Genomic DNA, 55917 nt, shown 5'->3' with positions numbered 1-55917 from the left:
CCGTACAGCGCACCGGCGCCGTCGCGCAGCACTTCGATGCGCTTGATCGCGCTGACCGGGATCGAATTGAAGTCGACCGGCGTGGTGCCCTTGCCGATCTTGCTGTCGGTGTTCACCAGCGCGGTGTGGTGGCGGCGCTTGCCATTGACCAGCACCAGCACCTGGTCCGGCGACAGGCCACGCAGCTGTGCGGCGCGCACGTGGTCGGCGCCGCCGGAGTTGGACTGGCGCGGGAAGTTGAACGACGGCAGCAGGGCCTGCAGCGCACTGCCCAGCTCACCGTTGACCACGCCCGCCTTGCGGATGTCCTCGGCGGTGAGCACGTCCACCGGCGAGGTGGATTCCAGCACGGTGCGGTCGGCGGCACGGGTGCCGGTGACGATCACGGTGTCGAGGTTGGTAGCGTCCTGGGCCAGAGCCGGGACGGCGGTGGAGGAAAGCGCGATGGCGATGGCGAGGCCGAGCGGCGACGCGGGCAGGCGGATGGACATGGGGGCTCCAGCAACAACGACGACGGGGAAGGGGGAGATAGTTTCACTTACATCCATCCGGATGAAGCGATATATTATCTTCGCGTGATGGCCGGTGCCGATGCAAGTCCCTGGCGGTCCGGCATGAGTTGATGCCCCGTTGGCATCAGCACGCCGGACCGGTGGCGCTGTACGCTGCCGGCTCGCCTTGCCCCCCTTCCCCGGAGCTGTACCGATGAAACACCTTGGCCTCGTCTTCGCCGTGCTGCTGGCCACCAGTGGCTGCGCCAGCCTGTCCTCGCAGGCGCCCAGCGCCTATGCCACGGCCACCACCGCCGAACTGAAGGGCGATGCCGCCCGCCCGTCCGCCGGCCACGGCTGGGTGCGCAGTGAGCTGTACTTCGGCGTGGGCGAGGAGCAGGGCGCCGGCAACCGTCCGCAGGCCGACACCATCAGCGAGACGCAGTGGCGCGCTTTCCTGGACAAGGAAGTGACCCCGCGCTTCCCGGATGGACTGACCGTGTTCGATGCGTATGGTCAGTGGCTGTTCCGCGGTGATGCCGCGCCCAACCGCCTGCGCACCAAGGTGCTCGTGGTGCTGCACGAGGACACCCCGCAGCGCCGTGCTGATATCGAAGCGATCCGCCTGGCGTGGAAGCAGCAGACCAAGCATCAATCGGTGCTGTGGTCGCGGCAGGCGGTCGAGGTATCGTTCTGAGTTGAAGGTGCCGCCGCGGTGCCGCAGGGAGCAATGATGAACTACAGGGAATGCCTGCTGGGCCTAGTATTGGCAGGTGTGCTGGCACCGACGGCGCAGGCGCGTGGGGATGATAGCGAAACGCTACGCTTCCAGGTGGCCGCGCATGTGCAGGCGCATGCCGATCCCCAGCAGGACGGCAGCATCGCAGTGCAGCTGTCACCGTCAGGCAAGCGCCAGACGCTGGCGGGTGCGGCGGATGCCGATGGCAATTCGCGCTGGTCGCTGGAAGACGTCGATTTCGATGGCTACCCGGAACTGGTTGCGCGTGCCTCGGTGGGCATGGTCAACGAAGCGGTGACGGTGTACCGCTTCGACCCGGCCAGTGCCGGGTTCCGCGCGCTGCAGGCCGACACCCACGGCAAGGACAGCTGCGGTGACCTGATGGGGTTGAGCGTGGATGCTGCCACTCGAACCCTGACCAGCAGCTGCCGTAGCGGCCCGATGTGGTACGCCGACCAGTACCGGTTTGCAGGTGCGAAGCTCTATCTCTACCGCAGCGAGAGCGTGCTGATGCTGGGCGACACGGTGAACGCCGCGTTGCAATGGGAACAGAGCGACGAGCAGGGCCCATTGGCGGTCTGGCGTACCTATGATCCCGCCGGTCGTGTGCTGGAGACCGCCATCGCTGATGGCCTGGGCGCACCGCCGGATGGGCCGCTGCGTGGCCAGCAGGCCACCGTGGTGCCAGCGCGGTTGTTCCTGTTCGACCGACCCGGCGCATCCAGCACCAAGCGTTACCTGGTACAGGGCGACCGTGTGGAAATGCTGGATGAACAGGATGGCTGGATGAAGCTGCGCTACCGCAACCCGAAGCAGGGCGCGGTGGTGGGCTGGATCAACGTCAACGATTGAAGAAAAAAGGGGACGGAGGGAATTAAGTCGTTTGTGCCGTTAACGACTTAATTCCCTCCGTCCCCTTTTTTTGCGGAAGCATCACTTCATCAGGTCTAGCCTCGGACGTTCCCCCGTTCGAGGATGTATCCGATGAGCAAGCGCGTGGCAGAAATCGTGGTGGACGCCCTGCAGCAGGCCGGTGTCCGCCGTTGCTACGGCATCGTGGGCGATACGCTCAATCATGTGACCGATGCGATGCATGGCAGTGACATCGCCTGGGTGCATGTGCGGCATGAGGAAGTGGCCGCATTCGCCGCAGGCGCGGATTCGCTGGTCAGCGGCCAGTTGACGGCGTGTGCTGGCTCCTGCGGCCCGGGAGGCCTGCATTTCATCAATGGCATCTTCGAGAGCAATCGCAACCGCGCGCCGATGGTGCTGATCGCCAGCCAGATCGTCACCAGCGAGCTGGGCATGGAGTTTCCGCAGGAAGTGGACTTCAAGGCGGTGTATGGCAGCTGCACGGTGTTCTGCGAACAGGTGCACAGCGCCGAACAGGCGCGTCGCGTGGTGGCGTTGGCCTGCCAGGCCGCGATCAGCCGTCGCGGCGTCGCCGTAGTGATCCTGCCGGCTGACATCAGCGAGGCCGAGGTGAAGCACGATGTGCCGTTCTCGGTGCACTACACCCAGCCGGTGCTGCGCCCCTCCGACGCGGAACTGCAGCGTGTCGCCGAGTTGTTGGGGCAGGGCAAGCGCATTGGTGTCTACGCTGGTGCCGGTTGCCAGGGCGCGCACGCGCAACTGCTGGAACTGGCCCGGCGCCTGCAGGCGCCGGTGGCGCATACCTCGCGCGCCAAGGATTTCGTCGAGCCGGACAACCCGTACAACATGGGCATGACCGGCATCTTCGGCATCGAATCCGGCTTCCACACGCTGATGGAATGCGACACGCTGCTGCTGCTCGGCGCCGACTTCGCCTGGGGCCAGTTCTACCCGGACAAGGCCACCATCATCCAGGTCGACCGCGATGGCAGCCACCTCGGCCGCCGCCATCCGGTGAACCTTGGCGTGGTCGGTGATATCGCGCCGACGCTGGACGCCTTGCTGCCGATGCTGCCGCCGCGCGAGGACAGCAGTTTCCTGGACGAGTGCATCGAGCGCCGTGACAAGGCACTGAAGAAGCGCGAGAAGGAAGAGCAGCCCGGTGAGGGCGAGCTGATCCATCCGCAGCACCTGACCGCGCTGCTGTCGAAGTACGCCACCGATGATGCACTGTTCACCGCCGACGGAGGCTCGCCGATGGTGTGGGTGTTGCGCCACATCCGTGTCAACGGCCGCCGCCGCACGCTGACCAGCTTGCTGCACGGCACGATGGCCAACGCGATGCCACAGGCACTGGGCCTGCAGAAGGCGTTCCCGGGTCGGCAGGTGATCTCGCTGTCCGGCGATGGTGGCCTGGCGATGCTGTTGGGCGATCTGTTGACGGCCGTGCAGGAAAACCTGCCGATCAAGGTGGTGGTGTTCAACAACGGCTCGCTGAACTTCGTCGAGCTGGAGCAGAAGGTGGAAGGCCTTCTGGACAACTACACCGACCTGAAGAACCCGGACTTCGGCCGCCTGGCCGAGGTGATCGGCTTCCACGGCCGCACCGTGACCCGCAGCGAGGATCTGGAGGAAGCGGTGCAGGACTTCCTGGCCCAACGCGGCCCGGCGCTGCTGGACGTGCATACCAGCCGCGCCGAGCTGGTGATGCCGCCGCAGATCGAGGCGAAGCAGGTGGCCGGTACGGCGCTTTACGCCGCCAAGGCCGTGTTGAACGGCCGCTTCGACGACGTGAAGCATCTGCTGGTGGACAACTTCCTGAAGAAGTAGGGGGTTGGTCGATGCAGGGCTGCGCCCTGCACCCGCTACGAGCCAGAGCCAGAGCAGAAGCTGGTTTACTGAGGGATGGCGGGGTGGGTCCGGTTGCGGGGGACGCTGCAAGTACATCCATGTAAGCTCGGTCGCGGCATCCATGCCGCGGACACCCCCGCAACCGGACCCACCCCGCCTTCGACAGATCATCGCTGCTGTTGGTAGGTGTCGACCTTGGTCGACACAGTAGATCCACGCCATGCGTGGATAACGCAGGAATGACCGGAATGATCTTCCGTAGAGCCGAGCCATGCGCGGCTCGGAGGCTTCGCGTACAGCAGCCGAGCATGGGCTCGGCGTAACAACGAGAGCCTGCCTTTGCTTTTGATCTTTTGATTCTCTTCCGTGGCTGGCACGCGCAGGAAACTGTCAGGGGCCGTTCGGGATGGGCTGCGCAGGACCGTTGGCGCCATGGATGGCGCCATCGAGCCCCCAGGGACGGGTTTACGGCGTGTCCTGCGCAGCCCATCCCGACCGGCCCAACCCAGAAATCGCTGTCCGCGACCAACCTCCAGCCACGAGGGGCCCCGCCGTTGGCTGGAACCCATCATTCCACGACGGAATTGGCGCCCGGGCCCCGCTGGGCCTACCATCGGCGGTCCCCACCCCCACCGCCCCTTCCATGTCCGCTCCCGCTTCCGCCGCACCGCGTCGCTGGTTCGTCGCCGGCGACTTCAACGGCTTCTTCGGCCTGGTCGTCGACAACCTCTCCATCCTCGGCTTCATCGCCATGGCCCTGGTCGGGATCTTCCAGTTCCCCGCCGACGTGGTGTTCGGCCGCATGTTCCCCGGCACCGCCTTCGGCGTGCTGGTCGGCAACCTGCTGTACACCCTGATGGCACGCCGGCTGGCCGCGCGTACCGGCCGCGACGATGTCACCGCCATGCCGCTCGGCCTGGATGCACCGACCAGCATCGGCATGGCGTTGCTGGTGCTCGGTCCGGCCTTCATCGCCTTCAAGCAGCAGGGCATGGACCCGCACGCGGCGGGCATCGCCACCTGGCAGCTGGGCATGGCCGCGCTGGTGATCATGGGCGTGCTCAAGTTCGTGCTGTCATTCTTTGGTGAAGCGGTCACCCGCGCGCTGCCGCGTGCTGCGCTGCTGGGTTCCATCGCCGGCATCGCGCTGGTGCTGATGGGCCTGCTGCCGTTGCTGGAAACGCTGCGCTCGCCGCTGGTCGGCTTCACCACGCTGGGCCTGCTGCTGTACGTGCTGATCGCCAAGGGCAAGCTGCCGGTGCGTGGCCCGGGCGTGCTGCTGGCCTTCGTGTTCGGCACCGTGCTGTATTACGGCCTTGGCCTGGCCGGGCTGGGCGCACCGGGCTTCCACGTGCCGGCGTGGGTGCCGCCGCAGGTGGTGCTGCCGCTGCCGACGCTGGGCTTCCTCGATGGCCTGCCTACCGCGATGACCTACCTGCCGCTGCTGCTGCCGTTCGGCCTGCTGATGGTGGTCGGCGGCATCAATGTGTCTGAAAGCGCGCGCGCGGCCGGTGACGACTACCGCACCCGCGACATCCTGCTGGTGGAAGCGGTGGCCACGCTGGTGGCCGGTGTCTGTGGTGGCGTGGCGCAGACCACGCCGTACATCGGCCAGCCGGCCTACAAGCACATGGGCGCGCGCAGCGGCTACACGCTGTTGACCGGCCTGTTCGTCGGCATCGGCGGCATGCTCGGCATCATCTCCGGGCTGGTGCAGTGGCTGCCGCTGGCGGTGCTGGCACCGATCATCGTGTACGTGGCCATCGACATCACCACCCAGGCCTTCCAGGCCACGCCGCGCCACCATACCGGCGCGATGGTGTTCGGTTTCCTGCCGTCGGTAGCGTACCTGCTGGCGATCAAGGCGCCGGGCTGGATCGCACCGGACCAGCTGCCGCAGCTGCTGACCAAGCTCGATGGCCACGGATTGCCTGAGCTGGCGGTGATCTTCACCCTCGGCAATGGCTTCATCATCACCTCAATGCTGTGGATCTCGGCGGTGGCGGCGATGGTGGATGGCCGCCTGCGCCGCGCCTGCGGCTTCCTGCTGGTGGCGGCGGTGCTGACCCTGTTCGGCCTGATCCACTCGGTGGACCCGCGCGGTGGCATCTACCTGCCGTGGGATCTGGACGGCCTGGCGCGCATCATCAGCTGGCAGTTCGCCGGCGCCTATGTGGCATTGGCGCTGCTGCTGGGCCTGCTGTCACTGCAGAAGCAGGCGGTGAAGCCGCTGGGTGAAAACAGCTGACCCCAGAGTAGTGCCGGCCGCTGGCCGGCATCCTCATGGACCTCGGACGTAGTGTGCAGCTGCCGGCCAGCGGCCGGCACTACCGCTCTCCATCCAGTTCCGGGTAGTGGCGGAAGATGCCGTTGGTGTTGAACGGCAATCGCCGTTCCGAGTCCAGATAGGAGGCAATGTTGGGTCGTTTCGCCACCCGCTCCTGCAGCGCGCGCAGCAGGGGCAGGGTCGGTTCCAGTGCCTGCATGCGGCGTGGGAACATGTAGTTCAGCCCGCTCAGCAGCTGGAACAGCGACAGATCCACATACGAGTGCTCGCGCAGTGCATGGCGGCCACCGTTGGCCGCCAGCACCTGCTCGAAGTAGCTGAGGAACTTCGGTAGCCGTTCGCTGCGCAGCGACGCGGCACGTGCCTTGGCCTCGGTCTTCTGCTCTTCGTAGTACTTCGATGCAGCGATCGGATGGTGGGTGTCATGCACCTCGGCCACCAGGTCGGCGATGGTCAGCTGCAACTGCAGCGCCTGCATCCGCCGCGAGGCCGCCTGCGGCACCAGGTCCAGCGTCGGGCCCAGGAAATCCAGGATGGCCGCGACCTGCGCGATGACCTGGCGACCGGCCTTCAGGAACGGCGGCGCAAAGGGCTGCGCACCTTCACTGCTGCCATCGAGAAACGGCTGCATCACTGCATCGCCGTGCACCCGCGCCATGTCGATGTAGTCGGCACCGGCATCCTCCAGCGCCAGGCGCACGAACTCGCCACGGCCCTGGATGCCGGTCCAGTAATACAGCGCGTACTGCATGGCTGTGTCTCCACGGGACAGGATGCATAGCGTCGCGCTGCTCGCGCAAAGCGGGCGTGAGTGCAATGCCTACCTGGCGTTGGATGTCGGAGTGTTCAGGCCGATGGCGCGACGGTGATGATGTCGTGTTCATTGACGCTGCCAGCCAGCGTGTAGCGATATCCCTTGGCCAGGACTTCAACGTAGCTGTCATGTGCGGCAAGGATGAAAAGCTGCAGGTCGTGGACATTGCGGGGATCGTAGTGCGCGAGCAGTGCCGCCAGGCCAGGATCGTGGATGACCCGGTAGAAGCCGGGGAAAGGGCAGAGACCGGTTTGCCGCCAGTGCGCGGTTTCATCGGCTGGTCCGGTTTCCTCGAAGATCTCGCCGTGGCGCATCTCGTGAAAATTCCCGCCCCGGCAACGCGCTTCATGGACAAGTTCGAAATCCACCTGCAGTGAGCGGTAACGCATGCCCGGCTGCGCTGCATAGTCCTCCAGCGTCTGTGCCTCCACGTTCACCTGTGCGCTCGCGTTCTGCTCTCGATACACCAGTGTCAGGTCGAGCGTGCTGATGCGGAAAGGCACCGGTTCCGGGCGAAGCTCCATGGGTCGTTCGTCGAAGGGGCTGGACTGCTCATTGGGCCGCCCGTCGCACTGCGCTGTCAACGCGTTTCCCGAACCTTACCGGAACGGGTGGGGAACCCACGGAAATCAGCCGGGTCACACCTTCTCCATGCGTGTGAAAACGAGGTGCTGCATCATGCAGAGTGGAAAGGCGGTATGGCCCTGGGTGTTGGGCGTGGTGGTGATCGGCGGCGCGGGCGGTTGGCTGTTCCGCGATCAGCTGAAGGGCCTGGCAGACGGTGTTTCGGTGCCGGTGCAATCGCCCCCCGCCAGTACCGGCACACCGGCACAACCGAAGGCGGCTGCGGAACCCGCCCCAACACCACCCCCGATCAGGCATCCGCTGGATGCCGAGGCTGCGGCCGACCCTGCGTTGCCCAAGCTGGCTGACAGCGATGCGGCGGCCTGGGGCGCGCTGAGCCAGTTGTTCCAGGGCGAAGGGCCGCTGACCCTGCTGCTGCGCGATCATCTGATCCAGCGCCTGGTTACCCAGGTCGACAACCTGGACAAGCCCAGCGTGCCGCCGACCGCGCTGGCCGCGCGCCCGCTGCCGGGCAACCTGCAGGTCGAGCCGGGCGAAGGCGGTGAACGCATCGCCGCCAGCAATGCGGCGCGCTATGCGCCCTACGTGCAGGCATTTGCCGCGCTGGACCCGGCGGCAACGGCTACCGCCTACAAGCGCTTCTATCCGCTGATCCAGCAGGCTTACGTGGACCTTGGCCGGCCCGAGGGCTATTTCAACGACCGTCTGGTCACGGTGATCGACCACCTGCTGGAGACCCCGGAACTGGCCCAGGCGCCGCTGGTGCAGCGCGACGAACGGGGCCGCTATCGCTTCGTCGATCCCACCCTGCAGTCACGCTCGATCGGGCAGAAGGCCCTGCTGCGCATGGACCCGGCGCAGGCGCGGGCGGTCAAGCAGCAGCTGCGGGCGATCCGCAGCGCGATCACCCGCTGAGTCCCTCCACCGCGCGGAACTGATCGGGATCAACGCGCCGACCACACCCGTTCCGGCATGCTGGCCGCAGGCTGACTGGCCTCGGGGTGCAGTCGCAGTCACCCTTGAAACGGGGTGGGGCAACCGCATCTTTCCAGCATCGCCGGCGCGGGCCGGCCCTGATGACCGATGAGGATTCGCAATGCGGATGGACAAGCTCACCTCGCGTTTCCAGCAGGCGCTGGCAGACGCACAGTCGCTGGCCGTTGGCCGCGACAACAGCATCATCGAACCGGTTCACCTGTTCAGCGCGCTGCTGGACCAGCAGGGCGGCAGCACGCGCCCGCTGCTGGCCCAGGCCGGGGTGAACGTGCCGGTGCTGCGCGAGCGCCTGACCGAGGCGCTGGATGCACTGCCGAAGGTGTCCGGCCAGGCCGGCAACGTCTCGATGGGCAATGACCTGGGGCGCCTGCTGAACCAGACCGACAAGCTGGCCCAGCAGAACGGCGATGCCTTCATTGCCAGCGAGTGGTTCGTGCTGGCGGCGCTGGACGACGGCGGCACGCTGGGCATGGCGCTGCGCGCCGCCGGTGCCGACAAGACCCGCCTGCAGGCTGCGATCGACAAGCTGCGTGGCGGCGAGAACGTGCAGTCGGAGAACGCCGAGGAACAGCGGCAGGCGCTGGAGAAGTACACCATCGACCTGACCGCGCGTGCCGAGAGCGGCAAGCTCGACCCGGTGATCGGCCGAGACGAGGAGATCCGCCGCACCATCCAGGTGCTGCAGCGCCGGACCAAGAACAACCCGGTGCTGATCGGCGAACCCGGCGTGGGCAAGACCGCGATCGTGGAAGGGCTGGCCCAGCGCATCATCAACGACGAAGTGCCCGAAGGCCTGCGCGGCAAGCGCGTGCTGTCGCTGGACATGGGCGCGCTGATTGCCGGGGCCAAGTTCCGCGGCGAATTCGAGGAGCGCCTGAAGGGCGTGCTCAACGACCTGGCCAAGAACGAGGGCCAGATCATCCTGTTCATCGACGAACTGCACACCATGGTCGGCGCCGGCAAGGCCGATGGCGCGATGGATGCCGGCAACATGCTGAAGCCAGCGCTGGCACGCGGCGAGCTGCACTGCATCGGCGCCACCACGCTGGACGAATACCGCAAGTACATCGAGAAGGATGCTGCGCTGGAGCGTCGCTTCCAGAAGGTGTTCGTGGGCGAGCCGTCGGTGGAGGACACCATCGCGATCCTGCGCGGCCTGAAGGAAAAGTACGCGGTGCACCACGGCGTGGAGATCACCGATCCGGCCATCGTCGCGGCTGCGACGTTGTCCAACCGCTACATCACCGACCGCCAGCTGCCGGACAAGGCCATCGACCTGATGGACGAAGCCGCCTCGCGACTGCGCATGGAGATCGACTCCAAGCCGGAAGAGCTGGACCGCCTTGAGCGCCGGGTGATCCAGCTGAAGATCCAGCGCGAGATGCTGAAGAAGGAGAAGGACGAAGCCTCGCGGCAGCGCCTGGCCGACCTGGAAAACGACATCGACGGGCTGGAGCGCGAGTTCTCCGACCTCAATGAAATCTGGAAGTCGGAGAAGGCCGCGCTGCAGGGCGCGACCAAGATCAAGGAACAGGTCGAGCAGGCCAAGCTGGAGCTGGAGGCCGCGCAGCGCCGCCAGGATTTCGCCAAGATGAGCGAGATCCAGTACGGGCTGCTGCCGCAGCTGGAAAAGCAGCTGGCCGCGGCCCAGGAGGCCGAGCACAAGGACTTCAAGCTGGTGCAGGACCGCGTGACCGACGAGGAGATCGCCGAGGTCGTATCGCGCTGGACCGGCATCCCGGTCAACAAGATGCTCGAAGGCGAGCGCGACAAGCTGTTGCGCATGGAAGAGGTGCTGCACAACCGCGTGGTCGGCCAGGAAGAAGCGATCAAGGTCGTCTCCGATGCCGTGCGCCGTTCGCGTGCGGGCCTGTCCGATCCGAATCGCCCGGCCGGCTCGTTCCTGTTCCTCGGCCCGACCGGCGTCGGCAAGACCGAGCTGTGCAAGTCGCTGGCCGAGTTCCTGTTCGACAGTGCCGACGCGATGATCCGCATCGACATGAGCGAATTCATGGAGAAGCACAGCGTGGCCCGCCTGATCGGTGCGCCCCCGGGCTACGTCGGTTACGAAGAGGGTGGCTACCTGACCGAGGCCGTGCGTCGCCGTCCGTATTCGTTGATCCTGCTGGACGAAGTGGAGAAGGCGCATCCGGATGTGTTCAACATCCTGCTGCAGGTGCTGGACGATGGCCGCCTGACCGATGGCCAGGGCCGCACCGTGGACTTCCGCAACACCGTCATCGTGATGACCTCGAACCTGGGCTCGCACCAGATCCAGGACATGAGCGCTGATGACAGCCCGGAGGCCTACACGCAGATGAAGGCGGCGGTAATGGGCGTGGTGCAGGCGCACTTCCGCCCGGAGTTCATCAACCGCCTGGACGACATCGTGGTGTTCCACCCGCTGGACAAGCAGCAGATCAAGCAGATCGCGCGCATCCAGATGCGTGGGCTGGAAAAGCGCCTGGCCGAACGTGGTTTGAAGCTGCTGGTGTCCGATGCAGCGTTCGACCTGCTTGGCAACGTTGGTTTCGATCCGGTGTACGGCGCACGTCCGTTGAAGCGTGCGATCCAGGCGCAGCTGGAGAACCCGCTGGCGCAGAAGATCCTGTCCGGCGCCTTCGTCAACGGCGACACCATCGAAGTCGGCAACGACGGCGGCCACCTGGTGTTCGCCAAGGCGTGAGTCCATCGGGGCGCTGCCTGACCGCAGCGCCCCGTTTCCTGCGGAGTACGCCGGGCCATGCCCGGCGCTCACTCAGAAGCGGTGCGTATAGCCGCTCATCAAGCCGAACTGGTTCGCCTTCTGCACGATCGGGCTGTCGGCCGCATCGCCGAGCAGGCGCGTGCCTTCGGCCGAGATGTACCAGTTGCCATTGCGGCCCACGCGGTGGCTCCATTTCAGGCCAAGACCGGCGCTGACCAGCCCAGCCTTCGGCGTGTGCTGGGCAAAGCCGGAGCGCGCCGCCTGTTCCGGGCTGACGCCGTACCAGGTCTGCATGTAACCGCGATTGCCGTAGTCGGTGGAAACACTGCCGCTGACCACGCCACCGGCCAGGTCGAACAGCGGCATGCTCAGATTCAGATGGATCTGCTGGGTAGCCAGGCCGTTCTCGGCCTTGTCCTCGTCCTTGCGGGTGAACTGCCAGGAGCCGCTCAGCACGGCTTCGCCCAGCGTATAACCAGCGGTGAGACCGACCAGGGGACGGGTATCGATATCACCCATGCCGCGCAGGAAGTCCGAACCGCCGAGCAGGGAGTCCTTGTCGCGGCGGATGCCGCTGGCGCCGATGTAGGCACGCACGCGGGTGTGCTCGCCAATGGACGTGCCCCAGCCGATGCCACTGGTGCCCAGAAACCAGCCCCCCGGCGAGGTGACATCGAACGACAGCGACGGCGTCGCGCGGTATTCCTCGCTGCCGCTGTAGCGCGGCGTCACGCCACCACCAGCGGCGAGCTCGAAGGTCCAGTGGTCATCCTTGGCGTGGGCCATCGGCGCGGCGAACAGCGGCAGCAGGGCCAGGCAGAGCAGGGTGGGGGAACGGCGAAGCTGGGACATGGAATCTCTCGACAATGGGAGGAAAGCAGCGCGCGCATCCGGCGAGTGCTGCAGGGTCGCCAGCGTGGCGATATGCCGGCGACCGATCCCTCCGCAGTTGTGCGGGAGTTGTAATCAACTGTAATGGCGCCCGTGGGCGTTCAGCTGGCAGCCAGCGGCCAGTGCATTTCCAGGCGCGCGCCACCCAGCGTGGCGCGGCTGATGCGCAGCTCGCCACCGTGGCGGGCTGCAATGCGGTTGACGATGGCCAGGCCCAGCCCGAAGCCGCCGGTATCGCGGCTGCGGCTGTCATCCAGGCGGGTGAACGGGCGCATCACTTTTTCGTGGTCGGCCTCGGCGATGCCCGGGCCGTCGTCATCCACGCGCAGGCACGCGCGGCCGCCGACACCGACCAGCGACACTTCCACCTGCGAACGCGCGTGGCGCAGCGCATTGCCCACCAGATTGCTCAGCGCCAGCTGCAGCAGCCGCGGTTCGGCATCCACCCGCGGCAACGCACTGGGCTGCACGCGCAGGACCACGCCGGCTCGTTCGGCATCACGGCGTGCATCGGCTAGGCAGGCCTGCAGCCAGTCGTTGGCTTCAATGCGCTGCATCGGCTCGCCTTCGCCGGGATGCTCCAGACGCTCATAGGCCAGCAGTTCGCTGACCAGCCGGTTGAGTTCGGCCAGGTCGCCGTGCAGCCCCTGTGCCAGCCGTGTACGGCGTTCGTGATCGTCGCTGTCCTGCATCAGGTCCAGGCCGAAGGCCACGCGCGCGATGGGCGTGCGCAGTTCGTGCGATATGGCATGGGTGAGGTCGCGCTGGCGCTGCACCAGCTCGGCCACGCGCGCGGCCATGCGGTTGGAATGGTCGACGATGACGCGTATCTGCGAGCGTGGCGAAACCTGCGCGCGCGCCTGCAGATCGCCGGCGCCGATGCGGTCGGCGTGCACGCGCAGCGCGTCCAGATCGCGCCAGAGCAGGCGCACCCAGGCGTACAGGCACAGCCCGAACAGGGCCAGCATCACCGAATAGGCGATCAGGGTGAGATAGAGGGTCATCGACGGCTCGCCTGGCAAATGCAGGCGCAGCCAGGGGCCATCGGGATGCAGTGGATCAAGCGGCGCCAGTACGATCTCGAACTTCTGCCGGGAAATGAGCCCGTTGCGCTGCAGCTGTTCCTGTTCGCCGGCCGCGAGGGCCGGTGCTGACGGCAGCAGAGCCAATGCGATGCCATAGTGGGGTTGCCATTGCGCCAGCTGATCCTGCTGGGCGGCGGAGTCCTTTCCGTCCAACCCCTGCCGCAATGCATACAACTGGCCGCGCACCTGCTCTGCGAACACACGCTGCTGGAACGGCAGGTAGATGTGATCGAAGATCACGTTGATCAGCAGCAGGGTGATCAGGAAGCTCGCGCCGACCACCAGCCACAGGCGCAGAAACAGCCGCTTCATGCCGACCAGGACGAGGGATTGAACTGGTAGCCGCGGCCCCACACCGTCTTGATCCGCCGCGGTTCGCGCGCGTCATCGCCCAGCTTGCGGCGAAGCTTGCCGATGCTGACATCGACACTACGGTCCAGCCCGTCGAAGCCGATGCCGCGCACCGCCTGCAGGATCTGGTCACGCGAGAGAATCTGCCCCGGCTGGCTGGCCAGCAGCCACAGGATCTCGAATTCGGTGGTGCCCATGTCCACCGGCTGGCCGTGCAGATGCACCTCGCGCTGCATGCGGTCGATCAGCAGCTCGCCGTGCATCAGGCGGCAGGGGTTGCCGGTGTTGCTGCTGCCATGGCGGCGGCGCAGCAGGGCGCGCAGGCGGGCCAGCAGCAGGCGCGGCTCGATCGGCTTGTGCACATAGTCGTCGGCGCCCGATTCCAGGCCGAGCACCTGTTCGATGTCGTCCTCGCAGGCGGTCAGCATCAGGATCGGCACATCGGAGAAGCTGCGGATCTGCCGGCACACGTCTATGCCGCCGAGGCCGGGCAGCATCAGGTCCAGCACCACCAGTTCCGGCGCGTGCTGGCGGCAGGCCGCACCGGCGAGGTCGCCACGGGCCACATGCTGCACGGCGAAGCCATGTTCGTGCAGGTAGTCGCTGACCAGTTCGGCCAGGCGGCGGTCGTCCTCCACCAGCAGCACCGGGGTCGGCGAGCCGCTGGCGGCGGGTGTCCAGGGGGATGACTGCATGCGCTTGGGCCTCCGTGCCCGGGCAGGAGCGCCCGGTGGCGAAGCCTAGCAACGGCCCATGACGGCTGCCTGAATCGCGGCCAACCTGATAACCGGTGGTACTGGCGTCATCGCCAGCAGCTTTCAGCGCGTGGTTCTGGCTGGCCTATGGTGGCGGTTTCCCCGGATGGAGCCTGGCGCAATGAGCGACCCGCAGTGGCAACTGGAAACCCTGGCCGTGCATGGCGGCTACCGTCCCGACCCGACCACCCGCGCGGTGGCGGTGCCGATCTACCAGACGGTGGCGTATGCCTTCGATGACACCCAGCACGGCGCCGATCTGTTCGACCTGAAGGTGCCCGGCAACATCTACACCCGCATCATGAACCCCACCACCGACGTGCTGGAACAGCGCCTGGCCGCACTGGAGGGTGGCATCGGCGCGCTGGCACTGGCCTCGGGGCAGGCGGCGATCACCTATGCCATCCAGACCATTGCCGAGGCCGGTGACAACATCGTTGCCTCCAGTGCGCTGTATGGCGGCAGCCTCAACCTGCTGGCGCATACGCTGCCGCAGTACGGCATCCAGGCGCGCTTCGCCGACCCGGCCGATCCGTCCGCCTTCGCCGCGCTGATCGACGAACGCACCAAGGCGGTGTTCGTCGAATCGATCGGCAACCCGCGTGGCAACGTCACCGACATCGCCGCCATCGCCGAGGTCGCGCATGCCGCCGGCGTGCCGCTGATCGTCGACAACACCGTGGCCACCCCGTTCCTGTTGCGCCCGTTCGAGCACGGCGCCGACATCGTGGTGCATTCGCTGACCAAGTACCTCGGCGGCCACGGCAACAGCCTGGGCGGCGCGATCGTCGATTCCGGCCGCTTCGACTGGGCTGCACAACCCCAGCGCTTCGCGCGGCTCAACCAGCCCGACCCCAGCTACCACGGCGTGGTCTATACCGAAGCGCTGGGGCCAGCGGCCTACATCGGCCGCGCGCGGGTGGTGCCGCTGCGCAATACCGGCGCGGCGCTGTCACCGTTCAACGCGTTCCTGATCCTGCAGGGCATCGAAACCCTGGCGCTGCGCATGGAGCGCATCAACGCCAACGCGCTGGCTGTCGCGCAGTTCCTGAAGTCACACGCAAAGGTGGCCTGGGTGCGCTACGCCGGGCTGGCCGACGACCCCGAGCATGCCGCCGCGCAACGTTACCTGGGTGGGCACGGCTCCGGCGTACTGACCTTCGGCCTGCCGGGCGGCCGTGAAGCCGGCGCACGCTTCCTCGATGCACTGAAGCTGTTCACCCGCCTGGTCAACCTGGGCGACGCGAAGTCATTGGCCACCCATCCCGCCTCGACCACCCACCGCCAGCTGGATGCCGCCGAACTGGCCAAGGCCGGCGTCAGCGAGGACACCGTGCGGCTGTCGATCGGCATCGAGCATATCGGTGACCTGCGTGCCGACCTGGAGCAGGCCCTGGCTGGCGCCTGATAGCCGCACGCTTGGTCGTCATCGCCACAGGCGATCACCACCGGCACCGCGATGCGCTACGGTGGAACTGCCTCTCCAAGGCATGGCAACGTGGCGATCCAGATCCCCGGTCGATGCGGGTCGACCGGGGATTTTTTTGTTTCCCATGTACCGTTGGCTGGCATCCAACCCGGTAGATCCACGCCATGCGTGGATGTATCTCCATCGGAATCGAACGTTCCGACAGTTCATCGAACAGCATCCACGCGTGGCGTGGATCTACTGCAGATCGCAGAAATCTGTCGAGGGCGGACTCACCCCGCCATCCCACAGGAAGCTCGCCTTTGCTGTTGCTCTGGCTTTTGCTGTCGCTTCAGCAGGTGCAGGGCTGCAAGCCCTGCCGCACCCACACTCCTCACACCACCGGAATACTGTGCTGTCCCAGCCCGCGATACGGCGGCGTGGCCATCACCATCTCGGCCAGCGAATACGCCAGCTCGCGCTCTGCCATCACCGTGCCATCGGCACCGTGTTCCAGCAGATGCTTCACCTCCGCATCGCTGTGCGCACGCGCCAGCAGGGTCAGATCCGGATTGATCGCACGCAGCTTGGCCAGCGCCTCACCGGCTTCCAGCGGCTGAGGAATCGCCAGCACCGCAATCTTCGCGCGTTCCGGATGCGCTTCGGCCAGCACGCGGTCGGCAGCAGCACTACCACGGATCGCCGCCAGGCCCTTGGCGTGCGCCTGTTCGACGTGCTCCTTGTTGTCATCGATCACCAGCACCGGCACGCCACGATCGCGCAGCACCTGCGCCAGCTCGCTGCCGACCCGGCCGTAACCAATGACGATGGCATGGTCATGCAGGTCACGCGAGGGACCGGTGGCCTCTTCCGGCTCGGCGGCCTGGGGCGACTGCTCCTGCTTGGCCTGCCAACGGTCAAGCAGCCCGAACACCAGCGGGTTGAGCATGATCGACACCAGCGCACCGGCCAGCACCAGCGACTGGCCTTCCTTCGGCAGGATCTGCAGCGCGACGCCGAGGCCGGCGATGATGAAGGCGAACTCGCCGATCTGCGCCAGGCTGGCCGAGATGGTCAGCGCGGTGCTGGTCGGGTGGCCGAACGCACGCACGATGAAGAACGCGGCGGCCGACTTGCCGAACATGATGATCAGCACCGTGGCCAGCACCTGCCAAGGGTGCTGGACGAGGATGTTGGGGTCGAACAGCATGCCGACCGAGACGAAGAACAGCACCGCGAACGCATCGCGCAGCGGCAGCGAATCATGTGCGGCCTTGTGGCTCAGCTCCGATTCGTTGAGCAGCATGCCGGCGAAGAACGCGCCCAGCGCGAACGAGACGCCGAACAGCATCGCCGAGCCGAACGCCACGCCCAGCGCGATCGCCAGCACCGACAGGGTGAACAGTTCGCGCGAACCGGTGCCGGCGATACGTTCGAGGATCCACGGGATGACCCGGCGCCCGACCACCAGCATCACCGCCACGAACAGGCCCAGCTGCACGAAGGTCCAGCCGATGTCGGCCAGCACGCTGCCCAGCGAGTGCGATTCCTTGGCCGCATCGGGGCCGAACACACCGGCCATCACCGGCATCATCACCAGCGCCAGCACACAGGCCAGGTCTTCCACGATCAGCCAGCCGACCGCGATCTTGCCGCGCATGGTCTCCAGCAGGCGGCGCTCCTCCATCGCCCGCAGCAGTACCACGGTACTGGCGGTGGCCAGCGAGAAACCGAAGATGACGCCATGCAGGGCTGGCCAGCCCATCAGCGAGGCCACGCCCCAGCCGAGCAGGGTAGCGACCGCGATCTGGCCGATGGCACCGGGGATGGCGATGGCCTTGACCGCCATCAGGTCCTTCAGCGAGAAGTGCAGGCCGACGCCGAACATCAGCAGCATCACGCCCAGCTCGGCCAGCTGGTTGGCCAGCGCCTGGTCGGCGACGAAGCCGGGAGTGAACGGACCTACGCAGATGCCAGCAACCAGGTAACCGACCAAGGGAGACAAGCGGAGCTTGTTGGCCAGCGCGCCGAAGATGAAGGCGAGCCCGAGGCCAACGGCAACGATGTTGATCAGGTCGGTGTCATGGTGCATCGGCACTCGCAGGAAATCGGGGGGATGACCCGATTTTCACCTAATGCGCCAAATGCGGCAAACCCAGGGGCAAATCCCTTCCCGCAGGGAAGGCACCTGCCCCCTGGGTTTGCCGGAGCATTTCTCCTCTACCCCGCCTTCGGCGCGCCCCTTCAACAAGAAGGGGCTCTCCTCCAGATGCGGCGAGGGGATGCCGGCCAGCGGCCGGCACTACCAGAGCGGCGCTGGGTATGGCCCGGCGCTACCAATACCGCTTACCAGGTGTACTTGACCCGGCCGTACACGTACGCGCCGTTGAAGCCGAACGGCGAGTAGTTGCTGTACGGCAGCATGCCGAAGGTGGAGTTCTGCAGGTCTTCGGTGCGGTCCGGGTACTTGTCCAGCAGGTTGTCGGCGCCCACGGTCAGGGTCCAGTTGCTGCTCGGCTTGTAGCTGGCCGAGGCATCTACCACCCAGGCGTCGCCATAGGTCTGGTCGCGCAGTGCGGTGGCCGAGTTGCGCACGGTGAATTTGCCGTAGCGGGTCGCGGCCAGGCCCAGTTCCCAGTGGTCCGAACGCCAGGTGCCGCTCAGGATCGCCTTGTCGCGCGGATAGCTGTCCTCGATGCGGCCGATCTCATCGCGGCCGATCAGCGACTGGGTCAGGCCCAGCGTGCCGAACACCGCCGGGGTGCCGCCGACGCGGCGCACTTCGGTGTCGTTGTAGCTGTACGCGGCGGTCAGTTCCAGGCTGCTGGCGCTGAAGGGCACCGTGTAGCTGGACACGAAATCGACACCGCGGGTGCGCGTATCCAGGCCGTTGGTGAAGTACGAGAACGCGGTCACCTGCGGCAGGCCCAGCGTGCCCAGCAGCGCGCTGGTGGCGGTGTTGGTGGTGATGCTGGACGACAATGCGATGCGGTCATCGATGTCGATCTGGTAGGCGTCGACGGTGATGTACAGGCGGTCGACCGGCTGCAGCACCAGGCCCAGGCTGTAGGAGGTGGAGGTCTCGGCCTTCAGCGGCGAGGCGCCCAGCGCCTGCGCAGCCGGGCTGGTGGTGGGGAAGGTGCCGCGCTCGACGAACACGCCGTTGAGGAACTGGCTGGTGACCGCCTGGTAGCCCTGCTGCGCCAGCGACGGTGCACGGAATCCGCTGGACGCGGTGGCCCGCAGCGCAACCTTGTCGGTGAACGCGTAGCGCGCCGACAGCTTGCCGGAGAAGCGGTCGCCGAAGTCCGAGTAATCCTCGTAGCGGCCGGTGATGCCGGCCGAGAACTTCTCGGTCAGGTCCGCTTCCAGACCCGCATAGACCGCGTAGTTGTGGCGGTCGGCATGCACTTCATTGGTGGGGGTGAAGCCACCGAAGCCCTGCGCGCCACTGCCGGTGTACGAGTTCAGCTCGCCCGGCTTCTGGTCCCACTTCTCCTTGCGGTATTCACCACCGAAGGACAGCGTGACCGGGTAGGCCAGGCCCCAGTCCAGCGACTTGGTCAGGTCGGCGTTGAAGATGTCCTGCTGGTACTTCAGCGTGCCGTCGTAGAACGAGCGCGGGCTGGTTGCGCCGAGGCTGTAGTTGATGCTGTTGCGGGTGTGGAAGTCGAGGGTGTTCTCGCCGTGGTTCAGGCTCAGGTCCCAGGTCCAGCCGTTGTCGGTGTTGCCCTTGACCCCGGCCACCAGCGAGCGGTCCTTGGAGTACTGGTTGATCTCCGGCACGAAGCCGTCCGGGTAGGTCTGCGCCAGCAGCGCGCTCTGCCCGCTGTGGTTGCGCGAGCGGTAGAACGCGAACGAGGTGATGTCGCGGTTGCTGAGCAGCGCGCTGGCGTAGCCGGTCACGCGGTCGCTGAAATCGAAGCTGGCGTTGACCGAAGCCGCAGTCGCATCCACGCGCGGGTCGCCGACGATGAAAGTCTTCTGGCCGATGCTCGGGAAGTTGCCGGTGTTCGGGGTGGTGCCGCGGTACGGGCCGGCGCGGTTGCTTTCGTCCTGCTGGCTGATCTGGCCAGCCACGTGCACGCGGCCACGGCCGTTGCCGAACTCGACGCCGGTATCGCCGGAGAGCTGGTACTTGTTGCCGTCACCGGCCGAGTACTGGCCGTAGTCCACCGCCAGGCTGCCGCCACTGCCGCTGCCCTTGAGCACGATGTTGATGACGCCGGCGATGGCGTCCGAGCCGTACTGCGCCGACGCACCGTCGCGCAGCACTTCCACGCGTTCGATGGCGGCGATCGGGATCGCATTGATGTCCACTGCCGACGAACCACGGCCGATGCTGCCGTTGACGTTGATCATCGCCGAGGTGTGGCGGCGCTTGCCGTCGACCAGCACCAGCACCTGGTCCGGTGACAGGCCGCGCAGCTGCGCCGGGCGCACACCGCTGGTGCCATCGGTCAGCGCCGGGCGCGGGAAGTTCAGCGAGGGCAGGGCGCGCGACAGGGCGGTGGCCAGCTCGCTGGTGCCGGTGGACTGCAGGGCTTCGGGGGTGATGATGTCGATCGGCGACTGCGATTCGGCCACCGTGCGGTCGGCCACGCGGGTGCCGGTGACGATCACCGTGTCCAGGGTGTTGGCGGCGGTGCCGGCCTGCTGGGCAGCGGCAACGAACGGAGAGCCACCGAGTGCGACAGCGACGGCGGCGGCGATCAGGCTGGTCTTGCGGGTCATCGGGACGGAGCTCCGGTTGGCGGGGGCGGCACCGGAATCGACATCACGGGGGTGAGGCGGACGGCGGTTGTTGCGGTGCGCAAAGCAGGAATTAACGGGATATTCAGTGCGTGTCAAATGCCAGTCATCGGAAAAAACGTTGCAGCAGCAACCATTTAGCCCGGATCGGCACTGGCGGGGGAGGGAGCCCGGGACGCGCGCGGCAAGGACGTGGGAGAGAGGAACGCCGGCCGCCGCGCATCCCGGGACGCGTCAAGTATTCGTTAACGCTAGAATTGCGTCGCAGGAACAGTGCTCACCAGCACATTCCATCTGGTTATATGGACGCCTCCCCCGATGATTTCCCTTCGTAATTTCGCCTTGCGCCGCGGCGAGCGGCTGCTGTTGTCCAATGTCGACCTGACCCTGCACGCCGGTTACCGGGTGGGTGTGGTCGGCCGCAACGGTGCTGGCAAGTCCAGCCTGTTCGCGGCGGTGAAGGGCGAGCTGGAGGCGGACAAGGGCGATGTCGATCTGCCCGGCAAGGTGCGCATCGCCAGCGTCGCCCAGGAAACCCCGTCGCTGCCCGACCCGGCGCTGAGCTTCGTGCTGGGCGGTGACATCGAGGTGGCTGCAGTGCTGGCCGCCGAGGCCGAGGCGACCGCCCGTGAAGACTGGGAAGCGGTGGCCGAGGCGCACACGAAGATGGCCGAGCTCAATGCCTACGACGCCGAAGCGCGCGCCGGCAAGCTGCTGCACGGCCTCGGTTTCCCGGCAGAGACCCACCACCGCGCGGTGTCCTCGTTCTCCGGCGGCTGGCGCGTGCGCCTGAACCTGGCACGCGCGCTGATGATGCCCAGCGACCTGCTGCTGCTGGACGAACCGACCAACCACCTGGATCTGGACGCGGTGTACTGGCTGGAGCAGTGGCTGCTGAAATATCCGGGCACTCTGCTTCTGATCTCGCATGACCGCGAGTTCCTCGACAACGTGGCCACCCACACCCTGCACCTGCACGGTGGCGGCGCCAAGCTCTACCCGGGCGGCTACACCGACTTCGAGCGCCAGCGCGCCGAACAGCTGCGCCAGCAGCAGATCGCGCACGAGAAGGAACAGGCCGAGCGTGCCCACCTGCAGAGCTTCATCGACCGCTTCAAGGCGCAGGCCAGCAAGGCCGCGCAGGCGCAGAGCCGCATGAAGCGCCTGGCCAAGCTGGCCGGCACCGAAGCGGTGCGTGCCGAGCGCGAGTTCCGCATCGAGTTCGCGCCGCCGGCCAAGCTGCCGTTCTCGCTGATCCGCCTGAACCACGTCGAGGCCGGCTACGGCAAGGACGCGGTGATCCTGCACAACGTCGGCTTCGGCCTGGAAGCGGGCCAGCGCATCGGCCTGCTCGGCCCCAACGGTGCCGGTAAGACCACGCTGGTGAAGACCCTGGTGGGCGAGCTGGCGCCGATCGTCGGCGAGCGCATGGCGCACCCGGACCTGAAGATCGGCTACTTCGCCCAGCACACGGTGGAGTCGCTGCACGAAGGCCAGTCGCCGATGGAGCATTTCCGCGAGATCGCCCCGGACGCACCGAACCAGTCGTTCCGCGATTTCCTCGGCAAGTGGAACTTCCCGGGCGACCGCGCGTTCGAGCCGGTGGATGGTTTCTCCGGCGGCGAGCGCGCGCGCCTGGCGCTGGCGCTGATCGCCTGGCAGCAGCCGAATGTGCTGCTGCTGGACGAACCGACCAACCACCTTGACCTGGAAATGCGCGAAGCGCTGGCTGAGGCACTGGCCACCTTCGAAGGCGCGATCGTGATGGTCTCGCATGACCGCCATCTGATCGGCCTGGTCTGCGATACCTACTGGCGCGTGGCCGATGGCGTGGTCGAGCCGTTCGACGGCGACCTCGACGCCTACGCGGCGTGGCTGCGCACCCGACCGCAGGCGCAGGGCACCAAGGCGCGCATGGAACAGGTGGAAGAGCCGGTGGTGGTCAAGACCGCGCCGGTGGCTCAGGTGGTGCAGAAGAAGCCGGTGAACCCGCACAAGCTGGCCGCCGCCGAAGCCAAGGTGGCCGAACTGGAAAGCGCTCTGGCCGAGCTGGACCGCCAGCTGGCCGACCCGGCCAACTACGCCGATGCCACCCGCATGGCGGTGATCGGCCGTGACCGCGAAACCGCTGCCGCCCAGCTGGAAAAAGCCGAAGCCGCGTGGATGGAACTGCTGGAGTCCTGACCGGTAGTGCCGGCCGCTGGCCGGCAGCGCGATGCGCCCACCACGATCAAGGGGTTGCCGGCCAGCGGCCGGCACTACCTACGCGCCCTGTGCCTGCAGCCATTCGCGGAACCGCTTCGCCGGCTCACGCTCGGCACGCGAGCGCAGTCGCGTGAGCCAGTAGCGCCCCAGCTCCAGCGTGGTGCTGAATGGCTGCAGCAGGCGACCCTCGGCCAGTTCCTGCTCGAACATGCGCAGCGGCAGCAGCGCCACGCCGGCACCACCCACCGCGGCCATCGCCACCGTCAACGACGAATCAAACACCGGCCCGCGGGCTTCCACGCCACTCACTCCTGCCGCCTGCAGCCAGCGCGGCCATTCGTCGCTGCGGTAGGAGCGCAGCAGGGGCAGGGTGCCCAGGTCGCGTGGCTGTTTGAGCCGCCGCGCCAATGCTGGTGCGCACAGCGGTGCAAACGGCGCGTCGAGGATCGCTGTGCAGGCCTGGCCCTGCCAGTCGCCATCACCGAAGCGGATCGCCAGGTCCAGCCCCTCGCCGGCCAGATCAATGCGATTGTTGTGGGTCTGCAGTCGCAGCTCGATGTCCGGGTGCGCGGCCTCGAACGCAGCCAGCCGTGGCAGCAGCCAACCGGTGGCGAAGGTGCCGACCACGCCCAGCGTCAGTACTTCACGGGCCGGGCCACCGGTGTAGCGCGCGATGCTGGCCGAGATGCGCTCGAACGATTCGTTGAGCACCGGATACAGCGCCGCGCCCTCCTCGGTGAGCGCCACGCCGCGCGGCAGACGATGGAACAGACGGATGCCGAGCCGGTCCTCCAGCCCGCGGATCTGGTGGCTCAGCGCGGCCTGGCTGACGCACAGCTCCAGCGCGGCACGGGTGAAGTTCTGGTGGCGTGCGGCCGCCTCGAAGGCACGCAGGGCGTTCAGCGGCAGGGTAGGGTGCAGCATCAGAGTAGTCGTGAGCCAGGGTGATGGCTGATCCTACCTGCCTCGCGCCCAGTTCAGGAGAATTAAGGGGTTGATTGCGACAGTCATTAATCCAGCTAATGCCTCCCGCTGATTTTTCGCGCTGGTCGCCTGCGTGCGAGGCTTCAATAATCGAACGGTCCCCCAGGAGAACCCCGCATGCTCGCCCGTCGCCGATTCCTGCAGTTCAGTGGTGCCGCCGTGGCTTCCTCGCTTGCCCTGCCGTTGCTGGCCCGTGCGGCGGGCAAGACCGCCGCCAGTGCACCGACCGATGCCGCCCTCACCGCCGCCACCGACTTCGCCGCACTGGAAAAGGCCTGTGCCGGCCGCCTCGGCGTGACCCTGTTGGACACTGCGAGCGGTCGCCGCATCGGTCATCGCCAGGACGAGCGTTTCCCGATGTGCAGCACGTTCAAGAGCGTGCTGGCCGCCACCGTACTCAGCCAGGCTGAGCGCACCCCTGGGCTGCTGGACACGCGCGTGCCGGTGCGCGATGCCGATCTTCTCTCGCACGCGCCGGTCACCCGTCGCCACGCCGGCAAGGACATGACCGTGCGTGACCTGTGCCGTGCCACGATCATCACCAGCGACAACACTGCAGCCAACCTGCTGTTCGGCGTGGTCGGTGGCCCGCCCGCGGTGACTGCGTTCCTGCGCGCGAGCGGTGATGCGGTGAGCCGCAGTGATCGCCTGGAGCCGGAGCTGAACAGCTTTGCCAAGGGCGATCCGCGCGACACCACCACGCCGGCGGCGATGGCTGCGACCCTGCAGCGCGTGGTGCTGGGCGAGGTGCTGCAGCCGGCGTCGCGGCAGCAGCTGGCCGATTGGCTGATCGACAACGAAACCGGCGACGCCTGCCTGCGCGCGGGCCTGGGCAAGCGCTGGCGCGTCGGTGACAAGACCGGCAGCAACGGCGAGGACGCGCGCAACGACATCGCCGTGTTGTGGCCGCTGGCCGGCGGCACGCCCTGGGTGCTGACCGCCTACCTGCAGGCGGGTGCGATCAGCAACGAACAGCGTGCCACGGTGCTGGCGCAGGTTGGCCGCATCGCCGATCGGCTGATCGGTTGAGGTAACCGGGGTCATTCAGAAGTGGCTTGCCGGATCGGTTCGGCGCGCGCATCCTGCGCGCGTTCGAATCACACGGAAGTCCCCCATGAGCCATGAACTGATCTACCTGCTGCTGATCTTCGCGCTGCTGGTGATCCCACGCGCGCTGCAGCGTTTCAGCCTGCCCGCGCCGCTGACCTGCCTGCTGTTCGGCATCATCGGCATGCTCTGGCTGGGCGACCAGGCGCACGACGCGGTGATCGGTCTGTTGGCCACGCTGGGCATTTCCTCGCTGTTCCTGTTCGCCGGCCTGGAAGTGGATCTGCAGGCGCTGCGCCGTGGCATGTGGCCGCTGCTGGCGCATCTGGTGATCCGTACCGGCACGCTGTTCGGTGTGGGCTGGCTGGCCTGGCGCTACGCGGGGCTGCCGTGGCAGGCCGCCGGCCTGCTGGCGCTGGCGCTGCTGACGCCGTCCACCGGCTTCATCATGGATTCGCTGTCGCGGCTGGGCCTGAGCGAGGACGAGCGGTTCTGGGTGACCAGCAAGGCCATTGCCGGTGAACTGCTGGCGCTGGCGGCGTTGTTCATCGTGCTGCAGGCCGGTGATCCGGGGCACATGGCGCTGTCCAGCCTGGCCCTGCTGGCGATGATGGTCGGCCTGCCGCTGCTGTTCATCGCGCTGGGCCGCTGGGTGGCGCCGCACGCGCCGGGTTCGGAGTTCTCGCTGCTGGTCATGGTCGGCATGGTCGCGGCGTACATCACCTATCTGCTGGGTGTGTATTACCTGGTCGGTGCCTTCATCGCCGGCCTGGTCGCGCGCCTGCTGCACCAGCGCATGCCGCTGCTGGCCTCGCACGAGAACCTGCATGCGCTGCGCCTGTTCGCCTCGTTCTTCGTGCCGTTCTACTTCTTCAACGCCGGCACCAAGGTGCCCAGCGAAGCACTGAGCTTTGAGGCGCTGGGGCTGGGCATCGTGATCACCCTGGTGGTGCTGCCGCTGCGCATCGGCGTGGTCTGGCTGCAGCGTCGGGTGATGTTCGGCGAGAGCTTCCGCAGCAGCCTGAGGGTCTCGCTGGCGCTGGCGCCGACGCTGATCTTCACCCTGGTGCTGGCCGCGATCATGCGCGAGCGCTTCCAGATCCCGGCGGTGCTGTTCGGAGCGCTGCTGCTGTATGCGGCGCTGACCACGCTGCTGCCGTCGCTGGTGTTCCGCACGCCGTTCGATGTCGATCCGGTTGAACAGGAACCTGCGGGTGAAGGCGAAGCCGCGCCGGTGGCGGCCACCGAAACGCTGCCAGCGGCATCTGCAGTCGATCGCTGAGCGGATGCTGCGCGTGCGGTTTGCGCACTTCGGCCATGGCCGTTAGGGTTGGGGCATGAAACTGCCTGCCGTTGTCACCGCTTCCGCCCTCCTGCTCAGCCTTGCTGCGTGTTCGCAGCGCTCCGATACGGTCGCCCATGATCTGGCGACCGCACCGGCCGATGCCTTCATGGCCGCCATCGCCGCGCATTGCGGCCAGGCTTACGCCGGCAAGGTGGTGGAGGACACGCCGGCACCGACCGGCAAGGATCCGTTCGCCGGGCAGCGCCTGGTCATGCATGTGCGCGGCTGTGCCGATCCGGCGCACGAGCTGCGCATCCCGTTCCATGTCGGCGATGACCACTCGCGGACCTGGGTGCTGACCCGTACGGAAACCGGCCTGCGCCTGAAGCACGACCATCGCCACGAAGACGGCAGCCCCGACGCGATCACCCTCTACGGTGGCGACAGCACGCCGCCGGGCACCGCCGAGCGCCAGCAGTTCCCCGCCGACGCCGATTCGGTGGCGATGTTCCGCCGCGCCGACATGCTGGCCTCCACGCACAACACCTGGGCGATGGAGATTGATCCCGACCAGACCTTTGTCTACGAGCTGACCCGCCCGGAGGGCCGCCGCTTCCGCGTGCAGTTCGACCTGAGCAAGCCGGTCGACCTGCCGCCCGCACCGTGGGGCGACGAGAAGGCGCCAGCACCCTGATCTTCGGGTCGGATCCCTCCGACGAAGGGATCCGACCGTGTACTTACCGCGTACCGAAACGCGCGCGGCAGCCGTTGCTCACCCACACCTGGCCACGTGAGTAGCCCCAGCTGCGGCCTTCCTGGCAGGCACTGCCGGACAGCTGCTGCTGCAGCACCGGGCGGCCCTGACGCTCATCCCAGTCGCAGGTCTGCGAGCGGTTGTTGTTGCTGCTGCAGGTAACTGAGTAATTGCTGTTGCCGCCCCCCCAGCCACCGCCACCGCCGCCCCAGCCGCGGGCTTCGGCGAATTCGGCACGGCAGCCGCCACTGACCCAGACCGCGCCGTTGCGCACGCCCCAGGTACGCCCTTCGTTGCAGGGGCTGCCGGACAGCTGGCGGACCAGGCGGGCATTGCGCCAGCCGACCGGGCAGCTGCGCTCGCGGTTGTTCTGGCTCTCGCAGCGGATGGTCTCGCCAGGCCGGCCGTTGTTGCCGCCCCAGCCACCGCCATTGCCATTGCCGCCGCCCCAGCCACCGCGGGCCTCGACGAATTCGGCGCGGCAACCGTTGGTGACCCAGATGCTGCCGTTACGGCTGCCCCAGGTGCGTCCTTCATCGCAGTCCGAGCCGGACAGCTGGCGCACCAGCTGCGCATTGCGCCAGCCGGTGTTGCAGACCCGTTCGCGGTTGTTCTGGCTTTCGCAGCGGACCACGCCGCTCTGCGCATACGCGGAAGGGGCGGGCAGGGCAAGGGTGCCCGCGGCACCCAGGCTGAGGGTTACGGCCAGGCTGGCCAGGGACAGCGGTTTCATGGCGGCATCCCATACGGTGGCAGGTGCCCGACTATAGGGAGGGGGGCGATCAAGCCGGTGTGACTGGCCGGATTTGCCCCGGCCGGGGCCTCGGCCGCAGAATACGAGGCTTTCCGGCCCCCATCCGGTGCCGGCGTTCTCCAGCGGAGCTTCCCCCCATGCGTACCCACTTCTGCGGCCTGGTCGATGAGACCCTGATTGGCCAGACTGTCACCCTCGCCGGCTGGACCGACGTGGCCCGTAACCAGGGCGGCGTCTGCTTCATCGATCTTCGAGATCATGAAGGCATCGTGCAGGTGACCGTGGAAGTCGACAACGCCGACGTGTTCGCCGTGGCCGCGTCGCTGGGCTACGAGGACGTGCTGCAGGTGGAAGGCGTGGTGCGTGCCCGCCACGCGGTGAACGACAAGATGCGCACCGGCAAGGTGGAAGTGATCGCCACCGCCATCACCGTGCTGAACAAGGCCGCGCCGCTGCCGTTCCACGCCCACGAGAATCCGGGCGAGGAAACCCGCCTGAAGTACCGCTACCTGGACCTGCGCCGCCCGGAAATGCAGCGCATGCAGCGCACCCGCATCAAGCTGGTGCAGGCCCTGCGCCGCCATCTGGACGAAAAGGGCTTCCAGGACATCGAGACCCCGATCCTGACCAAGGCCACCCCGGAAGGCGCGCGCGACTTCCTGGTGCCGGCGCGCATGCACCCGGGCGAGTTCTACGCCCTGCCGCAGAGCCCGCAGCTGTTCAAGCAGATCCTGATGGTGGCCGGCTTCGACCGCTACTACCAGATCGCGCGCTGCTTCCGCGACGAGGCCCTGCGTGCCGACCGCCAGCTGGAATTCACCCAGCTGGACATGGAATTCGCCTTCGTCCGCGAGCGCGACGTGCAGGATTTCGTCGAGGACATGATCCGCGCCATCTTCAAGGAAGTGGTCGACGTCCAGCTGGATGCCAGCTTCCCGCGCATGACCTGGGCCGAGGCAATGCGTCGCTACGGCTCGGACAAGCCGGACCTGCGCATCGCGCTGGAGCTGGTCGACGTGGCCGAGCTGGTCAAGGACAGCGAGTTCGCCGTGTTCACCGGCCCGGCCAATGACGCCGAAGGCCGCGTCGCCGCGCTGCGCATCCCGGGCGGTGCAGCGCTCAGCCGCAAGCAGATCGACGAATACGCAGCGCATGCCGCCAAGTACGGCGCCAAGGGCCTGGCCTACATCAAGATCGCCGACAACGGCGAAGTCAGCTCGCCGATCCAGAAGTTCTTCAGCGAGGAATCCTTCGCCGCCCTGGTCGCGCACGTCGGTGCCGGCAATGGCGACATCGTGTTCTTCGGTGCTGGTGGCTACAACAAGGTCTCCGACTTCATGGGCGCGCTGCGCCTGAAGGCCGGCAAGGACTTCGGCCTGGTCGCCGACGGCTGGGCCCCGTTGTGGGTCACCGACTTCCCGATGTTCGAGTGGGACGACGAAGCGCAGCGTTACGTCGCCCTGCATCACCCCTTCACCGCACCGGCGGTGGACGACATCGCCGACCTGCGTGCCAATGCCCGTACCGCCGTTTCGCGCGGCTACGACATGGTGCTCAACGGCAATGAAATCGGCGGCGGCTCGATCCGTATCCACCGTCCGGACATGCAGAGCGCAGTGTTTGAACTGCTGGGCATCGGCGCCGAAGAGGCCCGCGCCAAGTTCGGCTTCCTGCTCGACGCGCTGAACTACGGCGCGCCGCCGCACGGTGGCATCGCCTTCGGTATCGACCGCATCGCCGCGCTGATGGCCGGCACCGAGTCGATCCGCGACGTCATCCCATTCCCGAAGACCACTGGTGCACAGGATCTGATGACCGACGCGCCGTCGCCGATCGTCGACGTGCAGCTGGCCGAAGTACACATCCAGGTTCGCCCCAAGACCAACTGATCAGGAGATCCAGGCAATGACCGAGTTTGCGTTTTCGCTGGAGTGGGAAAAGCTGGGCAATGAAGGCTCCGAGGCCACCCTGGTCACCGAGCGTGCACGCGTGTTCGGTGGTTGGCTGGTCCGTGTCGGTACCAACCCGGCGGCGATGGCCCTGACCTTCGTCGCCGACGGCGAAGGCCGTTGGGATGGTGAAGACTTCGGCGTCGAGGATTACGAGGACGACGAAGAGGAAGAGTACGACGAGGACGAGGAAGGCGAAGAAGAGGAAGACGGCGAGGAAGAAGAGGACGACGAGGAATACGAAGAGGAAGAGGAAGAAGACGAGAAGGCAGCGGCGGAACGGGCTTGACCCGAACCGTTGTCCTGACGTCAACTCGACCCATGTATTCGATCCGCCGCGCTACTGTGGACGACGCGCCGACCCTGTCGGCGCTGGCCGCCCGCACGTTCACCGAAACCTTCGGACATCTTTATCCGCCGCAGGACCTGCAGGCGTTCCTGGATGAGTCCTATACGGTCGAGCGCCAGCGCACGATCCTGGCCCACCCCGATTACGCGGTGTGGCTGCTGGAACTGGATGGGGAGGCGGTCGGCCATGCCGCCGCCGGCCCCTGTGGCCTGCCGCATCCCGAGGTGAAGCCTGGTGACGGCGAACTCAAGCGGCTGTACCTGATCAAGACGCAGCAGAGCTGCGGCTGGGGCAGCCGGCTGCTGGAAACCGCATTGGCCTGGCTGGAACAGCCGGGCCCGCGCACGCTGTGGCTGGGCGTGTGGTCGGAAAACTTCGGTGCGCAGCGCTTCTACGCCCGTTATGGTTTCGAGAAGGTCGGCGAGTACCTGTTCCCGGTCGGCGACACGAACGATCTTGAATTCATCCTGCGCCGCGCACCGCGCGAGGCCTGACGTTCACCGCCGCTTGCTGCGCGCGCGTGTCCAATCACCGTACGTTCCTGCCCCGCTGACTGCCAGGCTGTTTGCATGACTCCCCCCGTATTACTGCTGCATGGCATCTGGAACGCCCGCGCCTGGGTCGGGCCGCTGGCCTGGCGCCTGCGCGCGCGTGGCTTTCAGGTGCATGCGTTTGGTTATTCCTCGGTGTTCGGCGGCCCGGACGTGGCCGTGCCGCAGCTGCTGGAGCGGCTGGCCGATGCCGGCCCGCTGTCGCTGGTCGGCCATAGCCTGGGCGGACTGCTGGCGCTGGAGGCATTGCGTCGCAATCCGCAGCTGCCGGTGCAACGCGTGGTCTGCCTGGGGTCACCGCTGCGCGGCAGTGGTACGGCGCGTTCGCTGTCCGAACATGGCTGGGGCCTGGCCCTGGGCCGCAGCAGCGATCTGCTGCTGGACGGCCTGCCGGACTGGCAGGGCAAAGCCGAGGTCGGCCTGATCGCTGGTTCGGTCCCGCACGGGCTGGGTAGCCTGCTCGGCGCCATTGACGATGCCTCCGACGGTACCGTGGCGCTGGCCGAGACCCGGCTGCCGGGGCTGGCTGACCACTGCGTGGTGCGTACCAGCCACAGCGGCCTGGTGGTGTCGCCGGATGCAGCCCGGCAGACCGCGCATTTCCTCCGTCACGGCCAGTTCCAGCACGGTCGCGCCGCCGCCGCCGCGTAAGTCGGTGGGCGCGAACGTCCTCCATTGGTGGGGGCAAAACGTTGGTTCGCACGCTCTTCGCCGGGCCAAGGCCGGCGGCATCTGGCCGGCCTCGACACGGTCACGGGGCCCGATCAGGTAGAATCCGCGGCCTTATCCATCAACGCACGTACGGAAAGACCCATGGGTAGAGGCCCCTCCATCGAAAACCGCAAAAACGCGTCTGACGCGAAGCGCGGCAAGATTTTCACCAAGATCATCCGTGAGATCGGCGTTGCCGCGCGCGGCGGTGGAGGCGACCCCAACAACAACCCGCGCCTGCGCGTGGCGATGGACAAGGGCCTGACCGCGAACATGTCCAAGGACGTGATCGAGCGCGCCATCAAGAAGGCCACCGGCGAGCTGGAAGGTGTCGAGTACGAGGAAATCCGCTACGAGGGCTATGCCCCGGGTGGCGTGGCGGTCATCGTCGACTGCCTGACCGACAACCGCGTGCGCACGGTGGCCGATGTCCGCCATGCGTTCAGCAAGTGCGGCGGCAACATGGGCACCGAAGGCTCGGTGAGCTTCATGTTCAAGCGCGTGGGCGTGCTGCATTTCGCCGCAGGTGCCGATGAGGACGCCATTTCCGAAGCGGCCATCGAGGCCGGTGCGGACGACATCGTGGTCTATCCCGAAGATGGCGCGATCGACGTGCTCACCGCCGCCGACAGCTACCACGCGGTCAAGGAAGCGATGGAAGCGGCCGGACGCACGCCGGATCATGCGGAACTGACCTTCCGAGCCGACAACGACATCAAGGTCGAAGGCGACACCGTCCTGCAGGTCAAGAAGCTGCTGGACATGCTGGAAGACCTCGACGACGTACAGGATGTGTACTCCAACGCCGATCTCGGCGCGGACGCGTACGCCTGAACGGACGCACCACCGGTCGCCTTTGGCGGCCGGTGAGCGGACAATGCGCACCATGATGACCCCAGCCGTTTCCTGCCATTGCCGCTGCCAGCGTCCGTCCCGGGCCTTCGGCAGCCGCGTGTGTGCCGCATGACCCGCATTCTTGGCATCGACCCGGGTTCGCAGCGGACCGGGGTCGGCATCATCGATGTCGATGCCACCGGCCGGGTGAGCCATGTGCATCACCAACCGCTGGTGCTGCTGGGCGCTGATGACTTCCCGCAGCGGATGAAGCTGCTGGTGCTGGGCCTGGCCGACCTCTGCCGTGAGTACGAACCGCAGGAAGTGGCCATCGAACGCGTGTTCATGGCACGCAACCCCGATTCGGCGCTGAAGCTGGGCCAGGCCCGTGGCGCGGCGATTTCGGCCGTGGTGCTGCGCGACCTGCCGGTGCACGAATATGCCGCCAGCGAGATCAAGCTGGCGGTGGTCGGGCGCGGCGGCGCCGAAAAGCAACAGGTTCAACACATGGTCGGGCTCATGCTCAACCTGAAAACCAAGCTGCAGGCCGACGCGGCCGACGCGTTGGCGGTGGCCATCACCCATGCCCACGTAAGGGCAACGGCCAACCGCCTGGGGCTCAGTGCCCGCCAGGCGTGGGGCCGCAAATGAGGAGCTGCACGCAATGATCGGTCGACTGCGCGGCATCGTCGCCTACAAGGCGCCGCCGTGGCTGGTGGTGGACGTGAACGGAGTGGGCTACGAGCTGGAGGCGCCGATGAGCACCTTCTACGACCTGCCCGAACTCGGCCGCGAGGTCACCCTGTACACCCATTACTCGCAGAAGGAAGACAGCGTCTCGCTGTACGGCTTCCTGCGCGAGGGCGAGCGGCGCCTGTTCCGCGACGTGCAGAAGGTCAGCGGCATCGGCGCGAAGATCGCGCTGGCCGTGCTGTCCGGTGTCACCGTCGAGGAGTTCGCGCGCATGGTCCAGGCTGGCGACATCACCGCGCTGACCCGCATCCCCGGCATCGGCAAGAAGACCGCCGAGCGCATGGTGCTTGAGCTGCGCGACCGCGCTGCCCAGTTCGGTGCCGGTGGCGCGCTGCCGACCGGCAGTGGCCCGGCCCCGGCTGATCCGCTGTCCGATGCCACCGTGGCCCTGCAGCAGCTGGGTTACAAGCCGGCTGAAGCGGCGCGGATGGCCCGCGAAGCCTTCAATGAAGGTGATGAAGTGGCCATCGTGATCCGCAAGGCGCTGCAGTCGGCGCTGCGCTGACCCGCTTTCCTTTCCTCCAACGAACCGCCTGAGCCCCGCCAGGAGTCCCATGTCCAGCAGTCAAACCCCGCACGCAGCCGCCCCCGGCGGCCACGGTCACGCCCCTCCAGCCGGAGGCCTGGCGCTGATCATCGGTGCGATCGGCGTGGTCTTCGGCGATATCGGCACCAGCCCGCTGTACACCCTGAAGGAGGCGTTCTCGCCGCACTACGGGCTCAACAGCGACCATGACACCGTGCTGGGCGTGCTGTCGCTGGCGTTCTGGGCGCTGAACATCGTGGTCACCCTGAAGTACGTGACCATCATCATGCGCGCCGACAATGACGGCGAAGGCGGCATCATGGCGCTGATGGCGCTGACCCAGCGCACGCTGCGCAACGGGTCGCGCTCGGCCTATGTGGTCGGCATCCTCGGCATCTTCGGTGCCTCGCTGTTCTTCGGCGATGGCGTGATCACCCCCGCGATATCGGTGCTGGGTGCGGTGGAAGGCCTGGAAGTTGCCGCGCCAGGACTGCACGCCTTCATCGTTCCGATCACCGTGGTGGTACTGCTGGCGGTGTTCGCGGTACAGCGCTTCGGCACCGCGAAGATCGGCAAGCTGTTCGGGCCGATCACCTCGATCTGGTTCATTTCGCTGGCGGCGATCGGCATCTACAACATCGTCGATGCACCGGAAGTGCTGAAGGCGTTCAACCCGTGGTGGGCGATCCGCTTCTTCATGGAGCATGGCTGGCACAGCATCTTCATCCTGGGCGCGGTGGTGCTGGCAGTGACCGGTGGCGAGGCGCTGTACGCCGACATGGGCCACTTCGGTGCCAAGCCGATCCGCCACGCCTGGTACTTCTTCGTGCTGCCGTGCCTGGTGCTGAACTACCTGGGGCAGGGTGCGCTGGTGCTCAACCACCCCGAGGCGGTAAAGAATCCGTTCTTCGAAGCGGTGCCGTCGTGGGCGCTGTACCCGATGATCATCCTGGCCACGATGGCAGCGGTGATTGCCTCGCAGTCGGTCATCACCGGCGCGTTCTCGGTCTCGCGCCAGGCCATGCAGCTGGGCTACATCCCGCGCATGCGCATCAAGCACACCTCGCACGACACCATCGGCCAGATCTACATCCCGGGCATCAACTGGGGTATCGCAGTGATGGTGATCGGCCTGGTGCTGGCCTTCCGCAGCTCGTCCAACCTGGCCGTGGCCTACGGCATCTCGGTGTCGGCCACGATGCTGATCGATACCCTGCTGCTGGCCCTGGTGGCGCGCTCGCTGTGGCCGAAGGCGCGCAAGTGGATCCTGCCGCTGTGCGTGGTGTTCTTCGTCATCGACCTCGGCTTCGTCATCGCCAACGGCGCCAAGCTGCTGCAGGGCGCCTGGTTCCCGGTGGTGCTGGGTATCTTCCTGTTCACCATGATGCGCACCTGGCGCCGTGGCCGCGAGCTGCTGCGCGATGAGATCCGCAAGGACGGCATTCGCCTGGACACCTTCCTGCCAGGCCTGATGCTGGCGCCGCCGGTACGCGTGCCGGGCACCGCGGTATTCCTCACCGCCGACCCGACCGTGGCTCCGCATGCGCTGATGCACAACCTCAAGCACAACAAGGTGCTGCACGAGCGCAACGTGTTCCTGCACGTGGAAACCCTGCCCATTCCCTACGCGATGGAAGGGCAGCGGCTGAAGATCGAATCGGTGGGCGACGAGTTCTACCGCGTCTACGTGCGCTTCGGTTTCATGGAGACCCCGGACGTGCCGCTGGCGCTGATGCGCTCGTGCGACCACGGCGGCATCTACTTCGACCCGATGGACACCACCTTCTTCGCCAGCCGCGAAACCATCGTCGCCACCGCCAACCGCGGCATGCCGATCTGGCGTGACAAGCTGTTCGCGCTGATGCACAGGAACGCCGCTCCGGCGACCGGGTTCTTCCGGATTCCGGGCAACAGATTGGTGGAACTGGGCGCGCAGGTGGAGATTTAATCTCCACCTGCGCTACGTCCCACGATTTGCTGCGCAAACCGTGGGCCCCGCGCGCATTCCACCTTATCCCCCCGCCTGTCGGCGCGCCCCCTTGAACAACAAGGGGGCTCCACTTGCGGAGATGCCGCGCGCTTGAAGCTTGGCCCACTCTGCTCTCCAGTTTCCTCCACGCCTGGATCTATCGTGCCGACCAACGGTCGGCACCCACCAAAGCAGAACGCCGTTCCGACAGGCCGCAGGAAACTGTCGAAGGCGGGGTGGGGCCGCTTGCGGGGGCGTGAGCCGCATGGATGCGGCGACCGAGCTTACATGGACGTACTTGCAGCGTCCCCGCAAGCGGACCCACCCCGCCATTCCCCAGGAAGCCCGCTTCGGCTGTTGCTTTGGATGTTGCCGTTGCCGTTGCCTCTGCGGGTGCCGGGCGCAGCCCGGCCGAAACCCGTACTTTTGCCGCATAATCAGCACATGACCGACGACCGCATCATCGGCGCCGGCGCCACCCGCGAGGATGACGCCGCCGACGCCAGCATCCGCCCCAAGCGCCTTGCCGACTACCTCGGCCAGGTGCCGGTGCGCGAGCAGATGGAGATCTACATCCAGGCGGCCAAGGGGCGCGGCGACGCGCTCGACCACGTGCTGATCTTCGGGCCGCCCGGCCTGGGCAAGACCACCCTCAGCCATGTCATCGCCAACGAACTGGGCGTGGCCCTGCGGGTCACCTCCGGCCCGGTGATCGAGAAGGCCGGCGACCTCGCCGCGCTGCTGACCAACCTGCAGCCGCACGATGTGCTGTTCATCGACGAGATCCATCGCCTGTCGCCGGTGGTGGAGGAAGTGCTGTACCCGGCGATGGAAGATTTCCAGATCGACATCATGATCGGCGAGGGCCCCGCCGCCCGCTCGATCAAGATCGACCTGCCGCCGTTCACCCTGATCGGTGCCACCACCCGTGCTGGCCTTCTGACCGCGCCGTTGCGCGACCGCTTCGGCATCGTCCAGCGCCTGGAGTTCTACAGCGTCGAGGAGCTGACCCGGATCGTGCGCCGCTCGGCAGCCATCCTGGCCATCGACTGCACCGCCGATGGCGCCGGCGAGATCGCACGCCGCGCGCGTGGCACCCCGCGTATCGCCAACCGCCTGCTGCGCCGCGTGCGCGACTATGCGCAGGTGAAGGCCGGCGGCCACATCGACGAGGCCGTGGCCCAGGCCGCGATGAAGATGCTCAAGGTCGACCCGGAGGGCTTCGACGAGCTTGACCGGCGCCTGCTCAAGACCATGGTCGACTACTTCGACGGCGGTCCGGTCGGCATCGAATCGCTGGCGGCGGCGCTGTCTGAAGAGCGCGGCACGCTGGAAGACGTGGTCGAGCCGTACCTGATCCAGCAGGGCTTCCTGGTGCGCACCGCGCGTGGCCGCATGGCCACCCACAAGGCCTACCGGCACATGGGCCTGAAGCCGAAGAACCCGCCGCAGGACCTGTTCGCGGAGGTTCCCGATGTCGGTTGAGCCCCGATTCAGTTGGCCGACACGCATTTACTGGGAAGATACCGACGCAGGTGGCGTGGTCTACCACGCCCGCTACGTGGCCTTCATGGAACGGGCCCGGACCGAATGGATGCGTGCGCTGGGCTACGGCCAGGAGCGCATGCGCGCCGAGCACGGGATGGTCTTCGCGGTGCGCTCGATGCAGATGGATTTCATCAAGCCGGCACGGCTGGATGACACCCTGCAGGTGAGTGCCCGCCTGGTCCAGCTGAAGAAGGCCAGCATGGTCTTCGACCAGCAGATCCTGCGCGACGGCGAGCTGCTGCTGTCGGCGCAGGTCCGCATCGCCGCACTGGAAGCGGCCAGTTTCCGCCCGCGTGGCATGGACGAGGCCGTCCTTGCCGTGCTGCAACCCCACCTCCACCCCGAATCCGAACACTGAGGAACAACGGATGATCGCAACGCTCCTGGCCCTGCAGGCCACGGTCACCGAGGCACTGCCGGCCGATGTCAGCAACGCCGCGACACAGACCCTTGCCCAGGCCACCACCGGCGGCGGCATCAACTACCTCGAACTGATGGCCAAGGCCAGCCTGCCGGTGAAGATCATCGTGCTGCTGCTGCTGGTCGGCTCGTTCGTCAGCTGGGTGATCATTTTCCGCAAGGCCCGCGTGTTCAAGCAGGCCACCCGCGAAGCCGACGAGTTCGAGAACCGCTTCTGGTCCGGTGCGGACCTGGGCAAGCTGTACAGCTCGGCCACCGACCGCAGCCGCAATGTCGGCGGCCTGGAAGCCATCTTCGAAGCCGGCTTCCGCGAGTACACCCGCCTGCGCGACAAGCGCCGCCTGGACGGCCGTGCCCAGCTGGAAGGCGCACAGCGTGCCATGCGCACCACCTACACCCGCGAAGTGGACCAGCTTGAGCGCAACCTGGAACTGCTGGCCAACATCGGCTCGACCGCGCCTTACGTGGGCCTGGTCGGTACCGTGTTCGGCATCATGGTGACCATGCACGACATGATCAGCAGCGGTGCGCAGGCCGGCATCGCCGCCGTCGCGCCGGGCATCTCCGAGGCACTGTTCGCCACCGCCATCGGCCTGTTCGTGGCGATCCCGGCGGTGTGGGCCTACAACCGCTTCACCACGCGCGTGGAGCGCATGTCGGTGCGGTTCGAGACCTTCGCCGAAGAGTTCAGCTCCATCCTGCAGCGCCAGAGCGCTGGCGACGAGTAAGCGCCTGACCCGGGAGTCCAAGCCATGTCCGCTGCCATCGGTCGCCGCAAGCGCCGCAAGCTGAAATCGGAAATCAACGTCGTTCCCTACATCGACGTCATGCTGGTGCTGCTGATCATCTTCATGGTCACCGCACCGCTGCTCACCCTGAGCTTCGACGTCGACCTGCCGCAGTCCAACGCCAAGGCGCTGGAGAGCAAGCAGGATCCGGTGATCGTCTCGGTGCGCCAGGACGGCCAGCTCAGCCTGAAGCTGCCCGACGCCAAGGACCCGACCGCCGTGTCGGCCGAGGAACTGGAAGGCCGTCTGGCCGGCATCGCCGCCCAGGACAAGGGCGTGCGCGTGATCGTCGCCGCCGACCGCGCCGTGGCCTATGAAAAGGTCATTGCTGCGATGGATGTGATCAAGCGCGCCAAGGTAGACAAGGTAGGCCTGGCCACCGATGCACGCTGACGCCCTGCCACCCCCGCATCAGCGCGAACCCGGCTGGGGCCTGCCCCTGGCGCTGGCGTTGCTGGTGCACCTGCTGGTCGCGCTGGTGTTCATCGTGGCCTGGTTCTGGTCGCCCGAGCGCAACACCGATGCCGCCGCCGGCGACCCCTCGGTCGAGGCCAGCCTGGCGCTGTCCGCGTCCGAGGCCTCCGCCGCGCGCCAGGCCCTGCGCCAGTCGGAGAAGCTGGAGGACCTGCCGCCGCCGGTGGCCGAGCCGATCCCGGTGCCGGAAGACACCATCCCGCCGCCGCAGCCGATTCCCGAGCCGCGCCCGCAGGACGCCCCCACGCCGCAGCAGCAACAGGCGCAGGAGCGTGTCGCGCAGCCGGACACCAAGGACCAGGAAGCGGTGAGCGCGCTGGCCATCTCGCAGGAGAAGGCCAAGCAGGAACAGGAAGCCAAGCGCCGCCAGGAACAGATCGACCTGACCGAACGCAAGCGCCAGGAAGAAGCGGAACAGAAGCTGCGCCTGGCCAAGCAGCAGGAAGCGGACGAAAAGAAGAAGCAGGCCGAGCAGGAGCGCGTGGCGGCTGACAAGGCCGAGGCCGAGAAGCAGAAGAAGATCGCCGAGATCCGCGCCCGCCGCGAGCAGGCCGAGAAGGAAGCCAAGCTGGCCGAGCAGAAGCTGCGCCAGGTGGCAGCCGCGCGTAATGCTGCCGGCAGTGCCGCTGCCGGTTCCAGCGGTGCTTCCCAGCCGGCTGCCGGTGGCGGTGGCAATAGCGATGATCTTTCGGCCAAGTACGCGGCCGCGATCCAGGCCAAGGTGCTGTCGCAGTGGGTGCGCCCGGATACGGTGCCGCTCGGCCAGCGTTGCCAGATCACCATCACCCAGATTCCGGGGGGCACGGTGATGCAGGCCAAGGTCAGCCCGAACTGCCCGTACGACGAGGCCGGCAAGCGTTCGATCGAGGCCGCCGTGCTCAACGCGCAGCCGCTGCCGTACCGCGGCTTCGAGTCGGTGTTCGCACGCACGCTCAACTTCACCTTTACTGCCCAGGATCGCTGAGGCGGGCAGGGCAAGGTGGCTCTCGGGTCACCTGCGCCCACGGATGTCGCGCTTGCCTCTGGCGGGCCCGGTTTCAGCCGGGCAGGCTGGGGGCTGCTGTGGAATACCACCCTGCGGGGCGGTGTGGCCGGGGCAGGCGGTGCGATGTTAGCCACGACGTTAACGGTGCGTGAGAGGACGGGCTGGAACTGACCCGGAATTCACGTACCCTTGGTTCATGATTGCGAAGCGGTTCACTCCCGCTTTGTTATCCCTCGTTCCGGTTTCCCCCTATTGAGCGCTCCATGAAAAAGATGCCTCGCTGGCTTGCCGTGTTTGCGGCCCTGTTGCTGCCCTTTGCTGCCGTCGCGCAGCAGAAGGGGCTGGATATCGACATCATCGGCGGCAATGCCTCCGCGCTGCCGATCACCATCGTGCCGATGCCCTACCAGGGTTCGGCGGCTGCACCGCAGACCGACGTCGCCGGCGTGGTCCGCGCCGACCTCGAGCGTTCGGGCCAGTTCCGCACGCTGCCGGAAGCACAGATCGTCGAAAAGCCCGTGCGGGGCGGCGACATCCAGTTCGCCACCTGGCGCGCGCTGAAGCAGAACTACATCGTGGTCGGCCGCGTGCTCGACGCCGGTGCCGGCGCCTACCGTGTCGAGTACGAACTGTTCGACGTACCGAAGGGCGAGCGCCTGCTGGGCCTGGCGATGACCGCCCGTGGCAACGCCATGCGTGACGTCGCCCACCAGATGGCCGACGCCATCTACGAGAAGATCACCGGTGTCCGTGGCGCCTTCTGGACCCGCATCGCCTACGTGACCGCCAGCGGCAAGGGCGACGCCATGCGCTACGCGCTGATGGTGGCCGACTCCGATGGCTACAACCCGCAGACCATCGTGCGTTCGGCCGAGCCGCTGCTGTCGCCGTCGTGGAGCCCGGATGGCAGCAAGCTGGCCTACGTCAGCTTCGAGCGTGGCAATTCGGCCATCTACATCCAGAACATCGGCACCGGTGCGCGTGAGCTGGTCACCAGCTTCCGCGGCATCAACAGCGCCCCGGCGTTCTCGCCGGACGGCCGCAAGCTGGCCCTGACCCTGTCGCGTTCGGGTAACCCGGAAATCTACGTGATGGACCTGGGCAGCAAGCAGCTGACCCAGCTGACCAACCACTTCGCCATCGATACCGAGCCGACCTGGGCACCGGACGGCAGCGCGGTGTACTTCACCTCCGACCGCGGCGGCCGTCCGCAGGTCTACAAGGTCGGTGCGGGCGGCGGCAGCGCCGAGCGCGTGACCTTCCAGGGCAACTACAATGCCAAGCCCTCGGTGTCCTACGATGGCAAGAAGATCGCCGTCGCCCAGGGCTCGGGCAACAGCTACAAGATCGCGATGATGGACAGCTCGCTGGGTTCGCCCCGCTGGAGCACGCTGTCCCCGGGTTCGCTGGATGAATCTCCGAGCTTTGCGCCCAACGCAAGCATGGTGTTGTACGCCGCCCGCGAGGGTGGCCGTGGTGTGCTGTACGCCGTTTCTGCCGATGCGCGCGTGCGCCAGCGGTTGGTTCTGGCTGACGGAGATGTGCGCGAACCGGCATGGTCCCCATACCGTACCCAGCGCTAAAAGAGTGTTAATATTTTCGCTGTCTTGAACCCCTCATCGGCCTAGGAGCCACAAAGGTATCGCCATGAACAAGTCCACCCGCGTTCTGCTTGTTTCCCTGCTGTCTGTGGCCGTCCTGGCCGGTTGCTCGAAGAAGGTGAAGGAAGAGCCGGCAGCCCCGGTTGACACCGGCACCTCGACCACCACCCCGACCGCTCCGTCGACCTCCGGCCTGTACGGCCCGGGCGACCTGGACACCGACGCTTGCCTGCGCCAGCGCGTTGTCTACTTCGACCTGGACAAGGAAGACGTGAAGCCGGAATTCCAGGCCATCATGGCGTGCCACGCCAAGTACCTGCGTGACCGTCCGTCCTCGCGCATCACCCTGCAGGGCCACACCGACGAGCGCGGTTCGCGCGCGTACAACCAGGCCCTGGGCGAGCGTCGTGGCAACGGCGTCAACTCGGCCCTGCAGGCCAACGGTGGCTCGGCTTCGCAGCTGACCGTCGTGTCCTACGGTGAAGAGCGTCCGGTCTGCACCGAGTCGAACGAGTCCTGCTGGTCGCAGAACCGTCGCGTCGAAATCGTCTACACCGCGCAGTAATCCATGCGTATTGGCATCAAACTGATGCTGGTCGTTGCGGCAGCCCTCGTGGCTGCCGCACCGGCGCATGCACAGCGACAGAGCCTGGCCGACCGCGTTGGCGCGATCGAGCAGCAGATGTACAACAACAGTGCCAACCAGGACCTGTTGAACCAGATCAATCAGCTGCGGCAGCAGGTCACCAGCCTGCAGGCCTCGATCGAGCAGTTGCAGCACGACAACGCCCAGCTCAAGCAGTCCGCCCAGGACCAGTACCTGGATCTGGACAGCCGCCTGAACCGGTTGGAAGGGGGCAATGCCGCCCCGGCCCTGCCGCCCGTTCCGGCGAGCGCGCCGAAGGCCGCCCCGGCCCCGGCAAAACCCGCAGCGGCGGCCACTTCCGAGCGGCCGCCTTCCGTCCATGGTGATGCCGGCAGCCTTGCCGCCACCGGCGACGAGCGCGCCTCCTACAACGTCGCCTTCGATTCGCTGAAGGCCGGCAAGTACGATGATTCGGCGCAGCTGTTCCTGAGCTTCCTGCAGCTGTACCCGAACGGCGTCTACGCGCCGAACGCGCTGTACTGGCTGGGCGAGAGCTACTACGCCACCCGCAATTTCCCGATGGCGGAGACCCAGTTCCGTGAACTGCTCTCGCGCTATCCGACCCACGACAAGGCCGCTGGCGGCCTGCTCAAGGTCGGCCTCTCGCAGTATGGCGAGGGCAAGGTCGACCAGGCCCAGCAGACGCTGGAGACCGTCGTGGCGCAGTACCCTGGCTCGGACGCCGCGCGCACCGCGCAGGACCGCCTGCAGTCGATCCGCCTCGGCAAGCAGATTCGCTGATCCGCTGACCGGGCGTACAATACGTGTCCTGTAGAGCCGAGCCCACGCTCGGCTGCTTTCGTTTCCGGACCGGCAAACCCGCCCGGATCCGGTAGAGCCGGGCCATGCCCGGCGGCTTGCATTACCGGCTGGGCCACACCCGACCGGCTGCAGTTGTAGAGCCGAGCCATGCTCGGCTGCTTTCGTTACCGGCCACGGTAGCCCACCCGCCACGTGTCCCACCAAGAAGTCCCCGCCATGACCGCCGTTACCCCGTCCAGCGCCGCCGCCACGCCCAGCGAGATCGTGCAGTCGCCGCTGCCACGCCTGAAGATCACCGAGATCTTCACCTCGCTGCAGGGCGAAGCCGATACCGCCGGCTGGCCGACCGTGTTCGTGCGCCTGACCGGCTGCCCGCTGCGTTGCCAGTACTGCGACACCGCCTATGCCTTCCATGGCGGCACCTGGTGGGACATCGACGACATCGTGGCCGAGGTGCTGGCCCAGGGCGTGCGCCACGTCTGCGTGACCGGTGGCGAGCCGCTGGCACAGAAGCGCTGCCTGGTACTGCTGCAGAAGCTGTGCGACGCCGGCATGGATGTCTCGCTGGAAACCTCCGGTGCGCTGGACGTCAGCGCCGTGGACTCCCGGGTATCGCGCGTGGTCGACATCAAGACCCCGGGTTCGGCCGAAGTGGCGCGCAACCGCTGGGACAACCTGCCGTTGCTGACCGCCCGCGACCAGATCAAGTTCGTCATCTGCAGCCGCGAGGATTACGACTGGGCCAAGTCCCTGTTGGCCGAGCACGATCTGGTGAAGCGTTGCACCGTGTTCTTCTCGCCGAGCAAGGGTGAGATCACCGCGCGCCAGCTGGCCGACTGGATCGTCGAGGACCGGCTGCCGGTGCGCTTCCAGATGCAGTTGCATAAAATCCTGTGGAACGACGAGCCGGGCCGATGAGCCCAGGCAGCGTTCCCTGATGTAGCTCCGGCGCGGGACAGCGTGCTGGCTTTCCCCTCCCAACCGGATGTTTTACCCATGAAGAAGGCAGTCGTGCTTCTCTCCGGCGGCATGGATTCAGCCGCCGTCATCGCCATGGCCCAGGAACAGGGCTTCGCCGTGCATGCCCTGAGCGTGCGCTACGGCCAGCGCCATACCTCCGAACTGGATGCCGCCGCCCGCGTGGCCAAGGCCCAGGGCGTTATCGCGCACAAGACCGTGGACGTGGACCTGCGCAGCATCGGCGGCTCGGCGCTGACCGACGACATCGACGTGCCCGAGGCCGGCGGTGCCGGCATTCCGGTCACCTACGTGCCGGCGCGCAACACCATCATGCTGTCGCTGGCGTTGGGCTGGGCCGAAGTGCTCGGCGCCAACGACATCTTCTGCGGCGTCAACGCCGTGGACTACTCCGGCTACCCGGACTGCCGTCCCGAGTTCGTGGCCGCGTTCCAGGCGCTGGCCAACCTGGCCACCAAGTCGGGCGTGGAAGGCGCGGGCATCAAGGTGCACGCACCGCTGCAGTTCCTCAGCAAGGGCCAGATCGTCAGCGAAGGCGTGCGCCTGGGCGTGGACTTCGGCCTCACCGTGTCCTGCTACAACGCCGACGCCAACGGCGCCGCCTGCGGCAACTGCGATGCCTGCCGCCTGCGCGCGCAGGGCTTTGCCGAAGCCGGCGTCGCCGACCCGACGCTGTACGCCTGACCGCGCAATCACTCTCTCGGTGGGTGCGAACCGTTGGTTCGCACTCCTTGGCCTACAGCTGCCGCAACCACCCCGACGCGTCAATAAACGCCCGCACCGCCTCCGGATCGGCATAGTCCAGTTCGATCATCCGTGCGATCGCCGCCTTCTCATCGGCCTGCTGCCGCATGTACCCCTGCGCGATGCGATACCCGGCGTAATAGCCCACATCACTGACCCCGAACGGATTGCGGGCGCTGTTGTAGAGCCAGTTGTCGAGATTTTCCCCGTTCATCTCAGCAATGAAGCGCGTGCGGATTTCCGCTTCGTGTGTTGCGCCGTAGTCGTAGAAGGGTAATGCTGGCCGGCGCCCGCTCAGCCGCTCCGCCACATACTCGGCCACACCCTCGCGCACTGCATACTGGGCCAGGCTGCCGGTGGTCTCGCGCTGCTGGGTATGTACGTACTCGTGCAGGTTGTTCTGCGCGTTGCTCGCCCCCGGACGGCTGTCGTAGAAGATCCGCAGGCGGCTGCGCATCGGCTCCGGCAGCTCGCTCACGTCCACGCGCTCATCGCCCAGCGCCATCTCCGCTCCGATCAGCACCTTGTCACCCAGTGTGGTGCCGCCGGTACGCAGAACACCGACCGCATAGGTGATGGTGGCGGGGCGCAGGGCGGGGTAGAGCGTCCGGAAGGCGGTCAGGTCCCGTTCCAGTGTGGCGCTGGCCTGCTGCGCGTTGGCGGTCAATGGCCGTACCGACGTCCAGAAGCGCGGCCACGTACGCATGGCCGTGGCGTATTCGCGGGCGGTGTAGTTGCGCACCTGCATCAGCGCATGCAGGCCGGGGCTGCCTGGATCGATGTAGCGCTCCTGCACCAGTGCGACCTGGCGTTCAACGTCGGGCTCGGTGCGCACGGCGTCATAGGTAGCCCAGAAGCGGCCGATATCATCAGTGACGACCTGGGGCGGGGCGGCCAGTGCTGCGCAGGGCACCAGCAGGGCGGCAATGAGGCAGAAGGGCAGGCGCATCCGTGGCTCCGGGGAAGGATCACAGATGGGATGCGACGGAGGCCCGGAAGGTTTAAGCCGGCGGCCCAGATCGGGGTAGTGCCGGCCGCTGGCCGGCAACCTCGACGCACCAGGGTTTCACCCGGCCCGGCAAAGTAGGGTAGAATGCCCACCCCGCCGAAAGGCTGGGGCAGTGCAATGGGCCGTTAGCTCAGTCGGTAGAGCAGAAGACTTTTAATCTTTTGGTCGAAGGTTCGAATCCTTCACGGCCCACCATTGCATCCAATGACCCACGTCATTCAGAAAGGCACCGCAATGCGGTGCCTTTTTTGTGGCGCTCGTCCAGGGCAACTACTTCGTCCGCGCATTCTTCGCTTTAGCCGCCGCCGCGTCGGCAGCCTCCTGTGCGGCCGTTGCTGCCGCATTCGCGGAACGAACCGCCTCCACTTGAGCCGCCTCAAAGTCGGCTCGGCGCTGGGCGCTGATTCGGCGTTCCAGTTCTGCCGATGCGACGTAGCTTTCCGGATGCTTCGAGGCGCAGGCCTGCTGCAGTAGCGGGATCGCGCGGTCGGACAATCCCGGTTGAAGGTGGGCGAGCAGGCAGTCCGCATACGCTGCGGATGCTGCGGGAATGCTGCTGGCCTGCGGTGAGCCGGCAGCAAGGGTGATGGCGATCAATACACTCAACATGGGAACCTCCTTGTGAATATGAGCCTGGCGGTGACCAGTCCGTGAGCCAAGGTGCGCGTTGCATGACCATCACCGACTCCATGGTGCTCCAGTTCCAGTAGATCGGCAAAGTGCCGCGAACGACAATGTCTCCGGCGGTCTATGCTCAGCGCTTTCCTGGAATGGACCACCCCATGCGTCTGATCGTGCTGTCGCTGTTGTTGTCCGCCATCTCCGCCGCACCCTTGATGGCCGCCGAGCCGGCGCCGTCTGCACAGGCCGCCCCCGCGACCCCGCTGGTCATCGGCGAGACCTTTACCATCGAGTCGAAGGCGCTGGGCGAAACCCGCCGCATCAATGTCTACCGCCCGCAGCCGTGGGGGCTGGACCCGAAGGCACCATTGCCGGTGCTGTACATGGCCGATGGCGGCATCGGCGAGGACTTCCTGCATGTGGCCGGGCTGGTGCAGGTGCTGAGCGGAAACGGCAGCATGCGTCCGTTCCTGCTGGTAGGCATCGAGAACACCGAGCGCCGCCGCGACATGACGGGCCCCAGCAGCGACCCGCAAGACCAGAAGATCGCGCCCCGCATCGGCGGTTCAGCGGCCTACCGCAGCTTCCTGCGCGATGAACTGATGCCGCAGGTGCGCCAACGCTACCCGACCACCGACGAGCGCGCGCTGATCGGCGAGTCGTTGGCTGGACTGTTCGTGGTCGAGACGTTGCTGCAGGAGCCGACACTGTTCAACAGCTACATCGCGCTGGACCCCAGCCTGTGGTGGAATCGGGGCACGATGTTGGCCGCTGCGGCCAAGCAGTTGCCGGCGGTGACGCGTGCGCAGCCGCGCGTGTTCCTGGCCAGCAGTGGGCAGCCGGAGCTGGCTGCGTCCGCCGCGCAGTTGGCCACGCTGCTGCAGCAGGCGTCGCCGTCGCCGCTGGTGAAGTACCTGCCGCTGCCGGAGGAAACCCACGCCACGATCTATCACCCAGCCGCCTTGCAGGCGCTGCGCACGCTGTTCCCGGCACCGCCGCCGGCGTCGCCCTGATCCGGCGTGGCACTGCACCGCACGACGTGTGAGGATGCGGTAGCGGCGCCACCTGGGGGCGCCGCCCGCAACGGGAGAGCGTGGATGCAGCGTGTGCGTGGATGGAGTGTGGCGGCCTGCCTGGCCGTGAGTGGCTGTGCGATGTCGGTGGCACCACCGGCAACGCAGAGTGACGCGAAGGAAAGCGCGGCAACGGCGGTGCCGGGCGTAGTGCTGCCGGATACCGAAGCGCTGCGCGTACATGACCCGGTGGGGCGCGACTACCCGATCTGGGTGGCGCTGCCGGCCGACTATGCGGCGCATCCGGAAAAGCACTATCCGGTGCTGTACGTGACCGATGCGCTGTACAGCTTCCCGCTGGTGCGCAGCGTGCGCAATCTGGTGGGGCAGCAGGGCGTCAACATCGAGAATTTCATCCTGGTCGGTTTGCCGCCGCAGGAAGGCCTGACTTCAAAGCAGAGCCGCTCGCGCGACTACACGCCCAGCAATCCGGCGCGCACGGTCGATGGCTATTACAGTGATGACGTCACCTACGGCGGTGCCGCGCACTACCGCGATTTCCTGGCCGCACAGGTGCTGCCGATGGTCGATGCGCGTTATCGCACCGATCCCGCCCGGCGCATGTTCGCTGGTCATTCCTATGGCGCGCTGTTCGGTGCCTATGTGCTGACCACACAACCGGACATGTTCAGCACCTACATCCTGTCCAGTCCTTCGCTGTGGTTCGACCAGCTTCTGCTGCCGCGCATGCAGGATGGCGCCGTCATCCCTGCGCAACCTACGCGCGTGCTGCTGTCGGTGGGTAGCTACGAGACGGACAAGCCAGGGCCACGTTATTCCACCGGCAACGACATGCTGAGGCAGACCGCGGACTTCACTGCCCAGCTGAAGCGCACGGGGCGCAAGTTGAAGGTGGACAACGTGGTGATTGACGGCGAGGACCATCTCACGGTCTACCCGCGGGTGATCACTCGCGCACTGCTGGAGGTGATGCCGGGTGAAGGGCCGTACACCGGCGGTTGATGGGGGGCTGCATCCACGCATGGCGTGGATCTACCGGTGGTGTTGACGTGGATCCATGCCGAAGAGAAGCGGAATCAGTAGATCTACGCCAGGCGTGGATGATTGCCTCAGGCCGCGCTGGCCTGCGGCGGCGGTATCAGCGTGGCATCCGCTGCGTGCCGGAAGCACAGCCGGATGGCATCGAGCAGCTCGCTCATGCTGTACGGCTTGGGCAGGAAGTGGATGCCGGCGCGCAGCTGCGGCAGCACGCGGTGCTGGTCCATGCCGGAGGTGACCAGGATCGGCAGCTGTGGCAGGTGCTCACGCACGCGGTTGGCGGTTTCGATGCCGCTGATGCCGCCCAGGCAGACGTCGGTGAACAGCAGGTCGAACGGTTCACCGGCGTTGAGCAGGCCCAGCGCGGCCTCGGCGCTGCTGACAGCGGTGACCTGGCAGGCCTGGCTTTCCAGGGCGAGACGACTGAGTTCCTGGGTTTCCTCGGCGTCCTCGATCAGCAGGACGCGCGGTTCCACAAAGCGCTTGGACAGCAACATGACGCGGCAACTCCGGACAACAGGGGGAGCGAAAGGCGCGCAAGTATGCGCAAGCCAGTAGTGATCCCGGCGTGCACGGCAAGCTAAGTGGGCGTTACAGCTGTCCGCGCCGTTGGCGGCGCACGTACCAGGCCAGGATTGCGACCGCGAGCAGGGCGGTGCCGATGCGCAGGCTGGTGGTCTGCCAGCCGAGCGCGACGGCGTCATCAAGGCTGAACACATTCCAGGCCAGGTTCATCGAAACGTGCAGGACCAGGCCGCACCACAGGGTGTCACCGTCGAGGTGGTCGAGCCAGGCGAAGATGAAGCCGCCGAGAGCGATCACCGCGCCGACGAACAGCGCGATGCCGCCACCGTCGAACCCACCGAAGCCCAGCCAGTGCACCATGCCGAACAGCAGCGCCTGCGGCAGCGCGAGCAGCGGCCACGGACCACGCACGATCTTCACCAGCAGCACGAAGCCCAGGCCGCGGAACAGCACTTCCTCGGCCAGTGGGAACAGCACGGCCAGCATCGTGGCGTCGAGCGCGGTCAGCGCCGTGTTCGGGGTACCGAGCAGCGCCAGGCCCAGCCAGCAGGGGAGGCTGGCCAGCAGCACCCACAATGGGCCGGCCCAGCCGTTGCCGCGCAGCCCAAGGTTGGCCAACAGGCCCGTGCCACGGGGCCGCAGCAGCGCGGCCAGCAGCAGCGCCACCAGCACTGCCAGTGCGTTGTCCAGCAGGCTGCCGCCGTAGGGTATGGGCAGGGCGGGAATCGGAGTCCCTGCGGCCGCAGCGATATCGCGCAGATTCAGGCCCAGGCCAACGCCCAGCAGGACCAGCAGCAGGCGCGCGGCGTTGGGCAGGCGGGACAACGCGGTCATGTACGCACTCCCTGCGGAACAGGGGCTCAGTGTGTGCGACTGCTGCCGCATCGGCGCGCGTCGGAAGTCCCTGTGCCATCGGTCATGCGTTGCCGCACAGTCATCACCGCACAGGTACAGTCGATGCAGGACCGACAGGAGCAATGCCGATGCTGTGCCCCGTGTGCAAGACCCAGACCCTGCAGATGGCCGAACGCCATGGCATCGAGATCGACTACTGCCCCGGCTGCCGGGGCGTGTGGCTGGATCGTGGTGAACTGGACAAGATCATCGAGCGTGCCGGTGCCGGTGCCGGTGCGGCCGTGCCGCCGCCCGCGCCTGTACAGCAGCATCCGGCATCCTCTCCGCCGCCGGTGATGCACCGTGATACCCGCCACTTGGGCCAGCGCTACGAGGACAATCGGGGCCACGGATACAAGAAAAAGAAGAAGGACAGCTTCCTGTCGGAACTGTTCGACTTCTAGGCGCTTCGCGCTTTGTAGAGTCGAGCCATGCTCGACTGGCTGTTGCCGCCAAGAGTCGAACATGGCTCGACTCTACAGGTTAGGTGCAGTCGAGCATGGCTCGACTCTACATGGAGCGCGTGATCACGGCCGCCGCAGGATGAACTCGCGGTCGTGGGTGTCGCCGACGATGAAGTCGTACTCGCCAACCTTGCTGCAGCCGTAACGCGCATAGAAGCGCTGTGCGCCGAAATTCTCTTCCCACACGCCCACCCACAGGGTGCGGCGCTGCGGCTGGTCCAGCCAGGCCATGAACGCGTCCATCATGCGTGCACCATGGCCGCCGTTCTGGTGTGCGGCCAGGATGTAGAACCGCTTCAGTTCGATGTCGCCGTCGCGTGCATCCGTGTGCGGCAGGGTGTTGGCACCGGCGGCCAGATAGCCGACCACGGCGTCACCGTCCATCAACAGCCAGATGGCACTGCGTGGGTCAGATAGTTCGATGCGCTGCGGCTCGCTGCTGTAGTGCGCCTGCAGGAAATCGTGCAGCTCCTGCGGCGGATAGGAATCGCCCCAGGTTTCGTTGTAGGTGGCAATCGCGATGGCCGACAGCGCGTCGACGTCGGCAAGGGTGGCGCGGCGGATCTGCAACGACATGGCGGTGCCTGCATTGGAACGTGGCGCAGTGTAGCCGGCCCCGGCGGCTGCCGGGGCTGGCCATTGCTCACGAACTGCTGCTCAGAACCACATGCGCACGCCGGCCACCCAGCGTGTGTCGCGTGCGTGGTCACCGGCGTAGTCGGCGGTGTCACCAAACGTGCGTTCGTGGCTGATGCCGATGTAGGGCGCGAAGCGGCGGCTGAACTCATAGCGCAGTCGCAGCCCGGCTTCGACCTTGTTCAGGCCACGGCCGATGCCGTACTCCTTTTCGTCCTTGGCCGCGACGGTGGCTTCCAGCAGCGGCTGCAGAATCAGGCGGTTGGTCAGCAGCACGTCGTACTCGACCTCGGCCTTGGCCAGTACCTGGCCACCGGAGCCCATGTACAGCGTGGCTGAGCTCTCGAACTTGTACGGCGCCAGACCCTGGATGCCGATCGCCGCCCAGGTGCGTGAATCGGCGGGGCGGAAATCCTGGCGCACGCCGACCAGCACGTCCCACCAGGGCGACACGCTGCGGCCATACAGCGCTTCCAGCGACGATGATTCGGTGCGGCCACGACTACGCTCGCCATCGGTGCGCAGCCACAGGCGGTTGATGTTGCCGCCGATCCAACCGGTGGCCTCCCAGGCCTGGCCGTTGCTGCTCTTGCCATCCCAGTGTTCAAGACGGTCGATCAGCAGCAGGCTGTTGATCTCCGGTGCGTGCTCCATCGCACCATGGGCAATCGGCGGGAATGCGGCGGCACGGTCGGCATCGGTCGGCACCGGGATGGGTTCGCGCGGTTCGGTCGGTGCAGGCGATCCGTGGCCCATCGCGGCGTGGTCCATCGTGGAATGATCCATCGTGGAATGGTCCATCGTCGCCGGCTGCCTCGCGCCATGATCCATCTTCGAGTGATCCATGGCTGAGTGGTCCATCGCGCCCGAATCCATCTTCGAATGATCCATCTTCGAATGATCGACAGGTTCGACCGGCGTCTTCGCGGTTTTCGCGGGCGGATCCATCGCGGCCATGTCATGACCAGCGTGCGACTGCGCGAACACCGGCAATGCAGCGGCCAGGCCCAGGGCCAGCAGGCTGGGGGAAAGCAGTGAGCGGCTCATTCTTCGATCCTCACTTCGCGCATCATGCCCGCTTCCATGTGGTACAGCAGATGGCAGTGGTAGGCCCAGCGGCCGAGTGCATCGGCGCGCACGCGATAGCTGCGGCGGGTGCCCGGCGGCATGTCGATGGTGTGCTTGCGCAGCTGGAACTCGCCCTGTGCGTTTTCCAGATCGCTCCACACGCCGTGCAGATGGATCGGGTGCTGCATCATGGTGTCGTTGACCAGCACGATGCGCATGCGCTCGCCGTAGTTCAGCCGCAGTGGTTCGGCGCTGGCGAACGGGATGCCATCGAACGACCAGGAGAACTTCTCCATGTGTCCGGTCAGGTGCAGTTCGATCTCGCGGCTCGGCTCGCGGCCATCCGGGTCTTCGAACAGGCTGCGCATCGCGCCGTAGGTCAGCACCTGGCGGCCGTTGTCGCGCAGGCCGATGCCGGGGTCGTCCAGCTTCGGTTCGGAGGCCGAGCTCTGCATGTCCACCAGCGGGTTGTTGCGTTCGCTGGCAGGGTGCTTCGGTGCCTTGCTGGCGGCATCGCCGCCGCCGTGCGCGCCGTGGCCCATGCTGGCGCCGCAGCCACCTTCCATGCTTTTCATCGCGGCCATGTCGTGACCGCCGTGGCCACCACTGCCCATGTCGTGACCCATGTCGCTCATCGTCAGCAACGGACGTGGGTCGCGCGCGGGAATCGGTGCCTGCAGGCCATGGCGAACCGCCAGTGTTCCGGCGGCGTAGCCGGTGCGGCCCATGTCCTGGCAGAAGATCGTGTAGGCATCCTGGCCGCTCGGTTCGACGATCACATCGTAGGTTTCGGCCGGGGCGATGCGGAATTCGTCGATGCTCACCGGGTGGATGTACTGGCCGTCGGCAGCGACCACGGTCATCTTCAGGCCAGGAATGCGTACGTCGAAGTAGGTCATCGACCCGCCATTGATGAAGCGCAGCAGCACCTTCTCGCCGCTGCGGAACAGGCCGGTCCAGTTGCCGGCCGGGGCGGTGCCGTTCATCAGGTAGGTATAGGTGTGCGCGTTGATATCGGAGATATCGGTGGGCGTCATCCGCATCCGGCCCCACATGCCACGATCGGACAGCGCCGCCGACCAGCCGTCGCGTTTCGCGTCGCGCAGGAAGTCGGGCAGGGTGCGCTTGTAGTAGTTGTCGTGCTCGGCCAGCTTCTTCATGCGGCGGAACAGCGCGCCCGGGTCCATGTCGGTCCAGTCCGACAGCATGATCACGTGCTCGCGGTCGTGGTGGTACGGCGCCGGTTCGGCCGGGTCGATGATCAGCGCGCCGTACAGACCAGCCTGCTCCTGGAACATGGAGTGGCTGTGGTACCAGTAGGTGCCCGACTGCTTCAGCTCGAAGTGGTAGTGGTAGGTCTCGCCGGGGCCGATGCCGTTGAAGCTCAGGCCGGGCACGCCGTCCATGTTGGCGGGCAGCAGGATGCCGTGCCAGTGGATCGAGGTCGGGTGGCGCTCCAGCGTGTTGCGCACGAACAGGTCGACGGTCTGGCCTTCGCGCCAGCGCAGGATCGGTGCCGGCAGCGAGCCGTTGACGGTGATCGCCGGGCGGGTGCGGCCGGTGAAATTGGCGAGCGATTCGCCGATGGCCAGTTCGATGCGGGTGTCGCTGAGCACGGCGGGGGCGCCGGCCAGCCGTGGGGCGGCCGTGGCGGCGGCGAGCGCGCGCTGCGGCACGCCGACAGCGGCGATGCCGGCAACCACGCCGCCGGCGGCCAGGCCCTGCACGAACAGGCGGCGCGACGGCATGGGCACAGCGCCCGGACCGGGGGGAATGCGGGTATTCATGATGGTGACTCCAGACACGTAAAGACGCCGGCAGGCGGCCGGCTGCGGTGCGCAGGGCGCACGGTGCGTGTGGAATCAGCCGATGGGAGGACGCGAAATCGGCGGCAGCGGCGGCGCCGGACGGCCAGTGGCCGGCATCGGCTGCGGGGCCAGCGATAACGTCGGACCGGCCATGAACGGCAACGGCTGCACCACCAGCAGCGGGTGCTGGGCGCAGCTGCGCACGCAGTCCTTGATCTGGCAGTGGGCGTCGTGGGGCGGGGCCTTGGCCTGTGGGGCCGGGTCGGCCTGCATGCCGGCGTGGTGGTGGCAGTCGGCGGTGCCGCCATCAACGGCAGCTGCTGCGGCGTGGGCCATCCGGCCCATTTCCTCATGACCACTGGCCATGGCCGCGTTCAGCCCGTTGAGCAACAGGCTGAGCATGAGCACGACACGGAGCAGGGTCGAGGCCAGGGACATGGCGCTAATCTAGCTGCAAGTGATTGCGGATGCACTTCCGGCTGAATGGCCGGTTCAAGGTTGGAGCAGCACCAATGTAGAGCCGCTATCCTTCTTCGCGCACGATCTCGACCAGGCGCGGGCCGTAGCGGCTCAGCTTGGTGCCGCCGATGCCGCCGACCCGGGCCAGTTCGTCCAGGCTGGTCGGGCGCTGTTCGGCGATGTTGCGCAGAGTGCTGTCGTGGAAGATCACGAAGGCCGGCACATTCTGTTCGCGGGCCAGTTCGGCACGCAGGCCGCGCAGCGCGTTGAACAGCGCCAGATCCTGCGGCAGCACCGACAGGCCGGTGCGCTGCGCGCTGCGCTCGCGCCCGCTGGTGCTGCTGGCCGGGTCGCGGCGCATGCTGATCTGGCGGCGGCCGGTCAGCACGTCGCGGCTTGCATCGGTCAGGCGCAGGCCACCGTGGCCCTCGCTGTCCACTTCCAGCAGGCTGGCGGCGACCAGCTGGCGGAACACGCTGCGCCAGGTGCGCGCGTCGAGGTCGCGGCCGATCGCGTAGGTGCTGAGCTTGTCGTGGCCCTGCTGCTTCACCTTTTCGTTCTCGCTGCCGCGCAGGACATCGATCAGGTGGCCGACGCCGAAACGCTGGCCGCTGCGATAGACACAGCTCAGCGCCTTCTGCGCCGGGATGGTCGCGTCCCAGGAGGCGGGCGGGGTCAGGCAGTTGTCGCAGTTGCCGCAGGGCTGGGGATAGGTCTCGCCGAAACCGGCCAGCAGCACCTGGCGGCGGCACTGCATGGATTCGCAGTAGCCCAGCAGGTGGTCCAGCTTGGACCGCTCCAGCTGCTTGCGCTCTTCGCCGGCTTCGGACTGCTCGATCATCTGCTTGAGCAGCACCACGTCACCCAGGCCGTAGCACAGCCAGGCCTCGGCGGCCTCGCCATCACGGCCGGCGCGGCCGGTTTCCTGGTAGTAGCCTTCCATCGACTTGGGCAGGTCGGTATGCGCGACGAAACGCACGTCCGGCTTGTCGATGCCCATGCCGAAGGCGATGGTGGCGCACATCACGATACCGTCCTCGCGCAGGAAGCGGCGCTGGTTGTTCGCGCGTACTTCCGGTGGCAGGCCGGCATGGTAGGGCAGGGCGTTGAAGCCCTGGCCGCAGAGGAATTCGGCGGTCTCTTCGACCTTGCGCCGCGACATGCAGTAGACGATGCCGGCCTCGCCGCGGTGGCCGCGCAGGAAATCGGTCAGCTGCTTGCGGGCGTTGTCCTTCTGCACCACGGTGTAGCGGATGTTGGGGCGGTCGAAGGAGCTGACGAAGTGGCGTGCTTCCTGCAGGTCCAGCCGCTCGGCGATCTCGCGCTGGGTCGGCGGATCGGCGGTGGCGGTGAGCGCGATCCGCGGGATCTGTGGCCAACGCTCGTGCAGCACGGTCAGCTGGCGGTACTCGGGGCGGAAATCATGGCCCCACTGCGACACGCAGTGTGCTTCGTCGATGGCGAACAGGGCGATCTGGCTGCGCGACAGCAGTGACAGGAAGCGGCCGGTCAGCAGCCGCTCGGGAGCGACATAGAGCATGTCCAGCTCGCCGGCGAGCAGTTCGCGCTCGACGCGCCCGGCGGTCTCGGCATCCAGGGTGGAATTCAGGTACTCGGCACGCACGCCGAGCTGGCGCAGGGCTTCGACCTGATCCTGCATCAGCGCGATCAGCGGCGAGATGACGATGCCACAACCGTCACGCAGCAGGGCCGGCACCTGGTAGCAGAGCGACTTGCCGCCGCCGGTGGGCATCAGCACCAGGGCATCATGACCGGCAGCCACATGCTCCACGATGTCCTGCTGGGGACCACGGAAATCGTCGTAACCAAAGACGCGTTGGAGCAGGTCGTGCGCGGGACGGGAAGCCATCCGGCTAGTTTACCCCGGCGGGGGTTCGGCAGGGCTGCGCCCTGCACCTGCTACAAGCTAGAGCAACGTCAAAGGCAACAGCCGGCTCTGGGGTGATCCGTGGGTTGGCGGGGCGGTGTCGGATTGCGGGGACGCCGCAAGTACGTCCCTGTAGGCTTGGCAGCCGCATCCATGCGGCTGACACCCCCCCAAACCACACCCCCCCCCCCTCGACCCGTTGACGGGGCAGGGGGGGGCCAAAAACCCCACAGGGGCTTCAAAAATTAAGCTAAAGACAAAACAAAAAAGG

The 55917-nt window shown here is 66.8% G+C and carries 51 protein-coding genes and 1 tRNA gene (1 of these 52 only partly in view); 33 read left to right on the top strand and 19 right to left on the bottom strand.

Translation table 11 applies throughout. The annotated features are described in order from the left end of the window. Window positions 1–491 carry the beginning of a TonB-dependent receptor plug domain-containing protein gene (locus AC5O77_RS09715; RefSeq protein ID WP_478057728.1) on the bottom strand. The gene continues 1945 nt to the left of window position 1, outside the view, so the window shows 491 of its 2436 coding nt (coding positions 1–491); it begins with the start codon at window positions 489–491; the stop codon falls past the left edge of the window. A 214-nt stretch (window positions 492–705) separates the two neighbouring features. Here AC5O77_RS09715 and AC5O77_RS09710 point away from each other — a divergent pair, with 214 nt between their 5' ends. The 4 genes from AC5O77_RS09710 to AC5O77_RS09695 all read left to right on the top strand — a co-directional run bounded on the left by AC5O77_RS09710 (window position 706) and on the right by AC5O77_RS09695 (window position 6202). Further along, window positions 706–1188, top strand: coding sequence for a DUF3574 domain-containing protein (locus AC5O77_RS09710; protein WP_032128812.1), 483 nt, complete (start codon window positions 706–708; stop codon window positions 1186–1188). A gap of 36 nt (window positions 1189–1224) precedes the next feature. Beyond that, the gene (locus tag AC5O77_RS09705) at window positions 1225–2082 is read left to right on the top strand and encodes an XAC2610-related protein (protein ID WP_478057729.1); all 858 of its coding nucleotides are present in this window, start codon (window positions 1225–1227) and stop codon (window positions 2080–2082) included. A 132-nt stretch (window positions 2083–2214) separates the two neighbouring features. Continuing rightward, entirely contained in the window at window positions 2215–3933 is a 1719-nt protein-coding gene (locus tag AC5O77_RS09700; RefSeq protein WP_478057730.1) for a thiamine pyrophosphate-dependent enzyme, read from the top strand. A gap of 664 nt (window positions 3934–4597) precedes the next feature. Beyond that, complete coding sequence (locus tag AC5O77_RS09695; protein WP_032128551.1) at window positions 4598–6202, top strand: SulP family inorganic anion transporter; 1605 nt, start codon at window positions 4598–4600, stop codon at window positions 6200–6202. Between the two features lie 79 nt (window positions 6203–6281). On the opposite strand, the gene AC5O77_RS09690 is transcribed toward AC5O77_RS09695, so the two are convergent. After that, window positions 6282–6992, bottom strand: coding sequence for a glutathione S-transferase (locus AC5O77_RS09690; protein ID WP_032128550.1), 711 nt, complete (start codon window positions 6990–6992; stop codon window positions 6282–6284). Window positions 6993–7087: 95 nt separating this feature from the next. Continuing rightward, entirely contained in the window at window positions 7088–7579 is a 492-nt protein-coding gene (locus AC5O77_RS09685) for a hypothetical protein (RefSeq protein WP_049422957.1), read from the bottom strand. A gap of 154 nt (window positions 7580–7733) precedes the next feature. Here AC5O77_RS09685 and AC5O77_RS09680 point away from each other — a divergent pair, with 154 nt between their 5' ends. Next, window positions 7734–8555, top strand: coding sequence for a DUF3014 domain-containing protein (locus AC5O77_RS09680; protein WP_494506744.1), 822 nt, complete (start codon window positions 7734–7736; stop codon window positions 8553–8555). A gap of 181 nt (window positions 8556–8736) precedes the next feature. After that, window positions 8737–11322 carry an ATP-dependent chaperone ClpB gene (clpB, locus tag AC5O77_RS09675; protein WP_494506743.1) on the top strand — a complete coding sequence of 862 codons (2586 nt, stop codon included), beginning with the start codon at window positions 8737–8739 and terminating at the stop codon, window positions 11320–11322. 72 nt (window positions 11323–11394) lie between these two features. On the opposite strand, the gene AC5O77_RS09670 is transcribed toward clpB, so the two are convergent. From AC5O77_RS09670 to AC5O77_RS09660, 3 genes are all read right to left on the bottom strand, one after another. Then, a complete protein-coding gene (locus AC5O77_RS09670) occupies window positions 11395–12195 on the bottom strand; it encodes a MipA/OmpV family protein (protein WP_494506742.1) in 801 nt (266 codons plus the stop codon). 140 nt (window positions 12196–12335) lie between these two features. Beyond that, window positions 12336–13631: an ATP-binding protein gene (locus AC5O77_RS09665; protein WP_494506741.1), complete on the bottom strand. Its 1296-nt coding sequence runs from the start codon at window positions 13629–13631 to the stop codon at window positions 12336–12338. Continuing rightward, window positions 13628–14365: a winged helix-turn-helix domain-containing protein gene (locus AC5O77_RS09660; protein WP_494506740.1), complete on the bottom strand. Its 738-nt coding sequence runs from the start codon at window positions 14363–14365 to the stop codon at window positions 13628–13630. The genes AC5O77_RS09665 and AC5O77_RS09660 overlap by 4 nt, the downstream gene beginning before the upstream one ends. Before the next feature lie 181 nt (window positions 14366–14546). On the opposite strand from AC5O77_RS09660, the gene AC5O77_RS09655 reads away from it, so the two are divergent. Further along, on the top strand, window positions 14547–15833 hold the full coding sequence (locus AC5O77_RS09655) for an O-acetylhomoserine aminocarboxypropyltransferase/cysteine synthase family protein (protein ID WP_032128543.1): 1287 nt from the start codon (window positions 14547–14549) through the stop codon (window positions 15831–15833). 394 nt (window positions 15834–16227) lie between these two features. Here the strand turns inward: AC5O77_RS09655 and ybaL are convergent, their stop codons facing one another. After that, entirely contained in the window at window positions 16228–17925 is a 1698-nt protein-coding gene (ybaL, locus tag AC5O77_RS09650; protein WP_107431474.1) for a YbaL family putative K(+) efflux transporter, read from the bottom strand. 254 nt (window positions 17926–18179) lie between these two features. Next, on the bottom strand, window positions 18180–20567 hold the full coding sequence (locus AC5O77_RS09645; RefSeq protein WP_032128541.1) for a TonB-dependent receptor plug domain-containing protein: 2388 nt from the start codon (window positions 20565–20567) through the stop codon (window positions 18180–18182). Between the two features lie 336 nt (window positions 20568–20903). Here AC5O77_RS09645 and AC5O77_RS09640 point away from each other — a divergent pair, with 336 nt between their 5' ends. After that, entirely contained in the window at window positions 20904–22769 is a 1866-nt protein-coding gene (locus tag AC5O77_RS09640) for an ABC-F family ATP-binding cassette domain-containing protein (RefSeq protein WP_049400785.1), read from the top strand. A 78-nt stretch (window positions 22770–22847) separates the two neighbouring features. Here AC5O77_RS09640 and ampR read toward each other — a convergent pair whose 3' ends face one another. Further along, window positions 22848–23714 (bottom strand): LysR family transcriptional regulator AmpR, encoded by an 867-nt coding sequence (gene ampR, locus AC5O77_RS09635; protein WP_049422902.1) that lies wholly within the window; start codon window positions 23712–23714, stop codon window positions 22848–22850. 177 nt (window positions 23715–23891) lie between these two features. On the opposite strand from ampR, the gene blaL2 reads away from it, so the two are divergent. From blaL2 to AC5O77_RS09620, 3 genes are all read left to right on the top strand, one after another. Further along, window positions 23892–24803: a L2 family extended-spectrum class A beta-lactamase gene (blaL2, locus tag AC5O77_RS09630; RefSeq protein WP_180837832.1), complete on the top strand. Its 912-nt coding sequence runs from the start codon at window positions 23892–23894 to the stop codon at window positions 24801–24803. A gap of 85 nt (window positions 24804–24888) precedes the next feature. Further along, the gene (locus AC5O77_RS09625; RefSeq protein WP_032128538.1) at window positions 24889–26103 is read left to right on the top strand and encodes a cation:proton antiporter; all 1215 of its coding nucleotides are present in this window, start codon (window positions 24889–24891) and stop codon (window positions 26101–26103) included. A gap of 55 nt (window positions 26104–26158) precedes the next feature. Then, complete coding sequence (locus AC5O77_RS09620) at window positions 26159–26800, top strand: hypothetical protein (RefSeq protein ID WP_478057738.1); 642 nt, start codon at window positions 26159–26161, stop codon at window positions 26798–26800. 43 nt (window positions 26801–26843) lie between these two features. Here AC5O77_RS09620 and AC5O77_RS09615 read toward each other — a convergent pair whose 3' ends face one another. Continuing rightward, on the bottom strand, window positions 26844–27593 hold the full coding sequence (locus tag AC5O77_RS09615; RefSeq protein ID WP_478057739.1) for a DUF3011 domain-containing protein: 750 nt from the start codon (window positions 27591–27593) through the stop codon (window positions 26844–26846). A 158-nt stretch (window positions 27594–27751) separates the two neighbouring features. Here AC5O77_RS09615 and aspS point away from each other — a divergent pair, with 158 nt between their 5' ends. The 18 genes from aspS (at window position 27752) to queC (ending at window position 44142) form a co-directional block, all read left to right on the top strand. Next, window positions 27752–29503 carry an aspartate--tRNA ligase gene (gene aspS / locus AC5O77_RS09610; protein WP_494506739.1) on the top strand — a complete coding sequence of 584 codons (1752 nt, stop codon included), beginning with the start codon at window positions 27752–27754 and terminating at the stop codon, window positions 29501–29503. Window positions 29504–29519: 16 nt separating this feature from the next. Further along, window positions 29520–29852 carry a hypothetical protein gene (locus tag AC5O77_RS09605; protein WP_012511902.1) on the top strand — a complete coding sequence of 111 codons (333 nt, stop codon included), beginning with the start codon at window positions 29520–29522 and terminating at the stop codon, window positions 29850–29852. 32 nt (window positions 29853–29884) lie between these two features. Next, window positions 29885–30406 (top strand): GNAT family N-acetyltransferase, encoded by a 522-nt coding sequence (locus AC5O77_RS09600; RefSeq protein ID WP_012511901.1) that lies wholly within the window; start codon window positions 29885–29887, stop codon window positions 30404–30406. 75 nt (window positions 30407–30481) lie between these two features. Next, window positions 30482–31114 carry an esterase/lipase family protein gene (locus tag AC5O77_RS09595; protein ID WP_494506738.1) on the top strand — a complete coding sequence of 211 codons (633 nt, stop codon included), beginning with the start codon at window positions 30482–30484 and terminating at the stop codon, window positions 31112–31114. A gap of 162 nt (window positions 31115–31276) precedes the next feature. Then, a complete protein-coding gene (locus tag AC5O77_RS09590; protein WP_006386270.1) occupies window positions 31277–32008 on the top strand; it encodes a YebC/PmpR family DNA-binding transcriptional regulator in 732 nt (243 codons plus the stop codon). A gap of 129 nt (window positions 32009–32137) precedes the next feature. Further along, on the top strand, window positions 32138–32659 hold the full coding sequence (gene ruvC / locus AC5O77_RS09585; RefSeq protein ID WP_006386268.1) for a crossover junction endodeoxyribonuclease RuvC: 522 nt from the start codon (window positions 32138–32140) through the stop codon (window positions 32657–32659). 13 nt (window positions 32660–32672) lie between these two features. Beyond that, window positions 32673–33266, top strand: a complete 594-nt coding sequence (gene ruvA, locus AC5O77_RS09580; RefSeq protein ID WP_012511898.1) for a Holliday junction branch migration protein RuvA — start codon at window positions 32673–32675, stop codon at window positions 33264–33266. Window positions 33267–33315: 49 nt separating this feature from the next. Next, window positions 33316–35235: a potassium transporter Kup gene (locus AC5O77_RS09575; protein WP_032128529.1), complete on the top strand. Its 1920-nt coding sequence runs from the start codon at window positions 33316–33318 to the stop codon at window positions 35233–35235. 465 nt (window positions 35236–35700) lie between these two features. Then, the gene (gene ruvB / locus AC5O77_RS09570; protein WP_010481595.1) at window positions 35701–36741 is read left to right on the top strand and encodes a Holliday junction branch migration DNA helicase RuvB; all 1041 of its coding nucleotides are present in this window, start codon (window positions 35701–35703) and stop codon (window positions 36739–36741) included. Then, window positions 36731–37162, top strand: a complete 432-nt coding sequence (gene ybgC / locus AC5O77_RS09565) for a tol-pal system-associated acyl-CoA thioesterase (protein WP_071229045.1) — start codon at window positions 36731–36733, stop codon at window positions 37160–37162. Before ruvB ends, ybgC begins: the two co-directional genes overlap by 11 nt. 10 nt (window positions 37163–37172) lie before the next feature. Then, entirely contained in the window at window positions 37173–37952 is a 780-nt protein-coding gene (gene tolQ / locus AC5O77_RS09560; protein WP_006438802.1) for a protein TolQ, read from the top strand. 24 nt (window positions 37953–37976) lie between these two features. Continuing rightward, window positions 37977–38405 carry a protein TolR gene (gene tolR, locus AC5O77_RS09555; protein WP_049400778.1) on the top strand — a complete coding sequence of 143 codons (429 nt, stop codon included), beginning with the start codon at window positions 37977–37979 and terminating at the stop codon, window positions 38403–38405. After that, entirely contained in the window at window positions 38395–39450 is a 1056-nt protein-coding gene (tolA, locus tag AC5O77_RS09550; RefSeq protein ID WP_005410750.1) for a cell envelope integrity protein TolA, read from the top strand. The genes tolR and tolA overlap by 11 nt, the downstream gene beginning before the upstream one ends. 284 nt (window positions 39451–39734) lie before the next feature. Beyond that, a complete protein-coding gene (gene tolB / locus AC5O77_RS09545) occupies window positions 39735–41054 on the top strand; it encodes a Tol-Pal system beta propeller repeat protein TolB (protein WP_032128528.1) in 1320 nt (439 codons plus the stop codon). A gap of 64 nt (window positions 41055–41118) precedes the next feature. Further along, window positions 41119–41637, top strand: a complete 519-nt coding sequence (gene pal, locus AC5O77_RS09540; RefSeq protein WP_032128527.1) for a peptidoglycan-associated lipoprotein Pal — start codon at window positions 41119–41121, stop codon at window positions 41635–41637. Between the two features lie 3 nt (window positions 41638–41640). Further along, window positions 41641–42459, top strand: coding sequence for a tol-pal system protein YbgF (ybgF, locus tag AC5O77_RS09535; protein ID WP_478058872.1), 819 nt, complete (start codon window positions 41641–41643; stop codon window positions 42457–42459). Between the two features lie 237 nt (window positions 42460–42696). Continuing rightward, a complete protein-coding gene (gene queE, locus AC5O77_RS09530; protein ID WP_049422912.1) occupies window positions 42697–43398 on the top strand; it encodes a 7-carboxy-7-deazaguanine synthase QueE in 702 nt (233 codons plus the stop codon). 78 nt (window positions 43399–43476) lie between these two features. Then, window positions 43477–44142, top strand: coding sequence for a 7-cyano-7-deazaguanine synthase QueC (queC, locus tag AC5O77_RS09525; RefSeq protein ID WP_049400776.1), 666 nt, complete (start codon window positions 43477–43479; stop codon window positions 44140–44142). A 52-nt stretch (window positions 44143–44194) separates the two neighbouring features. On the opposite strand, the gene AC5O77_RS09520 is transcribed toward queC, so the two are convergent. Beyond that, complete coding sequence (locus tag AC5O77_RS09520) at window positions 44195–45151, bottom strand: DUF2268 domain-containing putative Zn-dependent protease (protein WP_494506737.1); 957 nt, start codon at window positions 45149–45151, stop codon at window positions 44195–44197. A 179-nt stretch (window positions 45152–45330) separates the two neighbouring features. Here AC5O77_RS09520 and AC5O77_RS09515 point away from each other — a divergent pair. Then, window positions 45331–45406, top strand: a tRNA-Lys gene (locus AC5O77_RS09515). A 75-nt stretch (window positions 45407–45481) separates the two neighbouring features. Here the strand turns inward: AC5O77_RS09515 and AC5O77_RS09510 are convergent. After that, window positions 45482–45820: a hypothetical protein gene (locus AC5O77_RS09510; RefSeq protein ID WP_180837836.1), complete on the bottom strand. Its 339-nt coding sequence runs from the start codon at window positions 45818–45820 to the stop codon at window positions 45482–45484. A gap of 173 nt (window positions 45821–45993) precedes the next feature. On the opposite strand from AC5O77_RS09510, the gene AC5O77_RS09505 reads away from it, so the two are divergent. Then, the gene (locus AC5O77_RS09505) at window positions 45994–46845 is read left to right on the top strand and encodes an alpha/beta hydrolase (protein WP_494506736.1); all 852 of its coding nucleotides are present in this window, start codon (window positions 45994–45996) and stop codon (window positions 46843–46845) included. An 84-nt stretch (window positions 46846–46929) separates the two neighbouring features. Then, the gene (locus tag AC5O77_RS09500; protein WP_494506735.1) at window positions 46930–47868 is read left to right on the top strand and encodes an alpha/beta hydrolase; all 939 of its coding nucleotides are present in this window, start codon (window positions 46930–46932) and stop codon (window positions 47866–47868) included. 107 nt (window positions 47869–47975) lie between these two features. On the opposite strand, the gene AC5O77_RS09495 is transcribed toward AC5O77_RS09500, so the two are convergent. Both AC5O77_RS09495 and AC5O77_RS09490 read right to left on the bottom strand, forming a co-directional pair. After that, window positions 47976–48401, bottom strand: a complete 426-nt coding sequence (locus AC5O77_RS09495; protein WP_049400506.1) for a response regulator — start codon at window positions 48399–48401, stop codon at window positions 47976–47978. A gap of 94 nt (window positions 48402–48495) precedes the next feature. Continuing rightward, complete coding sequence (locus AC5O77_RS09490) at window positions 48496–49263, bottom strand: CPBP family glutamic-type intramembrane protease (RefSeq protein ID WP_494506734.1); 768 nt, start codon at window positions 49261–49263, stop codon at window positions 48496–48498. Window positions 49264–49412: 149 nt separating this feature from the next. Here AC5O77_RS09490 and AC5O77_RS09485 point away from each other — a divergent pair, with 149 nt between their 5' ends. Beyond that, on the top strand, window positions 49413–49727 hold the full coding sequence (locus tag AC5O77_RS09485; protein WP_032128518.1) for a TFIIB-type zinc ribbon-containing protein: 315 nt from the start codon (window positions 49413–49415) through the stop codon (window positions 49725–49727). Between the two features lie 123 nt (window positions 49728–49850). Here the strand turns inward: AC5O77_RS09485 and AC5O77_RS09480 are convergent, their stop codons facing one another. From AC5O77_RS09480 to recQ, 5 genes are all read right to left on the bottom strand, one after another. Continuing rightward, window positions 49851–50363 carry a GNAT family N-acetyltransferase gene (locus AC5O77_RS09480; RefSeq protein WP_032128517.1) on the bottom strand — a complete coding sequence of 171 codons (513 nt, stop codon included), beginning with the start codon at window positions 50361–50363 and terminating at the stop codon, window positions 49851–49853. An 81-nt stretch (window positions 50364–50444) separates the two neighbouring features. Next, window positions 50445–51470 (bottom strand): copper resistance protein B, encoded by a 1026-nt coding sequence (locus tag AC5O77_RS09475; RefSeq protein WP_494506733.1) that lies wholly within the window; start codon window positions 51468–51470, stop codon window positions 50445–50447. Next, window positions 51467–53278, bottom strand: a complete 1812-nt coding sequence (locus tag AC5O77_RS09470) for a copper resistance system multicopper oxidase (RefSeq protein ID WP_494506732.1) — start codon at window positions 53276–53278, stop codon at window positions 51467–51469. Before AC5O77_RS09470 ends, AC5O77_RS09475 begins: the two co-directional genes overlap by 4 nt. A 75-nt stretch (window positions 53279–53353) precedes the next feature. Next, the gene (locus AC5O77_RS09465) at window positions 53354–53737 is read right to left on the bottom strand and encodes a CopL family metal-binding regulatory protein (protein ID WP_329914569.1); all 384 of its coding nucleotides are present in this window, start codon (window positions 53735–53737) and stop codon (window positions 53354–53356) included. A gap of 85 nt (window positions 53738–53822) precedes the next feature. Further along, the gene (gene recQ, locus AC5O77_RS09460; protein ID WP_032130195.1) at window positions 53823–55628 is read right to left on the bottom strand and encodes a DNA helicase RecQ; all 1806 of its coding nucleotides are present in this window, start codon (window positions 55626–55628) and stop codon (window positions 53823–53825) included. Window positions 55629–55917 lie beyond the last annotated feature (289 nt).

Source organism: Stenotrophomonas sp. INTA L402-1 (assembly GCF_059295135.1).
Note: the sequence above shows the minus strand (reverse complement) of the source record. Positions and strands in the feature narration are given on the sequence as shown.

Bases quoted from the DNA above. Each gene is read 5' to 3' on its own strand.
- AC5O77_RS09710 (WP_032128812.1), top strand. From the start codon at position 706: ATGAAACACCTTGGCCTCGTCTTCGCCGTGCTGCTGGCCACCAGTGGC.
- AC5O77_RS09705 (WP_478057729.1), top strand. From the start codon at position 1,225: ATGAACTACAGGGAATGCCTGCTGGGCCTAGTATTGGCAGGTGTGCTG.
- AC5O77_RS09700 (WP_478057730.1), top strand. From the start codon at position 2,215: ATGAGCAAGCGCGTGGCAGAAATCGTGGTGGACGCCCTGCAGCAGGCC.
- AC5O77_RS09695 (WP_032128551.1), top strand. From the start codon at position 4,598: ATGTCCGCTCCCGCTTCCGCCGCACCGCGTCGCTGGTTCGTCGCCGGC.
- AC5O77_RS09690 (WP_032128550.1), bottom strand. From the start codon at position 6,992: ATGCAGTACGCGCTGTATTACTGGACCGGCATCCAGGGCCGTGGCGAG.
- AC5O77_RS09685 (WP_049422957.1), bottom strand. From the start codon at position 7,579: ATGGAGCTTCGCCCGGAACCGGTGCCTTTCCGCATCAGCACGCTCGAC.
- AC5O77_RS09680 (WP_494506744.1), top strand. From the start codon at position 7,734: ATGCAGAGTGGAAAGGCGGTATGGCCCTGGGTGTTGGGCGTGGTGGTG.
- clpB (WP_494506743.1), top strand. From the start codon at position 8,737: ATGCGGATGGACAAGCTCACCTCGCGTTTCCAGCAGGCGCTGGCAGAC.
- AC5O77_RS09670 (WP_494506742.1), bottom strand. From the start codon at position 12,195: ATGTCCCAGCTTCGCCGTTCCCCCACCCTGCTCTGCCTGGCCCTGCTG.
- AC5O77_RS09665 (WP_494506741.1), bottom strand. From the start codon at position 13,631: ATGAAGCGGCTGTTTCTGCGCCTGTGGCTGGTGGTCGGCGCGAGCTTC.
- AC5O77_RS09660 (WP_494506740.1), bottom strand. From the start codon at position 14,365: ATGCAGTCATCCCCCTGGACACCCGCCGCCAGCGGCTCGCCGACCCCG.
- AC5O77_RS09655 (WP_032128543.1), top strand. From the start codon at position 14,547: ATGAGCGACCCGCAGTGGCAACTGGAAACCCTGGCCGTGCATGGCGGC.
- ybaL (WP_107431474.1), bottom strand. From the start codon at position 17,925: ATGCACCATGACACCGACCTGATCAACATCGTTGCCGTTGGCCTCGGG.
- AC5O77_RS09645 (WP_032128541.1), bottom strand. From the start codon at position 20,567: ATGACCCGCAAGACCAGCCTGATCGCCGCCGCCGTCGCTGTCGCACTC.
- AC5O77_RS09640 (WP_049400785.1), top strand. From the start codon at position 20,904: ATGATTTCCCTTCGTAATTTCGCCTTGCGCCGCGGCGAGCGGCTGCTG.
- ampR (WP_049422902.1), bottom strand. From the start codon at position 23,714: ATGCTGCACCCTACCCTGCCGCTGAACGCCCTGCGTGCCTTCGAGGCG.
- blaL2 (WP_180837832.1), top strand. From the start codon at position 23,892: ATGCTCGCCCGTCGCCGATTCCTGCAGTTCAGTGGTGCCGCCGTGGCT.
- AC5O77_RS09625 (WP_032128538.1), top strand. From the start codon at position 24,889: ATGAGCCATGAACTGATCTACCTGCTGCTGATCTTCGCGCTGCTGGTG.
- AC5O77_RS09620 (WP_478057738.1), top strand. From the start codon at position 26,159: ATGAAACTGCCTGCCGTTGTCACCGCTTCCGCCCTCCTGCTCAGCCTT.
- AC5O77_RS09615 (WP_478057739.1), bottom strand. From the start codon at position 27,593: ATGAAACCGCTGTCCCTGGCCAGCCTGGCCGTAACCCTCAGCCTGGGT.
- aspS (WP_494506739.1), top strand. From the start codon at position 27,752: ATGCGTACCCACTTCTGCGGCCTGGTCGATGAGACCCTGATTGGCCAG.
- AC5O77_RS09605 (WP_012511902.1), top strand. From the start codon at position 29,520: ATGACCGAGTTTGCGTTTTCGCTGGAGTGGGAAAAGCTGGGCAATGAA.
- AC5O77_RS09600 (WP_012511901.1), top strand. From the start codon at position 29,885: ATGTATTCGATCCGCCGCGCTACTGTGGACGACGCGCCGACCCTGTCG.
- AC5O77_RS09595 (WP_494506738.1), top strand. From the start codon at position 30,482: ATGACTCCCCCCGTATTACTGCTGCATGGCATCTGGAACGCCCGCGCC.
- AC5O77_RS09590 (WP_006386270.1), top strand. From the start codon at position 31,277: ATGGGTAGAGGCCCCTCCATCGAAAACCGCAAAAACGCGTCTGACGCG.
- ruvC (WP_006386268.1), top strand. From the start codon at position 32,138: ATGACCCGCATTCTTGGCATCGACCCGGGTTCGCAGCGGACCGGGGTC.
- ruvA (WP_012511898.1), top strand. From the start codon at position 32,673: ATGATCGGTCGACTGCGCGGCATCGTCGCCTACAAGGCGCCGCCGTGG.
- AC5O77_RS09575 (WP_032128529.1), top strand. From the start codon at position 33,316: ATGTCCAGCAGTCAAACCCCGCACGCAGCCGCCCCCGGCGGCCACGGT.
- ruvB (WP_010481595.1), top strand. From the start codon at position 35,701: ATGACCGACGACCGCATCATCGGCGCCGGCGCCACCCGCGAGGATGAC.
- ybgC (WP_071229045.1), top strand. From the start codon at position 36,731: ATGTCGGTTGAGCCCCGATTCAGTTGGCCGACACGCATTTACTGGGAA.
- tolQ (WP_006438802.1), top strand. From the start codon at position 37,173: ATGATCGCAACGCTCCTGGCCCTGCAGGCCACGGTCACCGAGGCACTG.
- tolR (WP_049400778.1), top strand. From the start codon at position 37,977: ATGTCCGCTGCCATCGGTCGCCGCAAGCGCCGCAAGCTGAAATCGGAA.
- tolA (WP_005410750.1), top strand. From the start codon at position 38,395: ATGCACGCTGACGCCCTGCCACCCCCGCATCAGCGCGAACCCGGCTGG.
- tolB (WP_032128528.1), top strand. From the start codon at position 39,735: ATGAAAAAGATGCCTCGCTGGCTTGCCGTGTTTGCGGCCCTGTTGCTG.
- pal (WP_032128527.1), top strand. From the start codon at position 41,119: ATGAACAAGTCCACCCGCGTTCTGCTTGTTTCCCTGCTGTCTGTGGCC.
- ybgF (WP_478058872.1), top strand. From the start codon at position 41,641: ATGCGTATTGGCATCAAACTGATGCTGGTCGTTGCGGCAGCCCTCGTG.
- queE (WP_049422912.1), top strand. From the start codon at position 42,697: ATGACCGCCGTTACCCCGTCCAGCGCCGCCGCCACGCCCAGCGAGATC.
- queC (WP_049400776.1), top strand. From the start codon at position 43,477: ATGAAGAAGGCAGTCGTGCTTCTCTCCGGCGGCATGGATTCAGCCGCC.
- AC5O77_RS09520 (WP_494506737.1), bottom strand. From the start codon at position 45,151: ATGCGCCTGCCCTTCTGCCTCATTGCCGCCCTGCTGGTGCCCTGCGCA.
- AC5O77_RS09510 (WP_180837836.1), bottom strand. From the start codon at position 45,820: ATGTTGAGTGTATTGATCGCCATCACCCTTGCTGCCGGCTCACCGCAG.
- AC5O77_RS09505 (WP_494506736.1), top strand. From the start codon at position 45,994: ATGCGTCTGATCGTGCTGTCGCTGTTGTTGTCCGCCATCTCCGCCGCA.
- AC5O77_RS09500 (WP_494506735.1), top strand. From the start codon at position 46,930: ATGCAGCGTGTGCGTGGATGGAGTGTGGCGGCCTGCCTGGCCGTGAGT.
- AC5O77_RS09495 (WP_049400506.1), bottom strand. From the start codon at position 48,401: ATGTTGCTGTCCAAGCGCTTTGTGGAACCGCGCGTCCTGCTGATCGAG.
- AC5O77_RS09490 (WP_494506734.1), bottom strand. From the start codon at position 49,263: ATGACCGCGTTGTCCCGCCTGCCCAACGCCGCGCGCCTGCTGCTGGTC.
- AC5O77_RS09485 (WP_032128518.1), top strand. From the start codon at position 49,413: ATGCTGTGCCCCGTGTGCAAGACCCAGACCCTGCAGATGGCCGAACGC.
- AC5O77_RS09480 (WP_032128517.1), bottom strand. From the start codon at position 50,363: ATGTCGTTGCAGATCCGCCGCGCCACCCTTGCCGACGTCGACGCGCTG.
- AC5O77_RS09475 (WP_494506733.1), bottom strand. From the start codon at position 51,470: ATGAGCCGCTCACTGCTTTCCCCCAGCCTGCTGGCCCTGGGCCTGGCC.
- AC5O77_RS09470 (WP_494506732.1), bottom strand. From the start codon at position 53,278: ATGAATACCCGCATTCCCCCCGGTCCGGGCGCTGTGCCCATGCCGTCG.
- AC5O77_RS09465 (WP_329914569.1), bottom strand. From the start codon at position 53,737: ATGTCCCTGGCCTCGACCCTGCTCCGTGTCGTGCTCATGCTCAGCCTG.
- recQ (WP_032130195.1), bottom strand. From the start codon at position 55,628: ATGGCTTCCCGTCCCGCGCACGACCTGCTCCAACGCGTCTTTGGTTAC.